General features: G+C 43.7%; 56 protein-coding genes and 1 other annotated feature (2 of these 57 running past the window's edge). Of the genes, 5 read left to right on the top strand and 51 right to left on the bottom strand.

Annotation, left to right across the window (positions count from 1 at the left end; all coding sequences use genetic code 11):
• The 4 genes from priA to gmk all read right to left on the bottom strand — a co-directional run.
• A protein-coding gene (priA, locus tag ACIQ0H_RS01820; protein WP_403412309.1) for a primosomal protein N' crosses the window boundary here: on the bottom strand, positions 1–1,381 show its 5' portion. Its footprint begins 1,031 nt before the window's first position; only the first 1,381 of its 2,412 coding nucleotides appear in the window; its start codon is at positions 1,379–1,381; its stop codon lies beyond the left edge, outside the window.
• Positions 1,371–2,588, bottom strand: a complete 1,218-nt coding sequence (coaBC, locus tag ACIQ0H_RS01815; RefSeq protein WP_403412306.1) for a bifunctional phosphopantothenoylcysteine decarboxylase/phosphopantothenate--cysteine ligase CoaBC — start codon at positions 2,586–2,588, stop codon at positions 1,371–1,373. Before coaBC ends, priA begins: the two co-directional genes overlap by 11 nt.
• A gap of 159 nt (positions 2,589–2,747) precedes the next feature.
• Positions 2,748–2,972 carry a DNA-directed RNA polymerase subunit omega gene (rpoZ, locus tag ACIQ0H_RS01810; protein WP_403410058.1) on the bottom strand — a complete coding sequence of 75 codons (225 nt, stop codon included), beginning with the start codon at positions 2,970–2,972 and terminating at the stop codon, positions 2,748–2,750.
• Positions 2,973–2,975: 3 nt separating this feature from the next.
• Positions 2,976–3,593, bottom strand: a complete 618-nt coding sequence (gene gmk, locus ACIQ0H_RS01805; RefSeq protein WP_403410055.1) for a guanylate kinase — start codon at positions 3,591–3,593, stop codon at positions 2,976–2,978.
• A 267-nt stretch (positions 3,594–3,860) separates the two neighbouring features.
• Between gmk and ACIQ0H_RS01800 the strand changes: the two genes are divergently transcribed.
• Entirely contained in the window at positions 3,861–5,552 is a 1,692-nt protein-coding gene (locus ACIQ0H_RS01800) for an Rqc2 family fibronectin-binding protein (RefSeq protein WP_403410052.1), read from the top strand.
• 44 nt (positions 5,553–5,596) lie between these two features.
• On the opposite strand, the gene ACIQ0H_RS01795 is transcribed toward ACIQ0H_RS01800, so the two are convergent.
• Positions 5,597–5,848: a hypothetical protein gene (locus ACIQ0H_RS01795; protein WP_403410049.1), complete on the bottom strand. Its 252-nt coding sequence runs from the start codon at positions 5,846–5,848 to the stop codon at positions 5,597–5,599.
• Between the two features lie 221 nt (positions 5,849–6,069).
• On the opposite strand from ACIQ0H_RS01795, the gene ACIQ0H_RS01790 reads away from it, so the two are divergent.
• Complete coding sequence (locus tag ACIQ0H_RS01790) at positions 6,070–6,732, top strand: MOSC domain-containing protein (protein ID WP_403410046.1); 663 nt, start codon at positions 6,070–6,072, stop codon at positions 6,730–6,732.
• 274 nt (positions 6,733–7,006) lie between these two features.
• Positions 7,007–8,191, top strand: coding sequence for a c-type cytochrome biogenesis protein CcsB (gene ccsB / locus ACIQ0H_RS01785; protein WP_403410043.1), 1,185 nt, complete (start codon positions 7,007–7,009; stop codon positions 8,189–8,191).
• Between the two features lie 47 nt (positions 8,192–8,238).
• Here the strand turns inward: ccsB and pyrE are convergent, their stop codons facing one another.
• From pyrE to ACIQ0H_RS01560, 45 genes are all read right to left on the bottom strand, one after another.
• A complete protein-coding gene (gene pyrE, locus ACIQ0H_RS01780) occupies positions 8,239–8,871 on the bottom strand; it encodes an orotate phosphoribosyltransferase (protein ID WP_403410040.1) in 633 nt (210 codons plus the stop codon).
• Entirely contained in the window at positions 8,871–9,581 is a 711-nt protein-coding gene (gene pyrF, locus ACIQ0H_RS01775; RefSeq protein ID WP_403410037.1) for an orotidine-5'-phosphate decarboxylase, read from the bottom strand. The genes pyrE and pyrF overlap by 1 nt, the downstream gene beginning before the upstream one ends.
• Entirely contained in the window at positions 9,578–10,492 is a 915-nt protein-coding gene (locus ACIQ0H_RS01770) for a dihydroorotate dehydrogenase (protein ID WP_403410034.1), read from the bottom strand. The genes pyrF and ACIQ0H_RS01770 overlap by 4 nt, the downstream gene beginning before the upstream one ends.
• Positions 10,489–11,265, bottom strand: coding sequence for a dihydroorotate dehydrogenase electron transfer subunit (locus ACIQ0H_RS01765; RefSeq protein ID WP_403410031.1), 777 nt, complete (start codon positions 11,263–11,265; stop codon positions 10,489–10,491). The genes ACIQ0H_RS01770 and ACIQ0H_RS01765 overlap by 4 nt, the downstream gene beginning before the upstream one ends.
• Complete coding sequence (gene carB / locus ACIQ0H_RS01760) at positions 11,262–14,450, bottom strand: carbamoyl-phosphate synthase large subunit (protein WP_403410028.1); 3,189 nt, start codon at positions 14,448–14,450, stop codon at positions 11,262–11,264. Before carB ends, ACIQ0H_RS01765 begins: the two co-directional genes overlap by 4 nt.
• Complete coding sequence (locus ACIQ0H_RS01755) at positions 14,443–15,543, bottom strand: carbamoyl phosphate synthase small subunit (RefSeq protein ID WP_403412303.1); 1,101 nt, start codon at positions 15,541–15,543, stop codon at positions 14,443–14,445. The genes carB and ACIQ0H_RS01755 overlap by 8 nt, the downstream gene beginning before the upstream one ends.
• Entirely contained in the window at positions 15,543–16,820 is a 1,278-nt protein-coding gene (locus tag ACIQ0H_RS01750) for a dihydroorotase (RefSeq protein WP_403410025.1), read from the bottom strand. Before ACIQ0H_RS01750 ends, ACIQ0H_RS01755 begins: the two co-directional genes overlap by 1 nt.
• Before the next feature lies 1 nt (position 16,821).
• The gene (locus ACIQ0H_RS01745) at positions 16,822–17,700 is read right to left on the bottom strand and encodes an aspartate carbamoyltransferase catalytic subunit (RefSeq protein ID WP_403410023.1); all 879 of its coding nucleotides are present in this window, start codon (positions 17,698–17,700) and stop codon (positions 16,822–16,824) included.
• A gap of 218 nt (positions 17,701–17,918) precedes the next feature.
• On the bottom strand, positions 17,919–19,205 hold the full coding sequence (locus ACIQ0H_RS01740) for a solute carrier family 23 protein (protein WP_403410020.1): 1,287 nt from the start codon (positions 19,203–19,205) through the stop codon (positions 17,919–17,921).
• Between the two features lie 30 nt (positions 19,206–19,235).
• The gene (gene pyrR / locus ACIQ0H_RS01735; RefSeq protein WP_403410017.1) at positions 19,236–19,778 is read right to left on the bottom strand and encodes a bifunctional pyr operon transcriptional regulator/uracil phosphoribosyltransferase PyrR; all 543 of its coding nucleotides are present in this window, start codon (positions 19,776–19,778) and stop codon (positions 19,236–19,238) included.
• Between the two features lie 215 nt (positions 19,779–19,993).
• The gene (locus ACIQ0H_RS01730) at positions 19,994–20,920 is read right to left on the bottom strand and encodes an RluA family pseudouridine synthase (RefSeq protein ID WP_403410014.1); all 927 of its coding nucleotides are present in this window, start codon (positions 20,918–20,920) and stop codon (positions 19,994–19,996) included.
• Entirely contained in the window at positions 20,920–21,396 is a 477-nt protein-coding gene (gene lspA / locus ACIQ0H_RS01725) for a signal peptidase II (RefSeq protein ID WP_403410011.1), read from the bottom strand. The genes ACIQ0H_RS01730 and lspA overlap by 1 nt, the downstream gene beginning before the upstream one ends.
• A gap of 270 nt (positions 21,397–21,666) precedes the next feature.
• Complete coding sequence (gene ileS / locus ACIQ0H_RS01720; RefSeq protein ID WP_403410008.1) at positions 21,667–24,429, bottom strand: isoleucine--tRNA ligase; 2,763 nt, start codon at positions 24,427–24,429, stop codon at positions 21,667–21,669.
• Between the two features lie 151 nt (positions 24,430–24,580).
• Positions 24,581–24,797 (bottom strand) — a binding site (T-box leader).
• 111 nt (positions 24,798–24,908) lie between these two features.
• Positions 24,909–25,415, bottom strand: a complete 507-nt coding sequence (locus tag ACIQ0H_RS01715; RefSeq protein WP_403410005.1) for a DivIVA domain-containing protein — start codon at positions 25,413–25,415, stop codon at positions 24,909–24,911.
• Between the two features lie 91 nt (positions 25,416–25,506).
• Positions 25,507–26,283: a YlmH family RNA-binding protein gene (locus ACIQ0H_RS01710; RefSeq protein WP_403410002.1), complete on the bottom strand. Its 777-nt coding sequence runs from the start codon at positions 26,281–26,283 to the stop codon at positions 25,507–25,509.
• Positions 26,284–26,420: 137 nt separating this feature from the next.
• The gene (locus ACIQ0H_RS01705; protein WP_403409999.1) at positions 26,421–26,702 is read right to left on the bottom strand and encodes a YggT family protein; all 282 of its coding nucleotides are present in this window, start codon (positions 26,700–26,702) and stop codon (positions 26,421–26,423) included.
• A gap of 26 nt (positions 26,703–26,728) precedes the next feature.
• The gene (locus ACIQ0H_RS01700; RefSeq protein ID WP_403409996.1) at positions 26,729–27,226 is read right to left on the bottom strand and encodes a cell division protein SepF; all 498 of its coding nucleotides are present in this window, start codon (positions 27,224–27,226) and stop codon (positions 26,729–26,731) included.
• The gene (locus tag ACIQ0H_RS01695; protein ID WP_403409994.1) at positions 27,223–27,915 is read right to left on the bottom strand and encodes a YggS family pyridoxal phosphate-dependent enzyme; all 693 of its coding nucleotides are present in this window, start codon (positions 27,913–27,915) and stop codon (positions 27,223–27,225) included. The genes ACIQ0H_RS01700 and ACIQ0H_RS01695 overlap by 4 nt, the downstream gene beginning before the upstream one ends.
• Before the next feature lie 69 nt (positions 27,916–27,984).
• On the bottom strand, positions 27,985–28,230 hold the full coding sequence (locus ACIQ0H_RS01690; protein WP_403409991.1) for a PRC-barrel domain-containing protein: 246 nt from the start codon (positions 28,228–28,230) through the stop codon (positions 27,985–27,987).
• Between the two features lie 158 nt (positions 28,231–28,388).
• Positions 28,389–29,174 carry an RNA polymerase sporulation sigma factor SigG gene (sigG, locus tag ACIQ0H_RS01685; RefSeq protein ID WP_403409988.1) on the bottom strand — a complete coding sequence of 262 codons (786 nt, stop codon included), beginning with the start codon at positions 29,172–29,174 and terminating at the stop codon, positions 28,389–28,391.
• A gap of 94 nt (positions 29,175–29,268) precedes the next feature.
• Positions 29,269–29,979 (bottom strand): RNA polymerase sporulation sigma factor SigE, encoded by a 711-nt coding sequence (sigE, locus tag ACIQ0H_RS01680; RefSeq protein ID WP_403409985.1) that lies wholly within the window; start codon positions 29,977–29,979, stop codon positions 29,269–29,271.
• Between the two features lie 62 nt (positions 29,980–30,041).
• On the bottom strand, positions 30,042–30,899 hold the full coding sequence (locus ACIQ0H_RS01675) for a sigma-E processing peptidase SpoIIGA (protein ID WP_403409982.1): 858 nt from the start codon (positions 30,897–30,899) through the stop codon (positions 30,042–30,044).
• Between the two features lie 220 nt (positions 30,900–31,119).
• Positions 31,120–32,274, bottom strand: coding sequence for a cell division protein FtsZ (gene ftsZ / locus ACIQ0H_RS01670; protein WP_403409979.1), 1,155 nt, complete (start codon positions 32,272–32,274; stop codon positions 31,120–31,122).
• 48 nt (positions 32,275–32,322) lie between these two features.
• Positions 32,323–33,606: a cell division protein FtsA gene (ftsA, locus tag ACIQ0H_RS01665; RefSeq protein ID WP_403409976.1), complete on the bottom strand. Its 1,284-nt coding sequence runs from the start codon at positions 33,604–33,606 to the stop codon at positions 32,323–32,325.
• 113 nt (positions 33,607–33,719) lie between these two features.
• The gene (locus tag ACIQ0H_RS01660) at positions 33,720–34,091 is read right to left on the bottom strand and encodes a small basic family protein (protein WP_403409973.1); all 372 of its coding nucleotides are present in this window, start codon (positions 34,089–34,091) and stop codon (positions 33,720–33,722) included.
• A gap of 2 nt (positions 34,092–34,093) precedes the next feature.
• Entirely contained in the window at positions 34,094–34,813 is a 720-nt protein-coding gene (locus ACIQ0H_RS01655; protein WP_403409971.1) for a DUF881 domain-containing protein, read from the bottom strand.
• 23 nt (positions 34,814–34,836) lie between these two features.
• Positions 34,837–35,562 (bottom strand): DUF881 domain-containing protein, encoded by a 726-nt coding sequence (locus ACIQ0H_RS01650; protein WP_403409969.1) that lies wholly within the window; start codon positions 35,560–35,562, stop codon positions 34,837–34,839.
• Positions 35,543–36,334, bottom strand: coding sequence for a cell division protein FtsQ/DivIB (locus tag ACIQ0H_RS01645; RefSeq protein ID WP_403409966.1), 792 nt, complete (start codon positions 36,332–36,334; stop codon positions 35,543–35,545). Before ACIQ0H_RS01645 ends, ACIQ0H_RS01650 begins: the two co-directional genes overlap by 20 nt.
• A gap of 16 nt (positions 36,335–36,350) precedes the next feature.
• On the bottom strand, positions 36,351–37,442 hold the full coding sequence (gene ftsW / locus ACIQ0H_RS01640; RefSeq protein WP_403409963.1) for a putative lipid II flippase FtsW: 1,092 nt from the start codon (positions 37,440–37,442) through the stop codon (positions 36,351–36,353).
• A gap of 55 nt (positions 37,443–37,497) precedes the next feature.
• Positions 37,498–38,847 carry a UDP-N-acetylmuramoyl-L-alanine--D-glutamate ligase gene (gene murD / locus ACIQ0H_RS01635; RefSeq protein ID WP_403409960.1) on the bottom strand — a complete coding sequence of 450 codons (1,350 nt, stop codon included), beginning with the start codon at positions 38,845–38,847 and terminating at the stop codon, positions 37,498–37,500.
• A complete protein-coding gene (mraY, locus tag ACIQ0H_RS01630) occupies positions 38,848–39,819 on the bottom strand; it encodes a phospho-N-acetylmuramoyl-pentapeptide-transferase (RefSeq protein WP_403409957.1) in 972 nt (323 codons plus the stop codon).
• Positions 39,820–39,886: 67 nt separating this feature from the next.
• Positions 39,887–41,800 (bottom strand): penicillin-binding transpeptidase domain-containing protein, encoded by a 1,914-nt coding sequence (locus ACIQ0H_RS01625; protein WP_483882531.1) that lies wholly within the window; start codon positions 41,798–41,800, stop codon positions 39,887–39,889.
• A gap of 55 nt (positions 41,801–41,855) precedes the next feature.
• Positions 41,856–43,994 (bottom strand): penicillin-binding protein, encoded by a 2,139-nt coding sequence (locus ACIQ0H_RS01620; RefSeq protein ID WP_403409951.1) that lies wholly within the window; start codon positions 43,992–43,994, stop codon positions 41,856–41,858.
• Between the two features lie 80 nt (positions 43,995–44,074).
• Positions 44,075–44,446: a cell division protein FtsL gene (ftsL, locus tag ACIQ0H_RS01615; protein WP_403409948.1), complete on the bottom strand. Its 372-nt coding sequence runs from the start codon at positions 44,444–44,446 to the stop codon at positions 44,075–44,077.
• Between the two features lie 16 nt (positions 44,447–44,462).
• Positions 44,463–45,395, bottom strand: a complete 933-nt coding sequence (rsmH, locus tag ACIQ0H_RS01610) for a 16S rRNA (cytosine(1402)-N(4))-methyltransferase RsmH (RefSeq protein WP_403409945.1) — start codon at positions 45,393–45,395, stop codon at positions 44,463–44,465.
• 52 nt (positions 45,396–45,447) lie between these two features.
• A complete protein-coding gene (gene mraZ / locus ACIQ0H_RS01605) occupies positions 45,448–45,879 on the bottom strand; it encodes a division/cell wall cluster transcriptional repressor MraZ (protein ID WP_403409942.1) in 432 nt (143 codons plus the stop codon).
• A 237-nt stretch (positions 45,880–46,116) separates the two neighbouring features.
• A complete protein-coding gene (bshC, locus tag ACIQ0H_RS01600) occupies positions 46,117–47,733 on the bottom strand; it encodes a bacillithiol biosynthesis cysteine-adding enzyme BshC (protein WP_403409939.1) in 1,617 nt (538 codons plus the stop codon).
• A gap of 143 nt (positions 47,734–47,876) precedes the next feature.
• On the bottom strand, positions 47,877–48,266 hold the full coding sequence (locus ACIQ0H_RS01595; RefSeq protein ID WP_403409936.1) for a DUF3397 family protein: 390 nt from the start codon (positions 48,264–48,266) through the stop codon (positions 47,877–47,879).
• Positions 48,266–49,168 carry a ketopantoate reductase family protein gene (locus ACIQ0H_RS01590; RefSeq protein WP_403409934.1) on the bottom strand — a complete coding sequence of 301 codons (903 nt, stop codon included), beginning with the start codon at positions 49,166–49,168 and terminating at the stop codon, positions 48,266–48,268. The genes ACIQ0H_RS01595 and ACIQ0H_RS01590 overlap by 1 nt, the downstream gene beginning before the upstream one ends.
• Positions 49,169–49,278: 110 nt before the next feature.
• Entirely contained in the window at positions 49,279–50,817 is a 1,539-nt protein-coding gene (locus ACIQ0H_RS01585) for an acyl-CoA carboxylase subunit beta (RefSeq protein WP_403409931.1), read from the bottom strand.
• A 19-nt stretch (positions 50,818–50,836) separates the two neighbouring features.
• The gene (locus ACIQ0H_RS01580) at positions 50,837–51,052 is read right to left on the bottom strand and encodes a biotin/lipoyl-containing protein (RefSeq protein WP_403409928.1); all 216 of its coding nucleotides are present in this window, start codon (positions 51,050–51,052) and stop codon (positions 50,837–50,839) included.
• On the bottom strand, positions 51,052–52,407 hold the full coding sequence (locus ACIQ0H_RS01575; protein ID WP_403409925.1) for an acetyl-CoA carboxylase biotin carboxylase subunit: 1,356 nt from the start codon (positions 52,405–52,407) through the stop codon (positions 51,052–51,054). Before ACIQ0H_RS01575 ends, ACIQ0H_RS01580 begins: the two co-directional genes overlap by 1 nt.
• 246 nt (positions 52,408–52,653) lie before the next feature.
• The gene (locus ACIQ0H_RS01570) at positions 52,654–53,412 is read right to left on the bottom strand and encodes an enoyl-CoA hydratase/isomerase family protein (protein WP_403409922.1); all 759 of its coding nucleotides are present in this window, start codon (positions 53,410–53,412) and stop codon (positions 52,654–52,656) included.
• A 432-nt stretch (positions 53,413–53,844) separates the two neighbouring features.
• Positions 53,845–54,018 (bottom strand): 50S ribosomal protein L32, encoded by a 174-nt coding sequence (rpmF, locus tag ACIQ0H_RS01565; RefSeq protein ID WP_403409919.1) that lies wholly within the window; start codon positions 54,016–54,018, stop codon positions 53,845–53,847.
• A 24-nt stretch (positions 54,019–54,042) separates the two neighbouring features.
• Positions 54,043–54,576, bottom strand: coding sequence for a YceD family protein (locus ACIQ0H_RS01560; RefSeq protein WP_403409916.1), 534 nt, complete (start codon positions 54,574–54,576; stop codon positions 54,043–54,045).
• A 117-nt stretch (positions 54,577–54,693) separates the two neighbouring features.
• Here ACIQ0H_RS01560 and ACIQ0H_RS01555 point away from each other — a divergent pair, with 117 nt between their 5' ends.
• Positions 54,694–55,923: a nucleotidyltransferase gene (locus ACIQ0H_RS01555; protein ID WP_403409913.1), complete on the top strand. Its 1,230-nt coding sequence runs from the start codon at positions 54,694–54,696 to the stop codon at positions 55,921–55,923.
• Here the strand turns inward: ACIQ0H_RS01555 and ACIQ0H_RS01550 are convergent.
• Positions 55,916–56,977, bottom strand: coding sequence for a SepM family pheromone-processing serine protease (locus ACIQ0H_RS01550; RefSeq protein ID WP_403409910.1), 1,062 nt, complete (start codon positions 56,975–56,977; stop codon positions 55,916–55,918). The two genes, ACIQ0H_RS01555 and ACIQ0H_RS01550, sit on opposite strands and share 8 nt — an antisense overlap.
• 129 nt (positions 56,978–57,106) lie before the next feature.
• Between ACIQ0H_RS01550 and ACIQ0H_RS01545 the strand changes: the two genes are divergently transcribed.
• Positions 57,107–57,671 carry the 5' portion of a hypothetical protein gene (locus tag ACIQ0H_RS01545; protein WP_403409907.1) on the top strand. It continues 356 nt past the right edge of the window, so 565 of the gene's 921 nt are visible here — the first part of the coding sequence; its start codon is at positions 57,107–57,109; its stop codon lies beyond the right edge, outside the window.

Here is a 57,671-nt window from a genome sequence, read left to right as displayed (position 1 = left end):
CGACCGTTACTGCGGGAAGTTCCTGGTCTTTCGCCCTTCTTGTCAAGGTCAGCAATGTATAGACCCCTTTAGAAGCCCTTGCATAGGATTCCAATGACGGCGTAGCACTGCCTAAAATAACGGGACAACCATAGTATTCCGAGCGCTTAATGGCAACGTCCCTCGCATGGTACCGTGGCGTATCTTCTTGTTTATAAGTCGATTCATGCTCTTCATCTAGAATAATGATGCCGACATTTTCAAATGGGGCAAATATCGCTGATCTTGCACCAACGACCACCTTGACTTCACCCCGTTGAATTTTTCGCCATTCATCGTATTTCTCTCCAGCCGATAACCCACTGTGCATCACCGCGACGAGTGGACCGAAGCGTTCTTTAAAACGTGACGTCATTTGCGGTGTCAACGAAATTTCTGGCACAAGGACGATGGCTTCCTGCCCTTGATCCAACACATGTTTAATAGCCCGCAAATACACTTCTGTTTTCCCACTCCCCGTTATGCCGTGAAGGAGAAACGTTTCCGCTTTCCGGTTATCCGTAGCATGTCTCACTGCATCGAGGGCGACTTGTTGTTCTCCAGTTAATGCTACTGGAATGGCTGTATCTTTTAACTTTGGAGCTTCCGGTTCACGGTACACCTCGGTGTATTCTTCCGTCGCAGCTCCTCTTTCAATCACCGATTTTAGCACAGCAGTCTGGATGCCCGATTGCTCCATCAGTTGTTTGGCAAGTATCGATTGACCTGCACGATCTTTCATCCAATGCAATAATTCAATTTGCTTTTTCGCATTGGACTGTATGGAATCGAGTAACGCTTGAAGCGTCTCTTCGGTTGCGATTTGAATCATCCGAACTTTTTTCACAGCTGTTTTCTGATTGACGGCCGTGTCGACTGTTAGAATGCCTTGTTTAGCGAAACGTTTCACTGTGTTCAACAGACCTAACGTATCGGCTTCTTTCAACGAAACCCGTTGTCGTCCTGCCAGAAATCGAAGAAAATCCTCATCATCTATGTTCTCCGGTTCATCCACAACGATGAACTTTTCATATTTCGCACGCATCGCAGCCGGCAACATGACTTGGAGCGCATCAATTTCATAAGCCAGTGTCTGAACTGCGAGCCAGCGTGATAAGGTCAGCAATTCAGCAGAAATCACTGGCTCAAGATCAATCAATTCATCAATTGACTTCAATTTGGCTACATCAAGTCCGCTCTCTTCTTTTAATGCCGTTACATAGCCCAATACTTTTCTCGGCCCAAAAGGTACTTTCACACGGATACCCCGCTCGATGACCGCTGCCATTGTTTCAGGAACAAGATAATCGAACGGCCGATCAATCGGATACGCGGATACATCAACAATAACCTCAGCGATCATTGAGTTGTTCACTTTCTTCTTGAATAATGGCCTCAAATAGCACTTTCGCCAATGCTGTTTTCGCCATCGCTTGGAAAGGCTGATGCGTGCCGCGTTTGGATAGCAGTGTCACAACATTTGTATCACTGCCAAATCCTCCAGCTGGATCCGTGACATCATTGACAATGACATAATCTAAGTTTTTACTTTCTAATTTGCCCATTCCGTAGCCAACGGCATTGTTCGTTTCCGCGGCAAAGCCAACAAGAATTTGGTGGGTCTTCATACCACCCATTGTTCTTAAAATATCCGTCGTTCGTTCAAGTTCAATCACTGAATCACCTGCTTGCTTTTTCATCTTCTCCGGATGAATGTCTTTCGGACGATAATCCGCAACAGCAGCTGACTTGACAACGATATCTGCGTCATCGAAGTGTGTACGCACTGCTTCCAGCATCTCTGCCGCACTTTCTACATCAATCACCGTCATACCAACGGGCTTATCGAGTCCAACAGGACCGGAAATAAGTATGGTTTCTGCTCCTAATGCAGCAGCAGCTTCCGCCATCGCATAGCCCATTTTACCACTCGAAAAATTCGACACATAGCGTACAGGGTCAATCCGTTCACGGGTCGGACCTGCAGTGATCACGACTTTTTTTCCTGAAAGCGGAAGATTTTTCGATGATGTGAATCGTTGTGCTATCAATTCCACAATTTTTTCTGGTTCTTCCAAACGTCCTTTTCCTATATAACCGCATGCCAAAAAGCCCTCAGACGGTTCAATGAATTGATAACCATCCTCGTGCAATGTAGTCATATTTCGGATAACAGCTTTATTTTCATACATATGGACGTTCATAGCAGGTGCAATCCACACTTCTGCTGTCGTGGCTAAAAGTGTCGTCGTGACCATATCATCAGCAATACCATTCGCAAGTTTACCAATCACATTCGCTGTAGCAGGGGCCACAACGACTAAATCCGCCCAGTCGGCCAGATCGATATGTGCGATCACACGAGAGTCTTTTTCGTCGAATGTATCAACAAATACATCATTGCGGGACATCGCTTGGAAAGTCAGGGGTGTGACAAATTGCTGTGCCGACTCCGTCATAATGACCTTCACCTCTGCCCCCGCCTGCGATAACTTACTAACAAGTGCTACAGCTTTATAGACCGCGATTCCACCGGTTACACAAAGGAGGATTTTTTTGTTCAACAACACTGTCCTCATCCTTTCTAAAATGACAAACTCCCAAAGAAAAATCGTTTCTAAGGGAGTATGACATATACCTATTTTAATTCGAAAAGTGCTGGCCAACTAAGTTCGCCACGTCCTGTGGCAACAACGGCACTAGTGCGTCCCGTACGTCGGAAATCCCTATTACACTTCATCCTCGTAAATAATTGAATCGTCCTGCTTTTCTTTCGACAAGACACCTGCCGCTACTTCTTCAAGTGCTTTACCAACATTCTTGTGTGATTTGTAGGTAACCAGTAGCTTTGTTTTTTCCTCTTGCATTTGGCGTGCCCGTTTTGAAGCAAGTGTAACAAGTGTGTATTTTGAATCGATCTTTTCTTTTAATGAATCCAGTGATGGTGTTAACATAGTTTATTCCCCTTTCAACATAAGTAAGTAGCGTTTTTCTACACGTTCTCTACGACAATGTTCCGCTAAGACAATCGCATTGACCCGATCACAGGCATTTGAAACTTCGTCATTTTCCACAACATAATCGTACAAATTCATCATTTCAAGCTCTTCACGCGCTTTCGCGATTCGAGTAGCGATGACATCTGCTTCCTCAGTACCTCTACCAACAAGGCGATCTTCCAATTCCGACAAACTTGGAGGTGCAAGGAAAATGAAAAGTCCGTCCGGAACTTTGGCACGGACCTGCGCTGCCCCAACCACTTCGATTTCCAGGAATACATCTCTCCCTGCATCCAGTGTTGCATTGACATAATCGAGTGGCGTACCGTAATAATTGCCCACATATTCCGCGTATTCCAGCAACTTTCCTTCTTCAATCAGTTGCTCAAACTCAGCTCTTGACTTGAAGAAATAATCGGAGCCGTCTACTTCACCTTCTCGCGGACTTCTTGTCGTCATTGATATGGAATATTCATAATTCGTATCAGGTTGAGAAAAAAGCTCTTTGCGAACTGTCCCTTTCCCAACGCCAGAAGGGCCGGAAAGAACAATCAAAAGCCCACGTTTTTTGTACATGCAATCCCTCTTCTTATCTAGTTTACTTTACCTTAGGGCCAGACCACGATTTGGGTCGGCACCATTATTGTTCACACAATTGCACATTGCCGTATTTACCTCCAACAAACACTCTCCACTTATCAGTAAGGGAGACTTCTGTAGCTGACACTTCACTTTCAGTACAAAAACATTTGCCGAACGAAGTTAAAACAATCTGTTCGTATTATACCATACCTCATGCATAGAGTGGTAAAATAGAAAAAACGAATTGAAAGAGGAATCAGTATGGCATTTGACGGTTTATTCACCACGGCGATGGTGCAGGAATTGCAAGTTCTGAAGAATGGACGCATTTCTAAAATTCATCAGCCGAACGCACAAGAAGTCGTGTTCTTGATCCGCTCAGGCGGAAAAAATCATAAACTTCTTATTTCCATTCATTCATCCTATTCACGTGTCCAACTAACAGAAGAAGCGATTGTCAACCCTTCCGAACCTCCGATGTTTTGCATGGTATTGCGCAAACATCTAGAAGGCGGGATGATAACAGCTGTCGATCAATTTGAATCGGATCGAATTATTACGTTTGACATTCAAGCAAAAAATGAAATCGGCGACGACATTAGCAGAAAATTAGTTGTAGAAATTATGGGTCGCCATAGTAACTTACTAATCGTCGATCCGACTCGTGACATCATCATTGACAGTATGAAACATTTACCACCTTCGGTAAACAGTTACCGAACAGTGTTACCAGGGCAGCCTTTCATACCTGCTCCGCCTCAAGACAAAGCGGATCCATTTACTGTAACAGAGCTACAATTCGCTGCACTTTTACCACAGTTGACAAGTGCCCGCGAAGTCGTTGGAGCGTTTTCAGGGTTTTCACCAGTTAACGCGGAAGAATTACTGTATCGATTGAAAGACGTCTCTGCGAATGAAACTTTTGCAGTGTTTACAACATTCCTTTCTTCATTTAAAGGGATAGCAAGTAATCCTAACATTGCCGAAATCGGGACAAAAACAGTGTTCTCTGTGACTGCCTTATCGCATGCAGATAAAGCCATTGCATCCTATGACACACTTGGCAATCTGCTAGACAAAGTCTATTTTGCCCGGGCAGAAAGGGAGCGCGTCAAATCTCAAGCTGCGGATCTTGAACGTTGGCTTGATAACGAAATTGCCAAACTGAATTTGAAAGTTAAAAAGCTGTCGAAAGAACGGGAGGCTGCCGGAAAACTAGATACGTTCCAACTTTACGGCGAGTTGCTAACTGCCAATAGCTACGCCATCCAAAAAGGGATGACGGAAGCGGTCGTCGACAATTATTATGAAGAAGGAACGACGGTAACCATCCCACTCGATCCGAGAAAAACACCCATCGATAATGCACAACGTTATTATTCACGCTATACAAAAGCGAAAACGGCGCTCATCATGATTGCAGAACAGCTGGAAAAAGCCGCTGAGGATATCGCATACTTTGAAATGATTAAACAGCAAGTTATGCAAGCATCCCCTGAAGACATCGAAGAAATACGTGAAGAGCTCGCGGAACTTGGATTTTTGAAGGCGCGCAAGCTGAAAAAGAAAAGCAAGCCGAAAAAACCAGCACCGGAAACGTATGTATCCTCTGCCGGCGCGAAAATTTCAGTCGGTAAAAATAATAAACAAAATGACTATTTAACGTTCAAAATTGCTTCACGAGATCAAACTTGGCTTCATACGAAAGATATTCCAGGATCACACGTTGTCATTCACGAGGCCAATCCTGATGAAGAAACGATTCGCGAAGCAGCAACGCTATCCGCTTACTTCAGTAAAGCGCGTGGTTCATCATCTGTCCCTGTCGATTATACGGAAGTCCGACATGTTAAAAAGCCGAATGGTTCAAAGCCTGGATTTGTAATTTATTTTGAGCAGAAAACCATTTTTGTGACGCCTGATGAAGATCTTGTGATGAAGCTTAGGAAGTAAAAAATCAGCTGTTGATTCCACAAAGTTGGAGTCAGCAGCTATTTTTATTTTTCTGTACGATCGTCTTCTTTTTTTCCTCCTTTACTTTTGTCAATTCTAAAATACTCGGATAGTTGCACAACCCGAACATCTCGGGTATTCAACTCGTGATAGATACCTCTACTATCCCGAAACGAAATATATTGATCGCGCTCGTTTCGAATCAATTCTTCCGCGTTTTCTTCGGACACCATATGAATAAATCTTCTGATGTAGTGATCTTCACTAAAAAAGTACGTTACTTTGAATTCTTTCATGGCATCGCCCCCCCGTTTGCTGTAAGCTTCCCATTTATCATGCCCATTTCAGTACGTACCGATTCTTTAGCTTGGAATAGATGGGTTTTCATTTCATACAATTCACGACTATTTCTCTTTTAATATTTTGATAACAGTCTTTCACTGTGTTTTAATTATAATATTCAGATGAGCAATGCCACTAGCTATCACCACTAATAGAAAGCGGGTACATTCAGAAAATGACTACTACTATTGAAGTGAAAAACTTTTCAATCGGATTGCCGAAAAAAATGAACTATGGTACTGATAAGGAAATGGAAACTGCCATTTGTAAAGAAACAATCGAGGAAGCCTTTTTATCAAGAGATGGATTTCAGGGAGATGGTGTTGCGGACTTACGCCATCATGGAGGTCTTGATCGCGCTGTTTGTGTTTACCCGTATGAGCATTATACGCTTTGGGAGCAGGAGCTCAAAAGTACTTTACCCCGTTCAACTTTCGGCGAAAATATAACCGTAACTAATATGTTAGAGCAAGACGTTCATATTGGGAACATTTACCGCCTTGGAGATGCTGTTATCCAAGTAACGCAAGGGAGAATCCCATGCAGCACAATCACCAAAAGAACCGATCTGCCTGCCCTTCTCAAAAGAATGGTAGATACGGGATTCACGGGTTATTTATGTCGTGTGTTGGAAGAAGGAACGGTACGAAAAGACTCGACCATTACCTTATTGGAATCACATCCACAGCAAGTTTCCATCCTTTTTGCCAACCAAGTTTACTTCCACAGACCAAAGGATATTGAAGGTATCCAACAAGTGCTAGCTGTTCATGAACTGGCTGAGGATTGGCGAGAGCGATTAACGAAACGATTAGAGAAATTGACAAATCTGGTTTGAAATCTGTAGTTACGTCGCGACACATCTATGGAATATGATCGACAAGCAAAGGGCTGTCTCCTATGGGGCAGCCCTTTCAAAACCTGCACTTAACTTGTTTCAGCACAAGTTTAAACCCCTACTGCTTTGAATGGTTATTTTGCACTCCTCCCCAAATATAGAAGTAAGTTAAAATTGGAAAAGTGGGTTAAGTCATGTAATTGTCACAGTATTGATTCCATTATTCTAATTTATGATGGTATATTGGGGATAATTAACATTAAGGAGGATTTTCATGTCTTCACAGTCTTTACTAAGTTTAAGTAGTACAGCACTCTATATTTCTTTTCTTACGTACTTAATTGCCATCATCCCATTCGGTTTATCAGTGAAGTCAAAAAAGAAGATTTTTTCAGCAGTAGGTATCACACTTACAACTATTGGCTTTGTGCTACAACTCGTTTATTTTGCAACGAGATGGTATGTTGCCGGACATGCTCCTGTCAGCAATATGTATGAATTCATGACATTTTTCGGTATTATGCTTATCGGTAGTTTTCTGATTATGTATTTTTTATATCGGCAAAGTGTCATTGGACTTTTTGCTTTGCCAATTGCTTTGCTCATCCTTGGCTTTGCAAACGCCTTTTCAAAAGATGTTGCACCGCTGATTCCAGCACTACAAAGTGAATGGTTAACTATTCACGTCATCACGGTTGCTTTTTCCAGCGCAGTCTTGTCTATCTCCTTTGTCACAGGCATTATATTTTTGTTGAAAACAGTAAATCCGAGTCACAAAGGTAAACAGACATTCTTTTTAGAACTTGTCATGTATTTCATGTTTGTTGTATTGGGTTTCATTACAATGACTAGCACATTTAGCGTGATGGGCTATACGAAAAGCCTGCAATTTGAAAACCGTACCTCTGAGATGGAAGTGTATACCTACAAGTTGCCCGCGATTACAGTTCCTACAAACGCAATTGTTGTGGAATCAACTGAAGGAACGAACCCACAAAGTGGTCTCATTGAAATTCCCAACACCATTCATTCACAGAAATTAAATACAATTATTTGGTCATTTTTAGCAGGAACGATACTCTATATGCTCATTCGACTTGTAACTAGACGCAAAATAATTGCATTACTTAAACCGCTTACTAGCAAAGTACATGCGGATACTATGGATGAAATTACGTATCGTTCGGTCGTCATTGGCTTTCCATTATTCGCGCTTGGCGGTCTGTTATTCGCAATGATTTGGGCGCATTATGCATGGAGCCGTTTCTGGGGATGGGATCCGAAAGAAGTTTGGGCCCTCATTACCTTTTTATTTTACGCCGGCATGCTTCATCTGCGTATCGGCAAGGGATGGGAAGGCGAGAAAACGGCTTGGATGGCCATTATCGGCTTCGGCATCATTATTTTCAACCAGGTGTTTGTGAACTTGATTATTTCAGGGCTACATTCCTACGCATAATAAAAGCGATTTCCCAGGCATGAATACCTGTGAAATCGCTTTTCTCTTTATTTCAACAAACCGGCCTTCAATTTACCATGCCAATCCAGCAAACTGCTGATGGATTCTTCACTAATTGCACCGCTTTCCTGCGCTGCTTCAGCAAGTGCGCCGAAATCAGTCAGGCTCGTGTATGTCAGCCCTGCAGACGCGAACGTTTCGTCAGCGCTTTGAAGTTCATATGTAAAGATGGAAACGACTCCTGTTACTTCGATGTCTTCAGAACGAAGTGCTTCCGCCGCATTCAAGCTGCTACCGCCTGTAGAGATTAAATCTTCAATGATAATCGCTTTATCATCGGCATTAATTTTCCCTTCGATTTGACGGCTACGTCCATGTCCTTTTGCTTTCGAACGGATGTAGACCATTGGTAATCCTAGAATGTCTGCTACCCATGCAGCGTGTGGAATTCCCGCTGTCGCTGTACCTGCAATCACTGTTGTTTCCGGATATTTTTCACGAATGACATCTGCCAGCCCTTGTGCAATCTGTTTCCGTCCAACCGGATCTGACATCGTCAGACGATTATCACAATAAATCGGGGATTCAATACCCGATGCCCATGTGAATGGCTCATTTGGACTTAGTTCAACTGCCCCTACGTTTAATAGGATTTTGGCGATTTCTTTTTTCTCTGTCATCATACTGTCCCCTTCCACAATGCATTGATTTGTTCATAAGCCGTCTTCGGATCCGTTGCTCCTGTAATCGCACGTCCAACAACGATATGAGTTGAACCTGCAAGGCGTGCTTCTACTGGCGTAGCAATGCGTTTTTGGTCATGTGCGCCGCCATCCGCAAAGCGAATGCCCGGTGTTACTTTGAAAAATTCTTTTCCACATGCCTCTGCAATCGCTGCGGATTCATGAACCGAACATACCACTCCGTCCAGTCCAGCCTCTTTCGTCAGCTTGGCGTACTGAATGACAGACTCCTGCAAAGAAGCGCCAATCAATTGCTCTTCACGTACTTGGCGCTCATCTGTCGACGTCAATTGCGTAACAGCAATCAGTGAAGGACGTGCAATTCCGGATGGCGTTCCTTTATCCAAACCTTCTAGCGCCGCCTCCATCATCGTTTTATTACCTGCCGCATGCACATTGACAAGATCAACGCCGAATCCTGCAAGTACTTCCATCGCCGACTTCACGGTGTTTGGAATATCATGCAATTTCAAGTCTAGGAAAATGTCATAGCCTAGTTCTTTCAAACGAGCCACAATGGCTGGTCCTTCTTTGTAATAGAGCTGCATGCCGACTTTCACGTTGACGTCTCCGTCAAAAGCGCGAAGAAAGTCGAATGTTTTTTCAGCCGAATCAAAATCTAGTGCAATGATTGGTGAAGTTTTCATAGTCGGTGACTCCTTCCAATTAACTCTGAAATATGATGAATCCCTAGCTCGTCCAACTTCGCCGGTAACTCTTCAATGATTTTTGGACAGATGAATGGATCTACGAAGTTTGCCGTTCCTACTGCAACCGCACTTGCTCCAGCTGATAGAAAGTCAATCACATCGGCTGTTTCCGAAATGCCACCCATTCCAATAATCGGGATATTAACCGCTTTACTCACTTCATAAACCATTCGAATCGCCACTGGTTTCACTGCTGGCCCAGACAAACCACCTGTACCGTTTGCAATGACTGGACGCCCCGTTTTCTGATCCAAGCGCATACCAACTAGTGTGTTGATCATCGTGATACCGTCTGCCCCACCGGCTTCCACCGCTTTGGCAATTGCCACGATATCGGTAACATTCGGTGATAACTTCACATAAACCGGTACTTGGGAAACTTCTTTCACGGCCCTCGTTAGTTCTTTCGCCACTTCAGGGTCTGTTCCGAAAGTGATACCACCACATTTGACGTTCGGGCAAGAGATATTCAATTCTAACGCTTTGACGTTCGGTGCTTTTGACACTTCTTTCGCCACTTCGACATAGTCGGCTGTTTCCGTTCCTGCAACGTTCGCAATAATCGGCACATCAAACTGTTCGAGCCATGGCAGTTCGCCTTCTAATACGCCCGTTAGCCCTGGATTTTGTAGCCCAATCGCATTGAGCATACCTGAAGCTGTTTCCGCCACACGCGGCGTCGGGTTACCCATACGTGTTTCCAACGTCGTTGCTTTAATCATAATCGCACCTAGTAGCGATAAATCATATAGCCCACCGTATTCTTTGCCGAATCCAAAACAACCTGATGCCGGCATAATCGGGTTTTTCAACTGTAAACCGGGTAAGTCAATCGCTAATCTATTCATATTGCTACCACCCCTGCTGGGAAGACCGGACCGTCAGAACATACTTTTACGTACGCCTTGTCGTTCCCTTCCGTCGTTTGACAGACACATGCGAAACAAGCACCAATGCCACAGCCCATCCGTTCTTCGAATGACAAGAAGCCTTTTTTACCTTCGTACATTGTTTGTACAGCATTCAACATTGGCATTGGACCACAGCTATAATACGTTCCAAAGTCATTACCAAGAGTCTCCATGACAGTTGTGACAAATCCTGCAGTTCCTGCTGTTCCATCAACCGTCACGATATGCGTATCTCCAAGTTCAGCAAACTTTTCTTCGTAAAACACAACGTTCTCCGATTGGAATCCTAGCACATGGATACATTTCACGCCTTTTGCCGTCAGCTGCTTCGACAGCTCATAAAGTGGAGGTACACCAATTCCGCCACCAATTAAGATTGCCGTCTCACCCGATGCCGTTTCTTCAACTGGAAAACCATTACCAAGTGGACCTAGTACATCAACCTCATCATCTGCACGTTTTTGCGACAGCAGCGTAGTACCTCGCCCTTCTGCACGATAAATGATGGTCATTTGACCTGCTTGTTGATCAATGGAAGCGATGGATATCGGACGTCTTAATAGTGGTTCAAACGAATCTGCCACTCGAATGTGGACAAACTGGCCAGGGGAAGTAATTTCCCCGACCAATTTTCCAGCCAATGTCATTTCAAATATGTTGTGGGCAATTTGCCGCTGTGATAGGACCTGCATGCGATCTTGGATAATCAAAGCTGTTTCCCCATTTCCTCCGTTTGGAACGTCATTGATTCGATAACGCGTAGCATTGCATCTGCTGTATCGAGTGAAGTGAAGCAAGGAACACCATTTTCAACGGATTCACGTCGAATTCTAAAGCCATCACGCTCAGGCTGTTTCCCTTTTGTTAGCGTATTGATGACCACTTGCGCTTCTCCTTTTTGAATCACATCAAGGAGTGTCGGGCCTTCAGAGCCGATTTTATCGACAACTTTCACGCGGATTCCCGCATTTTTCAATACTTTCGCAGTACCTTCCGTCGCCAAGACACGATAGCCGATTTCTGTAAAGCGTCTTGCAATCCCAACCATTTCTTCTTTATCTTTATCAGATACAGTCATTAGTACCGAACCGTATTCTTTAATTTCCATACCGGCTGCCACAAGGCCTTTGTACAACGCTTTTTCAAGTGTCGTATCTTTCCCCATGACTTCCCCAGTCGATTTCATTTCAGGTCCGAGTGTAATGTCTACTCGGCGTAATTTCGCGAATGAGAACACCGGTACTTTGACGTAAACGCCTGCAGGTGCTTCCGCAAGTCCGTTTTGGTAACCTTGTTCGATAATCGACTGTCCAAGAATGGCTTTTGTCGCAATGTTAGCCATCGGGATATCCGTGATTTTACTTAGGAATGGCACTGTTCGGCTTGAACGTGGGTTCACTTCGATCACGTACACTTGCCCTTCAGAAATAACGAACTGGATATTCAGCAACCCTACGATTTTAAGGCCTTTTGCTAAGCGTGTCGTGTAATCCGTAATGGTCTCTATTTGTGAAGCTGACAAGTTTTGTGGTGGATAGACTGCAATCGAATCCCCAGAGTGAACACCCGCGCGCTCAATATGCTCCATGATACCCGGGATCAATACATTTTCCCCGTCACAGATACCGTCGACTTCAATTTCAATACCCGTTAAATAACGGTCAACTAAAATCGGATGATCCGGACTTGTCTCTACTGCATGTTCCATATAATGAAGTAACTCTTCTTCGCGATACACAATTTCCATCGCGCGTCCTCCAAGTACATAAGACGGTCTTACAAGTACGGGATAACCGATTTCGTTCGCAATGACAACAGCTTCTTCTACTGACATAGCTGTTTTCCCAAGTGGTTGTGGAATGCCGATTTCGCGTAGGGCACTCTCGAACTTATTACGGTTTTCTGCACGGTCAATGTCTTCCAAAGTTGTTCCTAAAATTTTCACGCCGCGCGCTTCAAGTCCATCCGCCAAGTTGATGGCTGTTTGTCCACCGAACTGAACGATAACGCCCTCTGGCTGCTCAAGATCAATGATGTGCATGACATCTTCAATTGTGAGTGGCTCAAAGTATAATTTGTCGGAAATGGAGAAGTCCGTTGATACTGTTTCTGGGTTGTTGTTGATGATGATTGCTTCGTAACCCGCTTGTTGAATTGCCCAGACAGAGTGTACAGTCGCATAGTCGAACTCGACACCTTGTCCGATGCGGATTGGGCCAGAACCTAGAACAATCACGCTTTTCTTGTCTGTTTTAATCGATTCATTCTCATCTTCATACGTTCCGTAAAAATACGGTGTATCCGATTCAAATTCACCGGCACATGTATCAACTTTTTTATAGACAGGGACTAGGCCATGCTCTTTACGCCAATCGTATACTTTACGTTCATCTGTGTTCCACAGTGCTGCGACGGTCACGTCAGAGAAGCCCATACGTTTCGCAGTGCGCAATGTAGCATAGTCAAACGGATTCGCTTTTAGCACAGTTTCAAATTGAACGATCTTTTCAAGCTTACGAAGGAAGAAAACGTCAATCTGACTCCATTCATTAATCGTTGCAATTGTTACCCCTCTGCGGAGTGCTTCACCGATGAAGAACAATCGCTCATCGCCTGCACGACGAATCCGCTTTTCAATCCATTCATCCGTCATGTCGGCACCATTTTTCAAGGATAAATCGAATTGTCCCATTTCGAGTGAGCGTACCGCTTTCAAGATGGACTCTTCAAATGTTCGGCCCATCGCCATCACTTCACCGGTCGCCTTCATTTGCGTACCAAGGTTCCGTTTCGCAGCTTCGAATTTATCGAACGGCCAGCGTGGAATTTTTGTCACGATGTAATCCAGTGTTGGTTCGAAGCAAGCGTATGTGTTCCCAGTGACCGGGTTCATCATTTCGTCAAGCGTCAAACCTACCGCAATCTTCGCAGCCAATTTCGCAATCGGATAGCCCGTCGCTTTCGATGCAAGTGCAGAAGAACGACTAACCCGTGGGTTAACTTCAATGATGTAGTAGTTGAAGCTATGTGGATCGAGTGCAAGCTGGACGTTACAGCCACCTTCAATTCCAAGTGCACGGATAATTTTCAATGACACATTGCGTAGCATTTGGTTTTCCCGATCTGTCATCGTTTGACATGGTGCGGCTACAATCGAATCACCTGTATGAATGCCGACAGGATCGAAGTTTTCCATGTTACACACAACAATCGCATTGTCTGCAGAGTCACGCATTACTTCATATTCGATTTCCTTGTAGCCGGCAATGGATTTTTCCAGTAGACATTGTGTAACCGGGCTATATTTCAAGCCGCCTGTGACGATTTCCTCAAGTTCTTTATCGTCATTACAAATTCCGCCACCTGTACCACCAAGCGTGAATGCAGGGCGAACGATTACTGGATAACCGATTCGTTCAACGAATGCATGAGCTTCTTCTAGATTATGAATGATATCACTTTCCGGAACAGGTTCACCAAGTTCATTCATCAATGTCCGGAATAGATCACGGTCTTCTGCTTTATGGATTGCATCGAGCTTTGTTCCAAGAATTTCAATGTTGAGCTCGTCTAAAATACCTGATTCATGCAATTCGATGGCCATATTCAGACCTGTTTGTCCACCAAGTGTTGGCAGTAATGCATCAGGACGCTCTTTCCGAATGATGCGACTGACGAATTCAAGTGTAATCGGTTCAATATACACTTTATCCGCAACTTCTGTATCTGTCATAATCGTCGCAGGGTTCGAGTTAATGAGAATAACACGGTAGCCCTCTTCTTTTAATGATAGACATGCTTGTGTTCCTGCATAGTCAAACTCTGCGGCCTGCCCGATGACAATTGGACCTGACCCGATTACTAATATAGTTTCAATATCTTGACGTTTAGGCATTGAAATTCTCCTTTCGGCTGCTCGTTTTCATAACATTTGTGAAGCGATCAAACAGGTGATTCGAATCTTCTGGTCCTGGTGCAGCTTCTGGATGAAACTGGACGGAAAACGCTTCGAATGCTGTATTTTTAAGCCCTTCGACTGAACTGTCGTTAAGCGCTTTATGTGTGACTACAAGATTGGTTCCTTCAAGCGATGCTTCCACAACTGCGTAGCTATGACCTTGAGAAGTCAATTCCGTACGACCAGTCGTCAAGTCCTTAACAGGATGGTTACCACCGTAGTGACCATTTTTCAACTTCTCTGTGCGCGCTCCGCAAGCAAGAGCAAGTAGCTGATGACCAAGCCCAATTCCGAATATCGGTGCTGTGCCTAGCAATTCTTTAATAGTTTCGACCGCTCGCTCAACATCTTCAGGATTCCCTGGTCCGTTGGATAGCACAATCCCGTCTGGGAATAGCGCAAGAATGTCTTTCGTAGGTGTGTTATAAGGTACAACGATAACGTCACAGTTGCGTTTATTCAATTCGCGTAAAATACCGTGTTTCATACCGTAGTCAATTAGCACAACACGCTCTTCGCTACCAGGGCTCGGATACGGTTTTTTCGTCGATACGCGTGCAACAAGATCTGTTGGCAATGTATATGCAACAAGTTCTTCAACCGTTTTATCAACGTTCACTTCTTCTCCAGCCGCTGTTAATATGCCTTTTAGCGGGCCTTTGTCGCGCAGTAAACGAGTTAACTTTCGTGTGTCGATGCCTTGAATACCCGGAATGCCTTTCAATGTTAACAATTCACAAAGTGTCATGCCGCTGCGGAAGTTAGAAGGTTCGTCCTCTAGTTCCCGAACGACAACGCCGCTTGCTACAGGCTCAATAGACTCATAGTCATCTCGGTTAATACCGTAGTTCCCAATCAATGGGTAGGTCATTACGATGATTTGTCCACAACCCGATGGATTTGATATTGTTTCTTGGTAACCTGTCATTCCTGTTGTAAAAATCGTTTCACCAATTGAAGCTGCGTCAGAACCAAATGCAATCCCTTCAAAAATCGTACCATCTTCTAATATGAGCATACGTTTCTTCATCATTGTCCATCCTCCCAAACGACTTGTCCGCCGTAAATTGTTGTTACAGGCCAGCCTGCACATTTCCAACCATCAAACGGTGTGTTCTTACCATTTGATACAAATGTTGTACGATCAATTGCTTGTTCTTTCGTTAAATCAATTAACACAAGATCCGCCGGTGCACCGACTTCGAGTCTGCCATATGGCAAGCCGAATACGTCAGCAGGTTTTTTCGTCATCCAATCGATGAGCTGCTTCAATGTCCAAGTCCCTTTCTTTACGAAGTTCGTGAAAAGAAGTGGAAATGCCGTTTCAAAGCCCGTGATACCAAATGGTGCGGTCTTCATGCCTACTGCTTTTTCTTCCGCTGTATGAGGCGCGTGGTCTGTTGCGATAAAATCAAGTGTTCCGTCAAGCAAGCCCGCGCGTAGTGCCTCAAGATCCTCTTGCCCACGAAGCGGTGGGTTCATTTTCCAATCCGCATCGTCACCCGGGATATCATTTTCAGATAGTAGGAGGTGGTGTGGACTAACTTCTCCAGTCACATGAATACCTGCTTTTTTCGCATCTCGAATCACTCGGACTGATTCTTTCGTACTCACATGACACACATGATAATGCGCGCCCGCTGCTTCCGCTAGCAAAATATCACGTGCGATATGTACTGATTCTGCTATAGAAGGAATACCTGGCAAACCAAGTTCTTTATTGCGCTTTCCTTCATGCATCGCACCGCCGTAAATCAATGTATTGTCTTCACAATGGGCAACAATTGGCATTCCGATTTTCGCTGCGTCTTGCATGGTTTCGTACATCATACCCGCCTGTTGAACACCAACACCGTCATCCGTGAAAGCAAATGCGCCATGCTCTTTCAGTTCGGCAAGATTCGTCCGCTCTTTGCCCGCTTCGCGGATTGTAATGGAAGCGTAAGGAAGAACACGGATTCGAGAGCTTTTTTCGATCAAGTTATTGACAAGTGTTAAGTTTTCTTTCGTATCAGGTACTGGACGTGTATTCGGCATCGCACAAATTGTCGTGTAACCACCTTTTGCCGCTGCATGTGTACCACTTTCAATCGTTTCCTTGTGCTCGCCACCCGGCTCACGCAAATGCACGTGTACATCGATGAAGCCCGGTGATAGGAATAGGCCTTTACCGTCGATTGTCTCTGCATTGCCTTTTTCAAAATTATTACCGATTGCTGAAATTGTATCACCTGTGATTTTTACATCCCCTGTAATCAATTCCCCTGTTTCATTTAACATTTGAACCCCTTGAATAATTTTCTCCATGTCAATGCCTCCCTTTCAAAATTTCTTCCAATACGGCTGCCCGTATATATACACCATTTTCCATTTGCTTAAAGATTCTTGATTGTGCAGTTTCTATTAAACTGTCTGCAATTTCAACACCCCGATTAAATGGGCCTGGATGCATTATGATCGCATTTTTCTTCATTTGTAGTGCTCGTTGCTCTGTTAATCCATATTGTTCATGATAGCTTTCTTTTGTAAAGAGCTCTTCGCCTTCATGCCTTTCGTGTTGGACACGCAGGAGCATGACAACGTCACTCGTTCCAATCACTTCATCCCATGAATCGACGCTGTGAAACTCACCTGCCCATTCTGTCGGACAAAGGTATGTTACATTTGCTCCTAATTTAGTGAGGGCATCCGCGTTGGAACGCGCCACTCGGCTATGAGCAATATCTCCTGCAATTAGAACATTCAATCCTTCGAACGAACCAAATTCTTCCTTTATAGTAAACAGGTCTAATAATGATTGTGTCGGGTGCTGACCTGAACCGTCCCCGCCATTTATAATGGACACGCTTGTCCGACCGACAAGCTCCTCATAGTAGCCATCCTCAGGATGGCGAACGACTAGTGCATCGACACCGATTGCTTCCAACGTTTTTACCGTATCATACAGCGTTTCTCCTTTTAGCGCGCTAGAGAAACTGGATTCAAACGGTAACACTTCGAGTCCTAGTTTACGTTCTGCCATTTCGAAGCTCATTTTCGTTCGGGTGCTTGGTTCGAAAAACAAGTTACTCACCGTATATTTCCCGGGAAATTCACGTATACCTAATTTTTTTAACGTTTCTGCTCGTTCAAGAAGTGCCATAATTTCTTCTTCTGTCAGTTGCTTCATCGATACTAGGTGATCCATTATGCTTCCTCCTTTAATGTGCGTTGCGTTAGGTAACCTTTGAACCTATTCCGGCTGCCCTTTGTAATACCCCTTCGCTTATGATTTCTATCAAAAACGAGCCTTTCCGATTGGCGGAAAGGCTCGCTACACATGACAATCCACATTCTTTACGTACATGTAAAGAACGGGTGTCAAACGAACCTTTCTTTGCCTCTCTGGACAATCTTAAAAGGTAATTATTTTTTTTTGTCAACTAAACTGTCGTCTGTTCTTCCAGGTAACACCAGATTCAGTAGTACACCAACGATTGCTGCCAATGCCATTCCTTCAATTTTGAATGTTTCGCTGATTTCAATGGAAGCACCACCGATGCCGATGACCAAGATGACAGAGGCAATGACCAGGTTACGCTGATGGCCAAAATCAATTTTATGATCGACCAGCATACGTAATCCGGAAGAAGCGATAATTCCGAATAACAGAATCGACACACCTCCGAGCACCGCCGTTGGAATCGTCGCAATGAGCGCCATCACTTTTCCTAAGAAGGAGAAGGCGATGGCAAACACTGCTGCCCCTAAAATGACATACACACTATATACTCGCGTAAGTGCAAGAACACCGATATTTTCACCGTAGGTCGTTTTCGGTGGACCACCGACAAATCCACTGATGAGTGTACCGAGTCCATCACCAAGAAGTGATCGATTTAACCCGGGATTTTTTATGTAATCTCTATCAACAATGCGACCAAGAACGAGTTGGTGTCCGATATGCTCTGAAATTGTGACAATCGCGATTGGCACCATGATGAAAAGTAGTGCCGGTGTGATCACAAAGTCATAATCGATCCCTGGGATAAGCATTTCAGGGAACTTAAACCACTTCGCTTCCACCACTTCTGTAAAATCTAGTATGCCGATGAATGCTGAGTAGGTATAGCCAACAATGATACCGATTAAGATTGGCATTAAACTAATCATACCTTTGAAAAACATCAGACAGATAATGGCTGTTGCCAGTGTGACAAGCGCTGCTGAAAAGTGCAACATACTATAGACGGGCTCTCCACCAACCTCGATGATACTCGCCATTTTAATTGCAGTTGGCGACAATGCCAGACCAATGACAATGATGACAGGTGCCACAACAATCGGAGGCAGCACTTTCATAATCCACTTGTAACCCGTTTTCCAGATGATGAGTGAAACGATACCGTACACAAGTGCTACAAACATGCTGCCCATCATTGCACTTCCGATACCGCCCTCTTTAGTTGCCACCTGAATCGGAATGATAAAGGCGAAAGACGAACCTAAGTATGCCGGTACTTGGAAGCGCGTGACAATAATAAAAACGATAGTTGCAATTCCACTTGTCAGCAGGGCAATTGCCGGACTTAGACCCACAAGTTGGGGAACTAAAATCGTTGCACCAAACATGGCAAACATATGTTGCAAACTAAGGATGAGCCATTTACCTGCTTTTGGTTTTTCATGGACATCCAACACTTTTCCAGTCATTGTCAATTTCCTCCGTGTCTGATACTTAATTTACTTCGAGTGGATAGTGACGCCGTCTTTGCCATCCGTTTCTTGCACACTTACAACTACACGTTCCTCATTCGATGTTGGAATGTTCTTCCCAACGTAATCGGGGCGAATCGGTAATTCTCTGTGACCTCGATCGACGAGTACCGCTAGTTGAATCGATGCTGGTCTTCCCAAATCCATAACGGCATCCATTGCAGCCCGTACGGTTCTGCCTGTATACAACACATCGTCGACAAGAATCACTTTTTTGTCTGATACGTCATGCTTAATGTCTACTTGTTGAACAAGCGGCTCTTCGTTTTCATGTTTCAGCATTAGATCATCGCGGTATAACGTAATATCAAGTTCCCCTGTTTTAATAGGTTTCCCTTCGATTTGCTCGATTTTATGAGCAAGTCTTTCGGCAAGAAAAGCACCTCTTGTTTTAATACCGACAAGAATACAGTCGTCAATTCCTTTGTTATGTTCGATAATTTCATGGGCAATTCGTGTTACCGCCCTGCCAATCGCCTGTTCATCTAAAATACTTGCTTTCTCCACCATTGATCCATCCTCCATTTCTACACTTCAGTCTAAGGAAGTGAAGTTTTTTAAAATAAAAAACCCTCCTGCCTTAGACGGCGGGAGGGTACACATGCAGAATAAACTGTACAAATAAACTGCGCGCAGCAGCCTGTTGTACTTCCGTGCAACCTTCCCAGCCTCTCTGGACTGATTTTAAAGGTATCGCTATTCAATTTCTTTTTTTAGTATAGCCTTTACTGATCTATCTTGTCAACGCTTTTTCGTAGTTTTTCGATTAATGCCTGAAAATCAGCCGGCTGGGGACTTGAAAACTCCATATACTCCCCAGTTGCAGGATGATTAAAGCCTAGCGTCCCTGCGTGTAACACTTGTCCGCCGAATTCAATCGTCTTTTTCGGCCCATATTTAGGATCTCCTACAAGTGGATAACCGATATATTTCATATGAACACGAATTTGGTGTGTTCTTCCCGTTTCTAACCTACACTCAACGAGCGTATAATCGCCGAATCGTTCAAGCACTTTAAAATGTGTCACAGCATGTTTCCCTTTATCGACAATTGCCATACTTTGACGGTCCCGTTGATCGCGACCAATCGGCGCATCAATCGTCCCATTATCGTGTGGTATATGACCATGAACAAGTGCTTGGTAAACGCGTGTGACAGATTTGGCAACAAGCTGGTTCACTAAGGACACATGCGCCTGATCATTTTTGGCAACCATTAATAAGCCAGATGTGTCTTTATCGGTACGGTGAACAATACCAGGGCGTAGCACACCATTAATGCCCGACAAGTCCTTGCAATGATGCATAAGACCATTCACAACTGTTCCTGTCGCATGTCCTGGTGCTGGGTGGACGACAATGCCGCGCGGTTTATTGACAACAAGGACATCTTTATCTTCATAGATGATATCAAGGTCCAGGTCCTCAGCGACGACGTCTAGTTCTTCCGGTATAGGTTCGTCAACCGCTATTGTATCGCCTTGCTTCACTTTATAATTGGGTTTGACTTGGACGCCGCCTACTAGGACTAAGCCATCCTTCAACCATTGCTGGACTTGCGTTCGTGACCAGTCAGGGTTAACCATCGTCAATGCTTTGTCAATACGATTATTTGCGTGTTCTTCTGTTATTACAATTTCAAACTTATCCATTAGGACACCTTTTTCTTATTCTTTTTTTCATCCATAATGACATGAATGATGATCATGACTACACCAACGGTCAATGCAGCATCCGCTACATTGAAAATCGGGAAATCATAGTTGATAACTGGAATGAGGACGTCGACAAAATCGACGACTTCTTTGCGCCACAGACGATCGATGAAATTACCAATCGCACCTCCAAGAAGAAACATTAAACTAAATCCGAAAAGGACAGAGCCTTTTGCTTCTTTATGAAAGAAATAGATGATGCCCGCCACGACCAGCACTGTGACGATATAAAATAACCACATTTGCCCTTCAAGCATTCCCCACGCCGCTCCCTTGTTACGATGAGAAAGCAAGCCTAAATAGGGATCCACGATACTGATTCTTTCATATAGGTCCATGTTTTTAACGACGAGCCATTTCGTCAACTGATCTAAAAGGATGATGAATGCTGCCAATCCATAATAAATTAACAATATACTACCTCCGTCCAACAGGTTACGTATTATTTTACCACATTAAAGGGGAGTGGTGTCAGTAACTAGTAAGCTGACGTTGAGATTCTTTTCAAATCCGCTTGGCGCTTAAGGAAGGATTGAACTGCATCCTTCCCCGAGGCTTATCGCGAGAGGCTCCCCCAGTAAGGCGCCTTCGCTGGAGATTAGATAAAAATAACTATTGCAATAAAAAACAGCTGTGACAAGTCTTTCAGGAAGACTGTCACAGCCACTTCTAAGTTGAAAAAATTAAGCGTAGTGCTTTTTCACAACTTCCGCACAACGTGTGCATAGTGTTGCATGTGTATCATCCTGGCCAACTGTTTCGGAAATTGTCCAGCAACGCTCACATTTTTCACCGTCTGCTGATTCAACAAGGACGCTTACTGTATCTAGCTTCAATGTTCCTTCAGGCATGTTGGCAACATCGCCTTCCGCAAATTTCGAGACAATGAAGAATTGAGCGAAGTCAATATCCTCTGCTGCGAAGATGCCTTGTAAGTTTTCAGGAACCGCAACTGTCACTTTTGCTTCAAGTGATTTACCGATAACTTTGCTATTGCGCGCTTCCTCAAGTGCTTTCAAGACATCATCGCGGACAAGCATGAGCGTTGCAAAACGTTCACGTAGCGCTTGTGCTTGCTCTCCAAGATCCTGAGCTTCCGGCATATCCGTTAGCTGGATACTCACTTCATCCTTATGCTCGATATAAGCCCACATCTCATCAGTTGTATGTGGCACGATTGGCGTCAGCAATTTCAACAATGCCATCAATGTATCATACATAACCGTTTGCATCGCACGACGATGTAGATGGTCGGCACCTTCGATATAGACAACATCTTTTGCAATATCCAAGTAGAATGAGCTCAATTCACCTGTACAGAAGTTATTCACTGCATGGTAAACCGTTGCGAATTCATAGTTGTCATATGCTTCACGCACTTCTTTGATCAAATCCTGTAATTTTACAAAGACAAATTGGTCTACTGGACGCATATCTGCGAATGCAACCGCATCTGTCGCTGGATTGAAGTCCGATGTATTACCGTGTAAGAAACGCAGTGTGTTACGGATTTTACGATACACTTCAGAAACTTGCTTGAAGTTCGAATCCGAAACCCGCACATCCGCCGTGTAATCAACAGAAGAAACCCATAGACGTAGGATGTCAGCTCCAAGCTGATTCATCACTTTCGCAGGAACGATAACGTTACCGATTGATTTACTCATTTTACGTCCTTCGCCATCCAGTGTGAAACCGTGGCTTAGTAAACCTTTGTAAGGTGCATGGCCATTAATCGCAACACTTGTCGTTAGGGATGAGTTGAACCAACCACGATATTGGTCAGATCCTTCTAAATACAAATCAGCTGGGTATACAAGGTCGTCTCTTTCGACAAGTACACCTTGATGCGTTGTACCAGAATCAAACCATACGTCCATAATATCTGTTTCCTTTGTGAATTCTCCATTCGGACTTCCTTCGTGCGTAAAGCCTGCTGGAAGAAGATCCTTAGCTTCGCGTTCAAACCATATATTAGAGCCATGCTCACGGAACAATGCAGATACATTATCAATCGTCTCATCAGTAATGATTGGCTCGCCATTTTCTGCGTAGAACACAGGAATTGGAACACCCCAAACACGTTGACGTGAAATACACCAATCGCCGCGATCACGAACCATATTATATAGGCGTGTTTCACCCCATGATGGCGTGAATTTCGTATTGTTGATGGCATCAAGCAATTCTGTACGGAATGATTCGATTGAAGCGAACCATTGTGCAGTCGCACGGTAAATAACCGGCTTTTTCGTGCGCCAATCATGCGGATACGAGTGCGTGATGAATGATAACTTTTTCAACGCACCTACTTTTTCGAGTGCTTCAGTAATGGCTTTATTTGCATCTTCGTAAAATAGTCCTTCAAAACCAGGTGCTTCGTCCGTCATCACACCACGATCATCGACAGGAGAGAGCACATCCAGACCGTATGATTTTGAGATATAGAAGTCATCTTCCCCGTGTCCAGGCGCCGTATGGACACATCCAGTACCTGCTTCTGCTGTAACATGTTCACCTAGCATAACGAGTGAATCACGGTCATATAATGGGTGCTTCCCCACAACTCGATCCAACTCAGAACCTTTTAGTTCACGTTCAACCGCATAGTCTTCCCAACCAATTTCCGTTGCTACGAAAGCAAGAAGATCTTTGGCAATTAAAAACTTCTCTTCTCCCACCTTCACAATTGCATATGTGAATTCTGGGTGAACTGAAATCCCAAGGTTTGCAGGAATCGTCCAAGGAGTCGTCGTCCAAATTAGGAATTGGACATCTGCATCAATGACGCCTAAACCGTCTTTAACAGGGAACCCAACGTAGATTGATGCTGACTTTTTGTCTTGGTATTCAATTTCTGCTTCTGCCAGTGCAGATTCACTTGATGGTGACCAGTAAACCGGCTTCAAACCTTTGTAGATGTAGCCTTTTTTCGCCATATCGCCAAATACTTTAATTTGACGAGCTTCAAAAGATGGCTTCAACGTAATATAAGGATTATCCCAATCGCCGCGTACACCAATACGCTTAAATTGTGAACGCTGACTGTCGATTTGACTATACGCATAGTCTTCACACATTTTACGGAATTCAGCAAGTGTGTGCTCTTTGCGTTTGACGCCTTTATTGACAAGCGCTTGCTCGATTGGCAAACCATGTGTATCCCAACCTGGGACATACGGTGCATGGAAGCCCGTCATTGATTTGTGACGGATAATCATATCTTTAAGTACTTTGTTAAGTGCGTGACCCATATGAAGATCGCCATTTGCATAAGGAGGTCCATCATGAAGGATGAAGTGAGGGCGACCTGCTGTCCGTTCCTGCACTAATTTGTAAATGTCCATCTGTTCCCATTTCTCTTGCATTTTCGGCTCGTTTGTCGGTAAACCTCCACGCATTGGGAAGTCTGTTTTCGGCATTAGTAATGTATCTTTGTATTCCATCTTGTATTCCTCCTTTTAATTTTGAAAGCGCTGGGGGAGGCCTCCCGCTATAAGCCAGACAGTTTGGCCGTCAGTCTTATAGTTTCGGCTATCCCGTTAAGGCTCCTTCGCTGTTTTCATTCGTAAAAACAAAAAAATCCCCCGCCCCTTAAAAAGGGACGAAGAATTAATCTCGCGTTACCACCCTACTTGCAGCAAACGAATTTGCTACCACTCAGACACCATAACGGGGTGTTTCCGGGACTGCGTACAATATCCGCAATCCGGCTCAGGAGTGATCTTCGTCTCCAATCTGTTGACCAGGCTTTCACCACCCCCGGCTCGCTAAACACAAATTTGGAAAGTACTTTCTCTTTCAATGCCTGTTTTTATCAATTACGCCTCAGCGGAACTTAAATTAGCGAGGAGTTTAAGTACCCGCTAATTCAAGTTACATATATGCACACTATTATAGGTGAGCATTCTGAAAAAAGTCAAGTTTACTCTTTATCTGCCGCTGCTTCCAGCAGTTCTGTATTCATTTCATACTCAAGTAAATGGTCCCAGTCATCTGACTGGATAAGATCAAGCTGTGCTTCAATCAGCATTTTGAAACGTGTACGGAATACTTTCGACTGTTTTTTCAAATCTTCAATTTCCATTGAAATCTTTCGCGAACGGGAAAGAGCTTCATTGACGATTCGGTCTGCATTCTTTTCCGCTTCTTTAATAATCAGTTGTGATTCCTTCATCGAGTTGCGACGGACATCCTCCGCAGCTTCCTGTGCAGTAAGAATCGACTTTTGCAATGTCTGTTCAATCGAATTAAAATGAGAAACCTGTTCATTCGATTGTTTCAAGTTACTTTTCAACGCTTTGTTTTCTTCAAGAATATTTTCAAAGTCCTTCATGATTTGCTCCAAAAACTCATTGACTTCATCTTCATCATAGCCGCGGAACTTGCTAGTGAATTCCTTATTATGTATATCAATTGGTGACAGAGCCATTTAAAGTATCCCCCTACAACATCATTTATATTCTATTATACATATTAGGGGCTTGGAAAACATCATTTTTCGAAAACTATTATCTGAAAAATCATTCTAACTTTCCGATGATTAGACGAATTTTGTCTTTTCTCGTTCTTCCTTCAATCGCTGTCATTTTAAATCGACCTGACCCTCGAATGGATAACATGTCCAATTCTTGCAATTCAAATGCGGGTTGATCTCGAACAACCCAGTTCACTTTCACTTTGTCGCCATGGATCAGTGATGCTGCTTTTTGACGCGAAATGTTGGCAAGTGCTGCAATAACGGTATCTAATCGCAATGAACTTACGATATGCATTTCCTCTGTCCAACTATCCGTGGCAGCAATCCAGTCTTCTGGCCGATTACTTTCTTCAACCGTTACTTTTGCTTTACCAATGGATAAAAAATTGGCGGTCATGTAGTCTTTCAACTCATGAGCTACTGTAAATTGCACCTCATCATCACCGACACGAATATCACCAAATTTTGAACGATCGATACCGAGTGACATCATCGAGCCAAGGATATCTTTATGCTCAAGTTTCAAGAATTTTGAAGCGTATTTTACATTGAACATGGAAATTTGATAATCATCCTTTTCCGGTACATAATAATCCGGATAGATAAGAATCCGCTTGCGCTCCGCCTCAACAAAAGCCCCATATGAGCCAACCAAAAGCATGGAGTTTCGAGCCAACGATTCTACAATAAACTGTTGCCTTGGGTCTAAAAACCCCGTCAATTTAGGAGCATAGCTATCCTCAACTTCACGTATCCAGCCAATCGCCATTTCGATGAACGGCTGCTCGTCTTTCCGAAAATGCTGAAATATAGTTTCCATTATTTTTGCTCCCCTTATAGAAAAATCCCCACCGAGGTGAGGACATTATCCTTAATCAATTATGTCCATACATCGGACATCCGCTGGAGGTTGTGCTAACAAGAGGGAAGGATTGACCTTCATCCTTCCACTTCAGCTTAAAGAAATATGATTTTCAGTACTGAAAAAACACCCGCTGAAATTAAGTTCAACGCAAATAACGCAACAATTGGGGATATATCAATCATGCCAAGTGGCGGTATGAACTTCCTAAAGAATCCTAAATACGGCTCTGTTATTTTTGCAAGGATTTGACCAAACTTTGTTTCTCGCATGGACGGTACCCACGACATTAAAATATAAATGACTAGGAGAATGGAATAAATTTGAAAAGCTTTTTCTACACCCTTAAAAATTAAATAAATTAGATTATCTGACATGCTAGTTCGTACACCTCATTCAAATTCTATCGTTCAAAGTAATCGGAAATTGCGCCAGCAACTTCCACATTTTCAGGCGTGCAAAGGAAAATATCCGTTCCTATTCGCTGGATGTCCCCACCAAGCGCAAAGACCGTACCACTTAGGAAGTCCACGATGCGGATCCCTTGGTCACGCTCAATTCGCTGCAAATTGACGACAACTGCACGTTTATTTTTCAGGTGTTCAGAAATATCTTGCGCTTCGGCATAGACACGCGGTTCAATTAAGATAACTTTAGAGGATTTCTGAATGCTTTGCAGGCTAACGACTGTTCCAGCTTGTTGTGGCTCCCCCATTGGTTGTTGCGGCTGCCTTCGCGCTTGTGGCTTGCGCGGTGGTGCCGGTGTCGGTGTCATTGCCGGTGGCTCTTTTACAGCGCGTTGTTCTTGTCGACGTGGCTGCTGCTGCTGCTGCTTTTCTTGTACATCGTCCTCTTCATCGTCCAAGTAAAACCATTTTTCAAACTTGTTTTTGATGCTCATGCGTCCTCCCCGCTTTCTGCTCCGACAAGTGCAGTCCCGATTCTGACATGAGTTGCACCTTCTTCGATTGCGATTATGAAGTCATTTGACATGCCCATAGACAATTGTGTACACGGAGCATGTGGCAATTCTTGTATGGCTATCTCGTCGCGAAGTTCCCGCAATGAGCGGAAGACCGAACGAATCAAGTCCTTATCTTCTGTGAAAGGGGCCATCGTCATCAAACCGACAATTCGTACTTTATCGTAAGCCCCCGCTTGTTCAATAAAAAGGTTGAGTTCAGCAGGTGTAACACCCGATTTACTTGCTTCACCAGAAACATTCACTTGAACAAAGCAATCAATTGGTTGATCTGCCCGCTTCTGGATTTCTTTTGCGACACTTATTCGATCAATGGAATGCAAATAGTCAATTTGATTGATGATATCTTTTACTTTTCTGCTTTGAATATTGCCGATAAAGTGCCAAACAGCGCCACTCTGAATCGTTTCCTGCTTTTCTAGAAGTACTTCTGGACGGTTTTCACCAAGATGCTCAAAACCCGCTTCCAGCAGCTCAGAAGCCCTTGCAACCGAAACTTCTTTGGTGACAGCTATCACAGTAATGTCCGATCGATCCCGACCTATACGGTCACAAGTTTCTTGTATATCATATTCAATTTTTTCAATTCGCTGTTGTAGATTATACATAATTATCACTACTTTTCACGTTTCTTAACATTCATTGTAACAAGTGGACGGATACATATCAATAATAAGTCATTTTTCGTCGCCTTTTTTACCTACAAGTACAATATCTTTTCCGATTGTTGTAATGTCTTCCAAACGAACTCTTTTAGAATCTTTCTCTTTGGCATCAAAGAAAAGAGTGCGTTCCCCACCGCCGACATGTAATGATTCAACTTTACCATTCTTAATATCAATAGTCGCATCTTGCACAAATCCGAGGAATGACCCTTTCGTTGCATCAATAACTTCTTTCTTTTGAATTTCCGAAAACCTCATACGACACCCTCCCTTAGAATGATTATATGTGCCTGCTAGATGCGGGTATGCAGGTATGTAGACGTCTCGATTTTAGACGGCTTTCATTAAAACAAAAACGAGATACCTTTATGGCATCTCGTTTTTTATTCAAATTAGCTGTTACACCAAAACATTGTTTACACTTTCTGATCCATTCCATCACGAATGATTTTCACCGCATTTTTCTCTAACCTTGAAATTTGTGCCTGTGAGATACCTAATTCTTTAGCAATCTCCGTCTGCGTTTGTCCTAAATAAAATCGTTTAGAAAGAATCGTCTGTTGCCGTTCGTCCATTTCAGAAACAGTCTCCTTCACAGAAACATACGTCAACCAACGTTCTTCTGAGACCGTTTTATCTTGCAGTTGATCCATCATATAGACGGGATCCCCACCGTCACTGTTAATCGGTTCGTGAAGGGACATTGGATCTTGAATTGCATCCAACGCAAACAAAATGTCATCCGCAGGTATTCCGGTCGCTTCCGACAAATCTGAAATGCGTGGTTCTTTCTGATTGTCATTGATAAACTGTTCTTTTGCCCTGATTGCCTTATACGCAATATCCCGCAGTGATCTTGATACGCGTATTGAATGATGATCACGTAGATGTCGTTTAATTTCCCCGACAATCATTGGGACTGCATACGTTGAAAACCGTACATTATGTTTCAAATCAAAGTTGTCAATCGATTTCAGTAAGCCGATGCAACCGACTTGAAATAAATCATCCGCTTGTTCGCCCCTGTACGCAAATCTTTGCACTAAACTTAAGACAAGTCGTAAATTGCCAATCACAAGCTCTTCCCTTGCGGAATGATCTCCACTTTGTAGCCTGATAAACGTTGCTTTCATCACTTCATTCGTGAGTAATGGCAATTCGGACGTATCGATTCCGCATATTTCTACTCTTGTACGCACCATTCGCTCTTCCTCCGCATTCTGTAGATGACTGTAAAAAGTAGTGTGTCCGCAGTCGTCCAGAATATGCGAAAAACCGGTTCTCCAATTTCAACCATCACACAATCGAATGATTTAATCTTTCTCGTAAATCCATAATAATTTTCTTTTCAAGTCGTGAAATATAGGACTGGGAAATGCCTAGTAATTCCGCAACTTCTTTTTGCGTCATTTCCACTTGTCCTGTCAAACCAAAGCGACACTCCATGATATAACGCTCACGTTCGTCAAGCGTACCGATTGCCTCAATCATATGTTGACGTTCAATTTTCTTTTCAACATCATCAATAATTATATGTTCATCTGTACCTAGAATATCGGATAGTAGTAATTCATTGCCATCGGCATCAGAATTTAGCGGTTCGTCAAAAGAAATTTCCGATCGAGTTCTGTTTGTTTTTCTCAAATGCATAAGAATTTCATTTTCAATACAACGAGATGCATACGTAGCCAATTTAATATTTTTATCGATTTTGAATGTCTCAATTGCTTTGATTAACCCGATTGCACCGATACTGATTAAGTCTTCGATATGTGTATTGGTATTATCAAAACGGCGAGCGATGTAAACAACTAAGCGGAGATTTTTTTCAATGAGCGTGTCACGTGCATTCATGTCACCTTCCATAAAAGCATGAATCGTTTTTGCTTCTTCTTCACGCGTTAATGGTTTCGGCAGTGATTCGTGGCCTCCGATATAGTATGTGCCATTTTTCTGTTTAAAAAAACTGGCAAGTACCGACACCCATTTCTTCAACTCACGTAGCATGTACAGCTCCCCTTTCTTAACTTGCATTTCTTCTGCTTAAGCATGTTTGCCTGCGGCGGAAGTCACAAATTTTGAACTGCGCCGGGGCGTAAATCATGTAGTGATTCCATTGCAGATACATGTAAAATGGCTTCTGCACCGTCTGGATAACGACGGTCATTTTTGGTCAGTACAATATAACCGGGTTGTAGCGTATTGCCTGCTCCAATTGTCCATTGATCGAATTTTAAACCTACCGCCCACGACCGTCCTTGAATCGTCATTAAACGTATTAACCGGATTGATCTCTGATAGTTATCAGGAAACCCCGCTAGCGAAGGAGTGCCCTGCGGATCCCAGGCAAGCATTGATTCCTTCAAATCCTCTGGCAAATGCTTTTCCACCGCCTTTAGTGCTATAAAATGGACTGGTGCGCCTGATAACGGCTCAGTACAGCTATTGCCCGAGTCAATGAATACATCTATCGGGATATCCCCTCCAAAAATATGGAGGGTGGATGACGATTTCAGTTCTGAAACATGACGTGCTGTCCTCACATCCAACCATTTCTTGTTCATGAAATAGAGGGCAACATACGCCACCACCGCATAGCTTAGGACGTTTAGCGACGAACTGACCGTCTGAATACGAAAGTGGAACGCAGTTAATAATCCGCCAGCAAATACTGCTCCAACCAATACCATTGCCGCAGATTTCTTCCATGGTTCAAAAGCTTTGCCAAATGCGCAGAGCGTCATGCCCATAAAAGACAACACAACAGCGATGGCGGACGATGGAAAAATGGTGACAGGCAATGCACCTACAAAGGAGGCGAACAATAAGCGTCCGCGGGCGGCTTGAACGTTTCCCACTTTGTTAGCAAATGATAAGATAGCATAATTAAACAGCATATTTACTCCAACAATGAGTTCCCCGTACATAGACCGTCCTCCTTGCAACCTACGATAGCATCTATCTGTCGCAATGTTTGTCGGAACGAAGGCCATAAAAAAAAAAGAAATCGACAGTATTCGATGCATAATAGAACAATAGCGCTGGAGCATAGACGCAAAGTCTATATATCGGGATTTTATAAGCAATAAAAAAAGCTTTCCAAAAGTATACATACACTTTTGGAAAGCTTTTAATTGTTCTTTATCGTTATCGACGACGATTACGCAAAAACGTCGGGATATCAAGCGCATCATCTTGTTGGGTACTCTGTTGCTGACGCGCCGGTTCTGGTTGTTGGAACTGTGGTGCTTCTTCTCTGCGTTCACGTATAGGTGATGCAGGCTGTTCAGGTTGCGAACGGCTTGTCCCAAGGCCTGTGCCTCTTGAAGGTCGTGCTGACATTAGCTGTACCTCGCTAAAGCCTGTTGCAATAACTGTGACAATAATCTCATCTTTCAAATCGTCATTGATGATAGAACCGAAGATCATATTCACATCTTCATCAGATGCAGAAGCTACAATATCGGCTGCTTCCTGAACTTCAAACAAACTTAAATTTGAACCGCCTGTTATATTCATGATTACACCTTTTGCACCGTCAATTGATGTTTCTAACAACGGGCTCGATATAGCTTTCTTCGCTGCTTCAGCTGCTCGGCTTTCTCCCGTAGACATCCCAATCCCCATAAGCGCAGAACCTTTGTTCGACATAATAGTCTTTACATCAGCAAAATCCAAGTTAATGAGACCCGGAGTCGCTATTAAATCAGAAATGCCTTGAACCCCTTGACGAAGGACATTATCCGCTTCACGGAACGCTTCTAGCATCGGCGTGTTTTTATCTACAATTTCTAGTAATTTATCATTCGGAATAACGATTAACGTGTCCACAGACTCTTTCATCGCAGTGATTCCACCAATTGCCTGTGTAGAACGTTTACGTCCTTCAAATGTAAACGGTTTTGTCACAACACCTACAGTCAATGCTCCAAGATCCTTTGCAATTTGTGAGATAACAGGAGCGGCGCCAGTTCCAGTTCCACCGCCCATGCCAGCAGTCACAAATACCATATCTGCTCCACGTAAAACTTCTTCTAGCTGCTCTTTACTTTCTTCAGCAGCTTTTTTACCAACTTCCGGATTTGCACCCGCTCCAAGTCCGCGCGTCAGTTTACCGCCAATTTGCAATTTCACTTCAGCACTTGATAGGTTGAGAGCTTGTGCATCTGTATTGACTGCAATAAACTCTACACCCCGTACACCATGTTCAATCATCCGATTTACAGCATTATTACCACCGCCGCCAACACCGATTACTTTGATAACCGCAAGGTCGTCGACATTCGTATCAAATTCCAGCATCGTCTCTCCTCCTCATCCAATTAACCTACAAAACTGTTATTTATCCTATCACTCAAAGAAATTATCAAACACTTTCTTCGCTTTATCGAAAAGACCAGGCTTCTTTTCCTTACTTTGTTCAACTGGCTTTTTCTTATTACTTTGGGCTGGTACATGATTGTCAAGTGCTGCTACTGTTTCGGATTCCGATACATGTCCAAAATAGGCATCTTGCATATGTGCGTAGCGTATCAGACCTACCGCCGTCGTGTACATTGGCTCCCGAACACCGATATATTCTGGTGTGTGGATACGGACTCTAGTTTTCAATACATGTCTAGCAAGCTGCAAAATACCATCGAGCTTCGTAATGCCTCCAGTTAGGACGACACCACCTGGTAAATCGCGTATACCCATCCGGTAGAACTCCTCCAAGATAAGATCGAAAAGTTCTTCTAGCCGAACACCGATGATTTCCGATATGTATCGTTGGCTGTACTGATCCTTTGAATCCGCACCAATGACAGGTACTTCAAATAATTCATCATCGGAAGCATCATCCGAATAAGCATGGCCATATTGATGTTTGATTTTTCTAGCCTGTTCGGTTGGCGTTTTTAATATGATCGATAAATCTTTTGTAATATGATCCCCGCCAACAGGAATGACTGCCGTCGCCATAAGACGATTTTCACCGAATATGGCAATCGTCGTAGAACCACCACCAATATCGATGAATGCTGTCCCATGATTTTTTTCATCATTCGTCAAAGCAAATGTTCCCGCCGCCAGCGGTTGCAGATAAATTTCACGAATGGTTAGACCTGCCCGTTCAACACATCGTAAAATATTGTGAACTAACGTTTTAGATGTAGTAATTAGCGTTCCATCCATCTCTAGACGAACACCAATCATGCCGCGCGGATCCGTAATCTCATCATAATCATCCACAATAAATTGTTTTGGAATAATATTGACGATTTCCCGTTCGGGTGGCACGGACATTACTTGTGCTGATTTCATGACGCGTTCCAAGTCATCGTCTGTAATTTCACGGTTTTCCGAGTTGACCGCCACGACACCTTTCACGTCTTGCAATGAAATACCATTTGCAGGGATACCAAGAATAACTTCGCGAATTTGCATCCCAATCATCCGCTCTGCTTGGTCAACCGCCTTACGAATGGATTGAACTGTTGCGTCAATATCGATGATCGTTCCTTTTCGAATCCCAGCTGATTGGACATTGCCGACTCCAATCACGTGCAAGGATCCACTATCCACTTCACCGATTAATACTTTAACTGTCGAAGAACCTATATCAAGTGATACATATAATTCTGATTGGCTCAAGCTAGCACCTCCCATTGCAACTCTTGCATAATACTTTAATAACACTTATCTCTTATTCTATTGTATCACAGGTGCATTGTCTAAATATTTTCGACATCCATTGCTCAAATCCTCTATTCTGACGGATTTGTATTGGAATGTTTACCCCGCTCCGCCCATTTCGAAAGTAAAATCCTTCGAATAACGGCGATATTTTGGAATAACCTGACGCCAAATGCGAATACCGCCGCTAGATACAAGTCGACTCCCAGATGCACCCCTAGGAACGCCAGGACAGCCGCTAGGACGATGTTGAAGAAGAATCCCGTCACGAACACCTTATCATCGTACACTTGCTGTAAATGAGCCCTGATACCTCCAAACAATGTATCGAGGGCGGCGAGTACAGCAATCGATAAGTAATTGCCATATATTTGTGGAATTTGTATATCCGATAATAAACCAAGTGAAATCCCGAGTATAAGCCCGAGTAATGGCAACCACATAGTTATTCCCCTTTCGGCAATTCCTTTAAATATTGATTGTATAATTTTTCTGGAAAGCCGCGGATCTCAATTGACGCTTCCGGTTTTCTAATATCAAGAAGAAGATTATCAAGATAAAAATCATCATGAATTGGCGAGGCCGCTAAATAATTGTACATCTTTTCACTTTCCGTTAACGAAGCGGAAATAATTTTCATCGTGAAAGGCGGTGTCGATACATTCAATCCATTAACCGTCGTTATGCCATTAATATCTCTTATCGAACTCAACGTTGTAAATCGTTTACCATCAATTTCAAGGGTGAAACCATTGTAACGATTCACTTCATTCACGAAACGTGTCAGGAGATCCGGAGAAATACCAGTAATGGGCGTACCAAATGCAACACTTTCTGCTGAGGGCCGTACCTCAATCACAATTCCCGGTCCTTCAACATCTGTCATACCCGCTTGCCGATAAAGGTTGTCCACCGTTTCAGCAAGTGCTTTTCCTGTATTCTCATCACTTAGCGATTTATAGGTATTGATGGTTTTATCTAGTTCACGAATTTCGGATAGTAGTTCGGAGTGAAACTGCTTTTCCGTTGAAAGTTCATGGCGAATCGTCCAAATATCTCGCGTATCACGTTCCTCGGGGGTTTTCATGGAATTATATTGGATCGCTATCATAAACCCGACGATTAGCAAGATAAATGTGAACTTCCAATGTATAACTTTTTTCATCCACTCTGCCCCCTATCCATTTTTCAGCCCTCGGTCCTCAATGCAGATAAATGGATTTCCTTCAGTTGTTCAGTTGTCACAACGATGTTATCCCGGACCAAGCTATCAATTACCCCACCCTTTAAACTCAGAGCAGAAGACAATACATGCATATCCCCAATCGCCTCAATCACAAATGGCGCTGGGAAAGTCTTACCGTCAATCGTAATCACAGGGCCTGTACATTTTATATACGAATTAGACGTTATTCTTTGTCCATTGATCGCTAATCCTTGCGCTCCGGAGATTCTTAGTTCATTAACAACCCGAAAAATATGGCTTTCATGAACAATGTAATCATTTGGATTTTGTTCCACCGGATCATAATCAGCATCTTTCAAGGTAATTTTGACGCCTTGTCCGACAGCTGGGATTACACCAAGCAGCAAGCGAAGGTCTTGTGCTTCTTCAACGAGATCAGCATGATCTTCCTCTCTTGTGGAAAAAGAACGTTCATACGTACGTATCTCCTCCTGCTTGGCGGCGATTTCATCAGTTAACTCCTTATTTCGCTCTTGTTGCCTTATTAAATTTTCTCGATACTTTTCTTCGTTTAAAGACGTCTGGAATTGCGCGCCATCCATTTCCTCATGCGTACCACCGAGTGTGCGATAGGAGAACGCGAGGATGAAACCGAGCACGAGAAAGACGACAGAAAAAAGAATATGCCTTCCTCTCTTCTTGTATTCCTCATTCGACTTCTTCGTCAACCGATTCAGCCTCCTCTTCCACAAGTCCGTATTCTTTACTAAATGGAATAAAGAATGTCCCGACCTCCATATCAATCACACCTTTTTCATACCCTTTCAATTGAGCGGTGATCTCTGGATAGAAGTCCATTTTTTCTGCAAAAGTGGAAATGACCGCTCGTACCTCAAACCCATCATCCATATAAACCGTGATGCGATCTGTATCTTCTGCCGTCCCATCAAAAATGATTTCAGATACTATTTGATAGACATTGTCTTCCATTTTCAATAACTGCGCAGTGATTCGTTTTCGACTAGCTTCGTCACTAAAATTATTTAATATAGGGACTTCCGCATCCAATGGTAACATCTCGACCGGAAATATCTTACCATTTTCCAGCAGTAAGTTATATTGGCCAGCCTTTTCTATATAAGCGACCGTCTCCCATTCTGTGATGACAATTTCGATATTCCGCAACCACTTCCGCGAAACCTCTACATGTTGTACCCCATTAATGGCACTCATTGTTTCTTCGATTTTCGCTGTCCGAAAACTCCATAGGGGGCTGTCCGCTGTAAGGCCACTCTGTTCTTTGTAAAATGACGTCTCATGGAGATTCGCACCGCTCACAGTAACTTCCCCTATTTTACTAAATGGTGATTGGAAATAGAGGATAGCGAGGAGCGCAACAACAAACACAGTCAACATGAACAGGAATTTCTTATTCGTCCTTCTACGACGCTTCTCGCGCATAGAAGGAATCCGCTCCTCAATATCAATGACTTTGTCCATTTTGGCTCCCCCTCTCTCAACTTGAATGATGACGCGTTGTAAAGTGCATAATGGTTCCGGCTGCCATCCACGTCGTCATCAACGATGAACCTCCATAACTGATAAAAGGCAATGTAACACCCGTTACGGGCAAAAGCCCCGATACTACACCGACATTTAGAAATGTTTGAAAGATAATCATTGATCCCATACCTGCCACCATAAGAAACGCATAACGTCCTTTTGTTCGAATCGCAATGCCGAATGTGGTCAACAACAACACGGCGAATAACAATATGACCACCGTTGCTCCAACAAATCCTGTTTCTTCCGCAATAATTGAAAAGATGAAATCATTTTGGGGCTCTGGCAAATATAAATACTTCTGACGACTATTGCCGTAACCATGCCCCAACAAACCGCCTGGCGCGATAGCAAACAGCGACTGAATCCCTTGGAAGCCTTTACCGAGCGGGTCACTCCAAGGATCGATATAGGATTTAATACGGTCCAATCGGTAAGGTGCTGACGCGATCAGTGCGACAAAAGCCGCAAGCCCCCCCGCTCCGAGAAATGCAAAAAATTTCAGTGGATAACCGGCAATGAACAAAATGACAAAAGCAGAGACAATCATAATAACCGCCGAGCCCAAATCAGGTTGTAGCATGATTAAACCAAATGGCAGAAGAATGAGTCCGAAATGACTAAACCGGAAGATCCCTTTTCCACTTGTGGTATTCATGCTACATGCCAGTTTCCCAATAAGTGCAACTTTAATGAATTCAGCGGGCTGTATACTAAAAGGCCCTAAGGCAATCCAACTCTGTGACCCATTCCGTACCGCACCAATGCCCGGTATAAGAACTGCCACAAGCAACAGAATTGCCGCGTAATAGAACAACGTCCACATTTTGGGGTTCGATGTCAGCGGACTTGTCATAATGACAACCGCAATCCCAATCGATACTGCCATATAAATGCCTTGTTTCACGATGAACGGCAAAGAATCCGTATAATGGACAGCACCCCAATACGAACCCGCCGAATGGACAAAGGCCAATCCTATGAATGACAGCGCCACGGCCGAAACGATAAATAACGTTTTCAACTTACCTTCCAGTGAACGCATCCTTCCGCAAATTTGCTTAATTGTATATATTGGTAAAAATTTGCCAACACTTACTTTATAGCTGCATGACTGCCTCTATGAATTGATCCCCTCGCGCCTCAAAACTAGGGTACTGATCCCAACTTGCGCAAGCCGGCGACAATAAGATAATATCCCCTGACTCCGTAAGTGGATACGCCTTCTGCACGGCATCCGTGACATTATCGGCCCGTATTATTTTTTGAATTCCGCAGGATTCAGCAAAGGTGGCAAATTTCTCAGCGGTCTCACCAAGTACAACTACAGCTTTGCTGTTAGCCATATAGGGTCTTAATTCCTCAAAGGATTGCCCACGATCCAGTCCACCCGCAAGAAGAATTGTCGGCACATTGAACGCTGCCAATGCACTTTTTGTAGCGAGCGTGTTCGTTGCTTTTGAATCATTGTAAAACTTACGGCCTTTCAATTCTTTAACGAATTGCATTCGATGTCGAACACCCGTAAAGGAACTGAGTACATTTTCGATTGCTGTTTTGTCACAGCCCGAAAGGATTGCAGCTGCAGTTGCGGCAAGAATATTTTCTAAATTATGCAGACCCGGTAACTTGATGACGGATCGATTTACATAAGGTTCCCCATTCCAGTATATTTGCTCATCATCTGCCGATATACCGTGTGTTTTCATGCCAGTAAGTGAAAAAGGAACTTTTTTAGCATCAGAACGAAGTGCATAATTTCGAAGTTCAGGCTGATCATCATTGTAAATAAAGTAATCCTCTGGAGTTTGATTGCTCGATATTGCAGACTTTGCAAGAGCATACGCCTCAGACGATCCGTGATAATCCAGATGAGCATCATACAAATTCGTCCAAATGGCGATACTAGGTCGGAACGTCTCTGTTCCCATTAGTTGAAACGACGAAGCTTCTAATACGATAATATTATCTCTCGTCGCTTCTTCGGCAACTGCACATGATACTGTACCAATGTTTCCAGCAATTAGCGGATGCTTACCACCAATATTTAGCATATGGTACAGCAATGTTGTCGTCGTCGTTTTACCATTAGATCCTGTAATCGCTATGATTGGCGCTTCACTGATCCTGGATGTGAGTTCTATTTCTGTCCATACAGGAATTTTTTTCTTAAGTGCTTCTGCAACAACCAGATTGCTGTATGGGATTCCTGGGTTCTTCACGACAAGATCAAAGCCTTCATCGAGAATTCCCGAAGGATGACCACCGCAGATGACTTGAATTCCTTCTAAGCGTAGAGCGGCAGCTTCTTCATTACCTTCATCCGGTGAAGCATCATTTACTGTCACATGCGCCCCAGCGCTATGTAACAGTTTGGATGCAGCGAAACCACTTTTCGCAAGACCAAGTACAAGCACTTTCATTCCGTTGAACTGATCGACATTTTTCACTTACATCACCTCCAACAAGACAGGGATAATAGCTGCCAAAAGCGCAATTCCCCAAAAAACAATCACAATTTTCCACTCTGACCAACGCGATAATTCGAAATGATGGTGAATTGGGGTCATTTTGAAAACCCGCTTACCAGTCGTTTTAAAACTAATCACCTGAATAATGACAGAAAGCGTTTCGATTACATAGACGATCCCAATAAGAAGTAAAAGGAATTCCTGTTTGATCAATACTGATAACATGGCGAGTGTACCGCCAAGTGCCAATGATCCGGTATCCCCCATAAATACTTTTGCTGGTTTGACATTAAAAATAAGAAAACCAAGCATTGCGCCCGAAACGACAAAAGCAAATAATGCGATATCATGCTGACCATAAAGCAATGCAAGAACACCAAATGCACCGAAAGCAATTGACGACGAACCTCCAACAAGCCCATCCAATCCGTCTGTCAAATTTACAGCATTGGAGAAACCAACAAGCCAGAAAATAAGAAAGCCAACGTAAAACACACCCAATTCCATTTCAAAACTCGTGAATGGAATTTGTACTGCCGTGTCAAAAGGTCCTAATTTCAGAAGGAAGAATGCGATGACGGCAACGATAATCTGACCGATTAGCTTTTGGATTGAGGTCAATCCTAGATTCCGTTTTAATACGACGATTATGAAATCATCTAGAAAACCAATGATGCCAAAACCAACGAGAACGAGCAAAAGCACGATCGTTTGAGTTGTCATAACATCGTATATGTATGAAAGGGCAAGCGTGGAAATAATGATGGAACCGATAAAAATAAGCCCCCCCATCGTAGGTGTACCCGCTTTTTTCTGATGGGTTTTCGGTCCTTCCTCGCGAATGCTTTGCCCAAACTTCAATCTTCTGAGGGCAGGGATGATAACAAATCCCAGTAGTGCTGAAATAATGAATGCAACGGCAATGGCCGTTAGAATTGTGACGAGTGTCATACTTTTTTCTCCTTCTATCTCCCAAAACAGCTTTTATAAACTGCCCCAGACTCTTCATTTGGAAATTTTACTCTGTATATACGTGAATAACATCATCGACCGTAATGAGTGTGTCAGCAGCAGGTATTTGGAATTTTACTTTTTCCCCAGAACCATGCCATTCCAGACGGTACGTATATAATGTACCCGTGATTTGCTTTTTGGTCATACCTGTCAAATCAGGTGCCCGATGAGTCATCTCATCGCCCCATTTGTATAACTTTTCAAGTTGATCTTCCCGCTTTGTAATGCCTGCTAGTGGGGCTATTTCTTCCATGATTCGACCGACAATAGGGGCTGCAATAACGCCACCAAATTGTGTTGCATTTTTCGGACTGTCAACAGCGACATAGACAAGTAATTCGGGATCATCTGCCGGGGCAAAACCTATAAATGACACAATATAATCCCCGTCTTTATATTTCCCATCAACAACCTTCTGTGCAGTCCCCGTCTTTCCTCCAACCCGTAACCCATCAACAAAAGCTTTACCGCCAGAGCCATTGGCAACAACCGATTCCAGCGCTTCCCTTACTTGCTTGGAAGTTTCGTCACTAACGACTCGCCTTTGCATCTCTGGTTCGAATAATTGAAGCGTCTTGCCTTTATCATCTGTTATTTCTTTGACAATATACGGACGATATAAGTAACCACCGTTTATTGCCGCTGCGACCGCTTGCACTTGTTGAATCGGCGTTACCGAAATCCCTTGGCCAAATGAAGTTGTTGCCTGTTCTACAGGACCAAAGTTCTTTTCAGTAAAAAGAATTCCTTTTGATTCTCCGGCAATTCCCGACCCTGTCGATTGTCCAAAACCGAAGTCACGGATATATTTATTCAGTTTTTCGGGGCCTAAACGCTGACCAATTTCCACAAATCCTGGGTTACATGAATTCTCGACAACTTGGAGGAATGTTTGATCCTTATGTCCTGCCCTTTTCCAACAACGAAGCCTCGCATTGGCAACCTTCACATAACCCGGATCATAAAATTGATCATGTTGGAGATCAACGACCTTTTCTTCAAGTCCCGCCGCAAGCGTAATAATTTTAAATGTTGAACCTGGCTCAAACGTCATCCAAACAGGTAAATTTCGATTGTAAATACTTGGATCCACATTTTGATAATGAGCAGGATCAAAAGTCGGCGCTGAGGCAAGCGACAGTATTTCTCCCGTTTTCGGATTCATGATTATCCCAAGCGCTTGGGTAGCATCGTACTTTTCCATCGCCTGTAACAATTCGCGCTCCAAGACTCTCTGCATCCCTAAGTCAATTGTCAACCCAACGTTCGCGCCCTTGCCACCTGTCTTAAAACCATCGTCGACATGTGGTAGCGGGATTCCTTTGGCATCTGTATACAAACGGATTTTATCGCCCGTTCCGCTCAATATTTGATTGTATGCGTATTCGATACCCGCCAATCCATCATTGTCATATCCGGTAAAGCCAATCAGCCGTGATAACAACTCACCATTTGGATAATTCCTAACAAAATCTACCCCTGTATACAACCCATCGATTTGTAAAAGTGCAATCTCATCGGCTTGCTCTTTAGTAATATTTTTTCCTTCAGGCGCCAATTTCACCATATAATCCGCTTTGTCCATCTTCTCTTCTAATTTTGCCGCATCCATACCAAGAATGGGCGCCAATTGCGCTGCCGCACTGGCTACCTCAGGATTTTGTGCGGGCATGAAATATAAAGTTGGTGCTAACCTACTTCCAACAATAAGATTCCCTTTTCGATCCACAATATCCCCGCGCATCCCGCCAAACGGAATTTCACGATCCCAGTTTTCTTCTGCACGTCCTTTCAGTAATTCATGCCTAATAATTTGTACATGGAATAGTTTACCGACGACCATTATAAGCAAAATGATAAAGATAACAAAGACTGCTCTTAATCTTTTTTTAGATTGTAAACCGATAAAAGTCCGCAGTGCCTACACCTCTTGTTTTTCTATAAGCGTATGATGCATTGCGGACTGCTATTCGTTAACCACCAACAATACTCTCTTCTTCTGGGATTTCTTTTTCAGGTTTATAGATATCGACAGGCGATTTTAGTTGCACAACAACAGGTTCATTTGGTTCAATAACCGTCCCTTTAGACAAACTCTGCTCCGTTACATAGCCATCCCCGTTGATGCGTATATCAAGCCCAGATAACATTTTAAAGCTTAGAACCATTTTTTTCGACCATCCTGTGAAATCAGGCAATGTTGTCGCACCTGCTGTCTGTAACAAGACAACTGATCCTTCCGTAAGCTTTGTGCCAGCAGAAGGATATTGGCGTTCAATCCGTCCTCCCTCGCCGACTATAACGGGATCGAATCCATCTTTCTTCAGTTGCGCAATAACTTCAGTAGAATCCTTATCGACCGTCTCACGTACAACAGTCGCCTCTACCACATCTTCCCCGTTCGGAAGGATATTCATATACCGTAAACTATTCTCCATAATGGAAGTGAACAGTTCTGCAACCGGAATTGAACCATGCTTCCCTTCCTTTAGCTCAGGCTGTTGCACAAAAACATACGTAATGAGTTGTGGATCTTCTACAGGTGCCATACCAAGAAATGAATAGAGGTAGTTACTACCACCTTTTAAATAACGCCCATTTGGTCCTGGTATCTCCGCGGTTCCCGTTTTCCCAGCAACTGTATACCCATTCAAAGCAAACTTCTTACCCGAGCCATGTTCCCCCGTAATTGTCGAGGCAAGTACTTCCCTTACTTCTTTAGCAGTTGCCGCCGATATAGGACTATCATGTTCTTCCGGCTGTTGATTCTTTACGACTTCATCTGTGTTAGGATTCGTAATTTTGTCAATCACATAAGGCTTCATCATGACCCCATTGTTCGCAATCGCTGTCGCAGCCTGGATCATCTGCATCGCCGTCACAGTTGAACCTTGTCCATAGGAAGTTGTCAACCTTTCCGAAGGATACGTATCCAAAATCACCCCTGGTGCCTCATTCGGCAAATCAATCCCAGTCTTTTCTCCAAAGCCAAATTTACGAATATATTCTATGAACGTCTTATCTCCTAGCCGTTCCAGTAGATACGCCATAGCAACGTTGGACGATCTTTGGAATCCTTCCAAATAGGTGATTGTTCCCCACCCTTTACGGTTGTTAACATCCCCGATGATTCGATCGAAAATCTTATATTGACCCGATTGGAACCAAGCGTTTGGATCCCACTTTTTTTCTTCGATGGCAGCAGCTAGTGTAAACATTTTCATCGTCGATCCTGGCTCAATCGTTGTTTCAAGCGCTTCGTTCAACCAGTTTTCCGTTAGACCTTCTCGTGTAGCCGGGTGGAACGACGGACGCTGACTCATCGCAAGTATTTCTCCCGTTTTTGGGTTCGCGACAACTACCAACATCTTTTTAGGTGAATATTCACTTTCCACACGAGTCATGGCATCTTCTACGAAACTTTGAATCGTTTTATCAATCGTTAGCTGAATGTCATGACCATCTTGAGCAGGTGTAACCACTTCATCTGCTTTTGGTAATTTGAAACCCCATCCATCTGAACGGAAATTCATTTTACCATCCGTTCCCGTCAACTCTTTATCGTACGTTTTCTCAAGTCCCATCTTCCCAACCGTAGTTAAGTTTCCATCTTCATCTTCTTCTCTCATTGCAAATCCAACCAAATAAGAAGCAAAAACACCATTCGGATAAAATCTTTTTTGATCTTCTAGGAATTGAATACCTGATAACTCTTTCTCTTTAAGTTCTTCTCGGATGGCAAGGACCGTTTCATGGCTAATATCACGCCCCGCCTTTCCAAGTTCTAATTGATATTTCCCCCGACTCGCATAATCCGTAATGCGAGCGAGTATATCCGCTTTTTCAAGCGGTATATGCTTGGACAATACTTCTGCCGTTGCGTCATAATTCGCCTTCTTGACATGACGAGGCGTTTTGGACCCTTTAGACGCCTTTTTGTCCAATATAACAATCATTTTATAACTTAAAGTATCGGCAGCAATCAACGCACCATTGCGATCAACAATCGTTCCCCGTTCTGCCTTCAACACCGATTCTCTTGCATATTTCGCTTCCGCAAGCGCTGCCATCGCTCGCCCTTCTGCTTGCCCCGTCACTTGAATAAAAAGCATTCTTCCAAACAAAAGGAAAAAGAGCCCTCCGTATAGCATAAACATCAGAAAGGCTCCCCATTGAAATCGAAATTTCTTTTTCATCGTCCTGGCACAACCTTTACGTTGTTCTCGTTCGGATTCAAGCCGAGCTCCTTCGCTTTCTCCCATATCCGTTCATATGTGGATCTTTCTTTCACTTGGATGGACAATTCCATATTCTGTTTGGCTGTTTCCGCAATATCTTTCCCTATCAATTGCACTTCCTTATTCGTACCGTTAATTTGGGATTGCGTATGTAAGATCATAGTTGAGAAAAGCACGAGAGACGTTGCAAACAGCACCATTAAGAATTTTTCCCCAACAGAAAAGACTTTTCGTGTAGGTCGTATTTGCGGTTGCTTTTTAGGTACTTCTGGTACTTCAAGCTCTCGTACATATGACGTTTGAAATTTCCTCTGTTCTAGTGCCATTAATCAACTTCCCCCTTCATCTTTTTTCGGCAATTCTAAGTTTTGCCGATCTAGACCGCTTATTTTCTTCTATCTCTTTGTCATCTGGCACAATCGGCTTCCTTGTCACCAGTTTTAATATAGGTTCCATTCCCTCTGGTATGACCGGCAAGTTCGGCGGTAATTCCGGGTAGGATGATGCCTCTTTGAAGATGGTTTTACATAGTCGATCCTCTAACGAATGAAACGTAATAACGCTAAGTCGTCCACCTGGATTTAGCAATGTAATTGCATCTTCCAAAGACTCCTCAGCTGCGCCAAGTTCATCATTTACAGCTATTCGAATTGCCTGGAATACTCTTTTCGCAGGATGACCGCCTGTCCGTCTTTTAGCCGCTGGAATTCCAGCTTTAATAAGTTCGGCAAGTTCAGCAGTTGTACGAATTGGAGCTTGTTCTCTTGCAGCCTCAATTTTACGTACAATGCTTTTCGAGAATTTCTCTTCGCCATATCTAAAAAAGATACGTACTAAATCTTCATAAGACCAGTCATTCACAACATCGTACGCTGTTAACGGAGCATCCATATCCATCCGCATATCAAGCGGAGCATCATGATTATAGCTAAATCCACGCTCAGGTGTATCGAGCTGCGGCGATGACACTCCTAAATCATAAAGGATTCCATCGACAAACGGGACGCCAATTTTAGCCAATTCAGATTTCAAGTTTCTGAAATTCGAATGGACAAACGTCACCTGCGGAAGATAATCCTTCAGTCGCTCTTTGGCAACTTCTATCGCCGTTGTATCCTGATCAAAACAAATAAGCCTGCCTTGCGGCGATAATTGTTTAACAATTTCCTTGCTATGCCCAGCTCCACCAAGCGTACAGTCGACGTAGATACCATCACTTTTTATATCTAGACCTTCGACGGCTTCGTGAAGTAATACAGTTGTGTGGTTGAACATTGAAACCGCCCACTTCCTTAAACTTTTTTTAAATCAAATTTGATGAATTAAGTTAGAAATCAAAATCAATAATGTTTTCCGCGATTTCGTTAAATGATTGTTCGGATTCATCGTAATAAGCATCCCATAACGATTTAGCCCAAATTTCAATTCTTCCCGAAACTCCGAGAACTACACACTCTTTTTCAACTTTCGCATATTGAAGCAATGATGATGGAATATTGACGCGTCCCTGTTTGTCCAGTTCAACTTCCGTTGCACCAGAAAAGAAAAAACGTGTAAATGCACGTGCGTCTTTCTTTGTAACGGGCAATGCTTTTAATTTTTCTTCAAGTCGTTTCCATTCATCCATAGGGTAACCGAAGAGACAGTTGTCCAATCCGCGAGTCAACACAAATCCATCACCAAGATGCTCCCGGAATTTCGAGGGAACGATCAGACGACCTTTTGTATCGATAGTATGCTGATATTCGCCCATGAACATACTCTTCACCCCACTATATGAAATAAATGTACCACATCCCCCCACTTTCCTCCACCGATAACTTAACTTTCATCGTAATTTTAGTTAAAAATGTGTCAATAGTACTTGTTCCAGTGAGACTATTCTGAAAACTCATGGATAACAAGCGTTTTACAAATTGAATGATGTAGACCAGCCTTCACTAAAAAACTCTTACCCACACAATTGTGTAGGTAAGAGTTTTACATGCGTCTACTTTTATAAGTAAACGACTTTATGCGTTCCATCCATTTCAAAAGGTAATTGTAACAGGTCCTTAATAAGCGTCGGACCGTAACTATTCAAATAAGCATAGGGTGCATAAAGCCTTTCTTGCAACGAACCTTCCGGGAATAGCTCGCCTTCCATCGTACTAAATGCGCGGAGTACAGCATCGTGTTTTAACAAAAGTGCATCATCCGCTTTTCCCTTTAAATAATCTAACTGCTTCGTATGCAACGAAAGATTTTTTTGCAGCAATTCTTGCATAACTGTCCCGCGCTGTTCTGACAACTCTGCAATTTTTTCATACTGCACACGCAGTATTTGTTCAGTTTCATCCAAAACCGCATTAAAGTCTTCGTCTTGTAATCCTTCGACGAATTGCTCCCGTGCAGTAAAGACCTGTCCAGACATGACATCACCAACAGTGAAGGAGTTCTTGTCCAACAGCTGTTTCACTTGCGGTGTGACTAGTGTGATCGATATGCGCGGGACGATAATTGGCATTTTTAGACCGAAAAGATGAAATGCCTCTTTCAACAATGCCCAATAAGCAATTTCCCCTGGACCACCTACGAAAGCAAGCACCGGAAAGACTAGGTCCTGCATGATGGGTCTTGTTGCAACATTATTACTCAACAACCACGGCTGTTCCCCAGCAATTTGTAGCATTTCGGCCGTTGTAAACCGAAGACCCAAACTATCGTTGACAAAATAACCATCTTTTCTAGATAGTAAAACACGTCCTGTTTCATGGACGTAAAATAAGTTTGCGGCATCCATTTCGGCACTAATCGGCTCGCCAAATCCTTGCGCGGCAAACCGTTTTTCCTTGTCCACTACTTTAGCCGCAAGTTGTTCGGACTCTTCAATCATCCGTATAAAATAACTCGCTTCAAGTTGACGTAACGGTTTATATGCTGAGTCGATGAACAACAGACCTTCCTCTCGGAATAGTCCATTCATTAGTCGGACAAAGAAACCTGTGAATGTCTCTTCCTGCTGTACCGCTTCCAGCACTTCATCCTTAAGGTCTTTCGTATAAGACGTTTCACCGTATTTGCTGAAAACATCTTTGATAAACGACGTCATCTGCACACTATCATATGTCGCATCGGATGCCATTAGTTTCAAGACAAATGTTTCACGATATTGCTGTTTCATGGCACGGCCATTTAGTTCTGTATAGGTATGATTAATTTCATTAAGATCATGGTCTTCACCTGCAACCCAGAACACAGGGACAACAGGTACATCAAGCGCCTTGCGTTGCTCCCTTGCGAGTAAGATGACAGTAATCGCTTTATGAACCGAGTATAGAGGTCCCGTCAGTACGCCTGCTTGTTGACCACCAATGACAACAACCGCATTTTCTGCAAGTTCTTTAAGATGCTTGTCCGTATTTGGCGATATACCAAAAGGTTCCATGAAAGAACGAACGGTTTCCGCTAGCTGACTTCTTTCAAACGGACGACCCTTAAGCTCTTCCACCCTTTTAGGATAAGAACTGCTTTCATTGCCATAATCAAAAAACGTATGTAAAAATTCCTTATCGTTGTTATATGATTGCATCACCTTATTGTTCCCCTGCAATGCCAATACGTCCAATTTCATTATTCATGCCCCTTTGTCACTTTAAGTATGAACAGAGTATAGCATTTCAGGCCCTAGGATTGAAAAATAAACGCTTAGACAGAAAACTTGAAATACCAATTCAACAAAGCACTCCAATTAACAAGGACTACACTTCGCACACTTCAAGCCGAGTATTCCACAACTTTTAAGATAATACCGCCAATTAGAAGCAGGATATAACTAACAGTCAAAACAATAAAATACAACCTCCACGTTTTTCGTAGCAGACGCATGATTTGAAATTCTTTGACCTTAACCCGTTCAATGACAATACGAACAATCGCAATCAGTATAGCCATTCCCGCTATATAGATACCTGCTCCTTCTCCTATTATCGTACGGGAGACTATATAAACCGTCAGGAACAGAAAAGGTGTTGTCACATCTGCAGCCAGTCCAACAATCGATGCGGGCGCCTTACCCATTTTTCTCATAACGACAAGGAATAGTAGCGTGATAATGTAAGGAAATAAGATGAGTCCCCCGAAAAATATTGTAATTACCCCACCCATCATTCTTCCCTTGCCCCATCTATGGCATACAGCATCGTTTCGAGCATCGTTAAAAGTTGTACTGACTGATTACGCTCGTTCGCTTTGCGAATAATTGCGGTAACAATTGTCTCAATTTCCATTGGGCGCCCTGCCAAACGATCCGTCAACATCGATGATTGATTGTTTGCCGTTTTTCTACAAACTTCCGCTACAGCTTCGTAGGGAAGGACTGTCAGCATCTCCGGAAAAGCAGTCATTAATTCGCTAAACAAGGTATCGAAAAGTTCACGGCTATGAGTATTCGTCAACAGCTCACCATTTTTCATTTGTAAAATGGCTGTCAACGGATTGATCATACAATTGATGAAGACTTTGCGCATCAAAATTTGTTCTGCATCATCATGATAGCCCACAGGGAATACAGCCGAATGGGCCTGTCCAACCTTTTCAAATAAATGACTATCTCCCCATGCAGGGGCAATTGTCAACCTGCCCACTCCATTATGGCTAACACTCCGATCATCCACCCTACGAGCGCCATGCTCCACCGTTGCAAAAGCGACATGCGGCATGGCTGCGTTTTGCACTAACTCAAGATGAGCGAGTCCATTTTGGACAAATAGCATGGGATTATCTACCTTCGCTTGCTGCATCTCCGACAGAAGATCACGCATGCCAGTGAATTTAACCGCAACAATCCACAATGATGGCGTCGGTAAACACGCAATATCCGTTGTTGCCTCCACATGGTAAGTACTTGTTGTAGCGTCCTGATTAATGCGTTGTATCCCTCGATGTTGAATTAGCGCGGCCTGTTCCTCTCTTCTAACGAAAAATGTCACAGCCATCCCCGCCTCAGCTAAAAACGACCCAAGTAATAGTCCAATTGAACCCGCCCCCGCAATGACAACATTCATCATCTATTCCCTCCTATATAAAAAAAGCTCAAGCGCCTGTCTTCATGCGCCCAATACTTTGTCATTTGAAAAGGTCCACCTAAACGTCGGCGGACCTTTATCTCGTTATTCGATTATACAGGATATACGGGATGTTTTCTCGGTGGTTGCGGAATATCTTTGGTACTATAAAATCGGAATCGATCCGCCAACACACTCCTTAAGCTTGAAGGGGCAACGATTTCATCGATAATCAGTTCCGATGCCAATTTATAAATATCAATTTCTTCTTTGTATTCCTTATGTTTTTCCTGAACAAATGCAATCCGTTCTTTTGGATCTTCAATCGCTTCAATCTTATTCGAATAGACCGCATTGACAGCTGCTTCTGGCCCCATCACCGCAATTTGCGCAGTAGGCAGTGCAATACAAACATCCGGTTCAAATGCTGGCCCCGCCATTGCATAAAGACCCGCGCCGTACGCTTTTCGTACAATAACGGAAATTTTCGGTACTGATGCGGAACTCATCGCCATGATCAACTTCGCTCCGTGACGGATGATACCCGCACGCTCGACTTTTGTTCCTATCATGAAGCCCGGTACATCAGCCAAGAACAACAAAGGAATCGAAAACGCATCACATAACGTAATGAATTTCGTCGCCTTGTCTGCCGAATCAACGAACAACACGCCGCCCTTCACTTTTGGTTGATTCGCAATGATTCCAACCGATTGCCCTTCAATCCGCGCAAAACCAGTAATTAGTTCAGGTGCAAACAACTTCTTAATGTCGAAGAAACTACCTTCGTCAATCAACGCATCTATCGCTTCATACATATCGAATGGTGCATTTTGGTTTTCCGGGATGATAGCTTCTAGTGATTTGCCAACTTTTGCCTCCACGACACCCCGTAGAGCAGGTTTCTCCGTAAAGTTCGCCGGGAAGTACAGAAGGTAACGGCGGGCTTCCTCAATAGCTTCTTGCTCACTGGACACTAGCACATCCCCACAACCACTGACCGAACAGTGCATACGCGCACCACCCATTTCTTCAAGTGTCACCTTTTCCCCAATCACTTTTTCAGCCATACGAGGCGAACCTAAATACATAGACGCATTGCCTTCCACCATAATGACAATATCGCAAAATGCTGGAATGTACGCGCCACCCGCAGCAGAAGGCCCAAATAGAATACAAATCTGGGGTATAAACCCGGATAATCTTACTTGGTTGTGAAATATCTTCCCTGCGCCACGGCGATTCGGGAACATATCCAATTGATCCGTAATACGAGCACCCGCTGAATCGACAAGATAGAGCATAGGTACACGATTCTTCTCAGCTATTTCTTGAATACGAATGATTTTCTCAACCGTACGCGATCCCCACGATCCTGCTTTAACTGTCGAATCGTTTGCCATCACGCAAACCGTTTGACCATCCACTTTCCCCATTGCTGTAACGACACCATCAGCAGGTAAGTCCCCCGCTTCACAGTTAGCAAACCGTCCATCTTCTGTATAGTGCCCATCATCAAAAAGCAATGCCAGTCGCTCACGGACAAAAAGTTTGTGCTGTTCCTTCATTTTGTCGTGATACTTCGGGTGCCCACCTGCAAAAATCGCTTTCAGATTCTCTTCAAGTTTCTCATTGTACGCAGTCATACCCATTCCCCCTCCCTATTCCCCGTTAAGCTTCGATTGTCAGTAGAACGTCTTCCTCGTTAACGAAATCGCCCACTTGCGCATTAACGACTGTCACTTTACCAGCCGTTTCCGCTTCAATCGGAATTTCCATTTTCATGGATTCCAATACCATGACAACTTGCCCGGCTACTACTTCTTCCCCAATTCCTACATTCACCGTAAAGACTGTACCCGCCATCGTCGCTTTTACATGTGTCATTATTTTTCCCCCTTTTGTTTTTCCAACCAAGTTGCTAGTACTGCTGTTGTATAATCACCTGTTTTGAATTCGTCTGCTGTTAAGAATTCATTGAACAGTGGAATGTTCGTTTTTAAACCGGCAATCTCCACCTGCGCAAGAAACGCCCGCGATTTCTGAATCGCTTCATCACGGGTCATGGCATGCACAATAACTTTTGAAATAAGCGGATCATAAAAAGGCGTGACTTTGCCTCCCTCGACATAGCCCGTATCAATACGAACATCCGCCGTCTCCCCCCAGTCAAGCTTGGCAATGGTTCCAGGTGATGGCATGAATTTAACTGGATCTTCCGCGTAGATTCGAAATTCAATTGCATGACCCATCGATTGAATTTCCGCCTGAACTTTCACCGGTAGCTCATTGCCTTTGGCGACTTCAATTTGCCATTCGACAAGGTCGTAGCCCGTCACTTGTTCTGTCACTGGATGCTCGACTTGAAGCCTTGTATTCATTTCGAGAAAGTAGATATGATTATTGTCATCAACAATAAATTCGACGGTTCCTGCATTTTTATAGCCAACCGCCTTCGCTGCATTGACCGCCGCTTGCAACAGACGTTGTCTCGCTTCTTCTGGCAAATGTGGCGAAGGTGATTCCTCAATAACTTTTTGATTGCGTCGTTGTACAGAACAATTGCGTTCGTACAGGTGAACGACATTTCCATGATTGTCACCAAAAATCTGCACTTCGATATGACGTGCATTGGCAATGAACTTCTCAAGGAAAACCACATCGTCACCAAAATAGGCTTTAGCACGGGATTTAACAGACTCAAAGTGGTGAGTGAGCGCTTGTTCATTTTCACAGCGCACCATGCCTATGCCGCCGCCCCCCGCACTGGCTTTCAACATAATAGGATAGCCTATTTCGGTCGCAGCGCGTGTTGCTTCTTCTAAAGATACGATTCCCCCATCAGTTCCCGGAACGACCGGCACCCCAGCCGTTTGCATCGTCACACGCGAACCAATTTTATCACCCATTTTATCAATCGTATCTGCATCAGGTCCGATGAACACCATACCCGCCTGCTGGACTTGACGTGCAAATTCCGCGTTTTCCGATAATAGGCCATAGCCAGGATGAATAGCGTTCGCCCCCACACGAATCGCAATTTCAATGATATCGCTCGCTTTTAAATAGGATTGCTGCACTTGAGCAGGTCCTATCAAAAACGCTTCGTCCGCTTCTTTTACGAATGGCATATCCACATCTACTTCCGAGTAAACGGCGACAGTTTGAATGCCAAGACGCTGACAAGTCTTAATAATTCTAAGTGCGATCTCCCCACGATTCGCAATTAACACTTTATGCATATTTATCCCCCTTACATGTGAACGTGAACTTCCTTCCCCCTTTAGTGTAAACGATGAATGAAACCGTTTTCAACCCCTTGTCTGAAAAAAACATCTTTTCACTGCATTCCGACGAATCATCGAGAAGGAATAGGGGATGTTTACTTTATATTTACGCGGAGCAAACGTTAATGATCCACACATAATTCATTTCAAAAAAGAAAAACTGTTTCGCAGTAAAAAACGCGAAACAGCCTACACATCTAATTATTTTTTTGATAAAAACCGTTCTACCGCCTCATGGTGTGCTTCACTTTCCCACAAGATAGAACATTGACGTGCTTCCTCCATCATGCGATCCCGTAAGAAATCGGCCGTCCATTTCCGGATAGCGATAGTCTTATAAGCACGATGAACAGATGGATGGATTGCAGACATTTTAGTCAAGAAATGCTTTAGCCCTTCTTCAGCACTTCCCTCATAAAGTTCCGTCGCCCACCCAGCATCTAACAACTGTTCAGCGGTATGTATTTCCGCTTCCGCTAACAGGCGGAGCACACGATCATGCTTACCGTCTTTTTCAAACAGTAATGTCGCGCCGCCCCAGCCCGTTGTTATCGCTAGCGTCCCCTGTATGAATCCCGCTTTCACCTGTGATGCAACAATCCGGTAGTCACATGCTGTGGCAATTTCACATCCCCCACCCACAGCCGCACCATTGACAACAGCAATAACAGGCATAGGTAGCGTGGCTACTCGAAACAACAGACCTGCCATTTTACTTAACATCGGGAACGCTTCATCCGCTGTGCGAAAACCGTGAAATTCAGCTAAGTCTCCTCCAGAGCAAAATGCTCGGTCGCCCGCCCCTGTTATCACAGCAAAAGCGACAGCGGGATTATCCTCGATTTGATCAAGAAATTGTTCAAGTCCTTCCATAACTGCATAATTGACTGCATTGCGCATTTCCGGGCGATTGATGGTAAACGTCGCGATTTGATTTTCGATATGAATATTGTAAGACATGTCCATTCCCTCACATTTCATCACATTTTATGTACAACTTACCCCAGGGCGCGGCGATCTTAGGTTGCGTTCTGTAAAACGGTTGCTTCCGCTTTTCTTTGACCAGCTCCAGCGGCCAGATGCTCGGGTCACTTCGGTCTTGCTAATAAAGGCAAAAAGCACCTTTATTTTCAAGCCCTCCAGTGCCTTTCCCATCTAATCGGGCCGCTTCCGCTTTTCTTTAACCAGCTCCAGGCTGAAGCCCCTCGAGTCGCTTCAGCCTTAAAGAGAAAGGCAAAGTACACCTTTCTCTTTAAGGCCTCCAGCAGGGAAGGATTGAACTACATCCTTCCTCCTTGTCAGGGCTAAACGGCGCCTTCTGCTTTTCTGTACAGAAAAAGGCTACCGAGATCCATGGTCTCACGGTAGCCTTCCTTTATAGGCAAATCTTACTTATTCGCCTACTACTTCTTTTCCTTTGTATTGACCACATGATTTACAAATGTGGTGAGCCAATTTGATTTCGCCACAGTTAGTACAAGTAGTCATTCCCGGTACTTGCAATTTATAATGCGTACGGCGCTTGTTTTTAACTGTTTTGGATGTTCTTCTTTTTGGTACTGCCATCTGGGGCACCTCCTTACGTTCGCCTTATTTGTCCTCGGATTCAAAGAATTTTGCCAAACCGGCAAGTCTAGGATCCACTTTCGTTGCCATTTCCTCACGGAGTTTGGCATTGTACGCCTCGTCAGTTGTATATGACCAGCCTTGTCCTTCAGCCTGTTTCATGTCATCAGCATTAGGGCTGAATATTTGTAACGGCACTTCAAGGAGGACGAGCTCCTCAAAGACAGGGGTCGGATCGATGACTTCTCCCACAACAGGATGGATTTCATCGTCTGTCGCCAGCACTTCTTCATCCCAGCTGAACTGTTCGTCAGCTTCGATTATAAATGGCAGTTCGACGTCTTCCCATGTACGGGAACAAGGCAATGTCATTGTACCTTCGAGCCGGAATCGGCAGGTCAATTTCTTAGAACCGATTGTACAACTTCCGGTCACACGGACAGGCGTAATATTCCGGATTTCCGGATTCCGTTTCTTAACGGATTCAAGGTCGACAGCTTCGTCAAGCGGCATCGCGCCTTGCCTGTATTTCTGTAATTGATGGATTGACCATTTCATGTCTATCACCTCAAGACAACAATGTTGATTATATAATGGGTGAAAAGGGATGTCAAGATATTTTCTTGTCACTTCATCAACCGCATAGGTATAATTACAATACATTGTAGCAGAGGAGTGACAACTTTGAAAGCAACAGGAATTGTTGTTGAATATAATCCGTTCCACAACGGGCATCTACACCATGTATTACAAGCAAAAAAAACAACTGAGGCAGATGTTGTCATTGCCGTTATGAGCGGCAATTTTCTACAACGAGGTGAGCCCGCATTTGTCGATAAATGGTCGCGCACAAAAATGGCACTGTCTAATAGCGTTGACATCGTTTTTGAGCTTCCTTACGCATTTGCTACAGCTACAGCCCCAATCTTCGCCAAAGGCGCTATTCAGCTATTAGACGCCGCTCAGTGCAGCGCTTTTTGCTTTGGCAGTGAAGACGGAGAAATCGGACCGCTTGAAAGAAGTCTCCACCTCATCCAACAGGCAGGCAATACCTATGAACAAACGATAAAAGAATCCGTCAGACTGGGGATAAGTTACCCAAAAGCTTTAAATGAGGCCTATGTTGCCGCTACAAACTCCTCAAAAATCAAAGGAACACTTGCAGATTTGTCAAAACCAAATAATATATTAGGATTCCATTATATGGAGGCGGCCGCTGCCATTCATTCAACAATGACAGCCACAACCATCCCCCGTGTTGAGGCCGGGTACCATGATGATGTCATTAAGGGCAACCCAATCGCAAGTGCCACTGGAATTAGAAAGTCATTTTTCGAATCGGCCGTCCTTACAGACATTACGGACTTTATCCCGGATGCCACTCAGGACGCCCTTTTCGACTGGCAGTCTGCACATAATTCATTCGGCAATTGGGCATCTTTCTACCCGCTGCTACGCTTCACAATCTTACGCGAAGGACCCGAACGCCTTCGAACGATTGCTGACGTCACAGAAGGCATCGAGAACCTGTTATACCGCGCTGCAACCACTCACGGAACCTTTGAAGGATTCATGAATGCAGTCAAATCCAAAAGGTACACATGGACACGCATTCAGCGTATGCTGACACATATTTTTACCGGCTTCACATACGCTATGCGTAGCGACATGACCACCCCCTCCTACCTGCGATTACTTGGCATGTCACAGGCAGGGAGACTTTATTTGAATGAACACAAAAAAAGGCTAAAGCTGCCTGTTGTTAGCAAAGCAGCCGCCTTTTCAAGTTCATCACTTCAAATGGATATACATGCCGCGAATATGTACGCGCTTGGCATCGGCAACGGGGATCCCCATTGCCGCATTCATACAGATTACGATACACACCCCATTATCATCACTTAGAAACGGATGGCTTATCTTCTAGGGATGCCAAATAATCCAATGCATCATCAATTGTTGTGACCGGCACGATTTTCATAGTCGTGCCAATTTTTTCTGCCGTTTTTACTGCTTCTTCATAGTTAGTTAGGATTCCTGGATTTGCTGCTTTTACTTCCTCAGGCAGATCGTCGGCAGGAGCAAAAAATATTTCTACGTCTTTACGATCTGCAGCAATAACCTTAAAATCTGCCCCGCCGATACGCCCGACAGTTCCATCTTCCAACATTTCACCAGTTCCGGCGATATTGTAGCCTTTAGTTAGGTCTTCGTCGAGTAATTGATTCATAATTTCAAGTGTGAACATCAGTCCCGCAGAAGGTCCTCCGATATTAGAGGTTAGAAAATCAACTTTAGGATCTGTCGAGAGTTCCCGGTCCTCTTGAAACTGAACACCCAGTCCCGCGCGTCCTTCACTGTCCGGAATCTCCTTCAAAGCAATGGTTACATCCCTTAACTTACCATCCCTTTCCACTGATAGCTCCACTTCATCGCCTAACTTCTTCCCGCCAATGAGCGTAAAGAATTGACCCGGTTCCACAAGAGGAACCCCGTCGGTCGCACGAATTTTATCTCCCGCTTCCAAAATTCCAGCCGATGCGCCTCCATCAAGTACCTGTACTACGAAAACGCCGTCAAACTGAATATCGACGGGCAAGCCCGCCTTGCCAAAGGCAACTGTGATGGCATTGAATTGTGAATCGGACATCATTTTCTTCTGACGAATATTATATTCCTCGTCATCTTCGCCGTCTCTTCTTACTTTATTAGCCGGAAGGATTTTCTTTTTATCCGAAAACTTCGCCAAAGCATAAGAAAATGGTGTTGCCTTGGAAACGGAAATCGTCATGAGACTGAACGTCCCAACATCATCGTCATCCCCACCTACCACCTCAACAAGCGGATCTAAATTATACGCTCCTCCTGGTTGCGATATATAAGTATCCATCGGATAAACAAGCAAAACTGCTAGAATGACAAGCACAACGCCCACCAAACCAAGTCTTTTCTTTTTCAATTTAGTGCACCTCCGTTAATAGCCTGTACTTTCTTAACATATATATGAGTGTAGCATCGAAAAGGACGGTCAAATGATATTCTACTGGTTTTATTTTCACTATGCCAGTAATTGAAAGGAGCAACATACATGGATAACGGGATACATACACGCGTTTCTTACACGATAAATATTGCAGTCATTTGGGGGCTCATCATCCTATTTATCCTACAACCCGGCATCGCACACGCCGGAGCAGTAGCTGGTGCACAACTATTCGTCCAAGCGCTGCTCCCCTATTTACTGCCTTATATCATTTTGACACAATGGCTGTTAAAAATGCCAACCCGTTCACAGAAAAAATCTAAATGGCGTCGCTTTTTCAAAGCATACGTACTTGGATCATTCGGCGGATTTCCTGTCGGAGCCGTCACCGTCACAGAGATGGTGAAAAACGGTGAGTTATCACATCGACAAAGCGGCTTGTTACTGGCCGCATGCCATGCTCCCGGACCCATGTTCATCATTGGTTTCGTCGGCACAGAACTCTTCGGTAACGTCAGCACAGGATGGAAATTACTTGCGGCCATTCATATCGCGAATATCCTATTTTTTTTGATTTCACTGTTACTCCTAACTCGAGAAAGCGACACTAACATCGATCAGTTTCAACCTACAAAAAAAGACGCTGGAATGCCGCTACTTGATGCCATTA

Source organism: Sporosarcina sp. NPDC096371 (assembly GCF_044762865.1).
Classification (GTDB): Bacteria; Bacillota; Bacilli; order Bacillales_A; family Planococcaceae; genus Sporosarcina.
The sequence above is the reverse complement of the archived record's forward strand: the minus strand, read 5'-3'. Positions and strand labels throughout refer to the sequence as shown.

Bases quoted from the DNA above. Each gene is read 5' to 3' on its own strand.
- rpoZ (WP_403410058.1), bottom strand. From the start codon at position 2,972: ATGTTAACACCATCACTGGATTCATTAAAAGAAAAGATCGATTCAAAA.
- gmk (WP_403410055.1), bottom strand. From the start codon at position 3,593: ATGTACAAAAAACGTGGGCTTTTGATTGTTCTTTCCGGCCCTTCTGGC.
- ACIQ0H_RS01800 (WP_403410052.1), top strand. From the start codon at position 3,861: ATGGCATTTGACGGTTTATTCACCACGGCGATGGTGCAGGAATTGCAA.
- ACIQ0H_RS01795 (WP_403410049.1), bottom strand. From the start codon at position 5,848: ATGAAAGAATTCAAAGTAACGTACTTTTTTAGTGAAGATCACTACATC.
- ACIQ0H_RS01790 (WP_403410046.1), top strand. From the start codon at position 6,070: ATGACTACTACTATTGAAGTGAAAAACTTTTCAATCGGATTGCCGAAA.
- ccsB (WP_403410043.1), top strand. From the start codon at position 7,007: ATGTCTTCACAGTCTTTACTAAGTTTAAGTAGTACAGCACTCTATATT.
- pyrE (WP_403410040.1), bottom strand. From the start codon at position 8,871: ATGACAGAGAAAAAAGAAATCGCCAAAATCCTATTAAACGTAGGGGCA.
- pyrF (WP_403410037.1), bottom strand. From the start codon at position 9,581: ATGAAAACTTCACCAATCATTGCACTAGATTTTGATTCGGCTGAAAAA.
- ACIQ0H_RS01770 (WP_403410034.1), bottom strand. From the start codon at position 10,492: ATGAATAGATTAGCGATTGACTTACCCGGTTTACAGTTGAAAAACCCG.
- carB (WP_403410028.1), bottom strand. From the start codon at position 14,450: ATGCCTAAACGTCAAGATATTGAAACTATATTAGTAATCGGGTCAGGT.
- ACIQ0H_RS01755 (WP_403412303.1), bottom strand. From the start codon at position 15,543: ATGAAGAAACGTATGCTCATATTAGAAGATGGTACGATTTTTGAAGGG.
- ACIQ0H_RS01750 (WP_403410025.1), bottom strand. From the start codon at position 16,820: ATGGAGAAAATTATTCAAGGGGTTCAAATGTTAAATGAAACAGGGGAA.
- ACIQ0H_RS01745 (WP_403410023.1), bottom strand. From the start codon at position 17,700: ATGGATCACCTAGTATCGATGAAGCAACTGACAGAAGAAGAAATTATG.
- ACIQ0H_RS01740 (WP_403410020.1), bottom strand. From the start codon at position 19,205: ATGACTGGAAAAGTGTTGGATGTCCATGAAAAACCAAAAGCAGGTAAA.
- pyrR (WP_403410017.1), bottom strand. From the start codon at position 19,778: ATGGTGGAGAAAGCAAGTATTTTAGATGAACAGGCGATTGGCAGGGCG.
- ACIQ0H_RS01730 (WP_403410014.1), bottom strand. From the start codon at position 20,920: ATGGATAAGTTTGAAATTGTAATAACAGAAGAACACGCAAATAATCGT.
- ileS (WP_403410008.1), bottom strand. From the start codon at position 24,429: ATGGAATACAAAGATACATTACTAATGCCGAAAACAGACTTCCCAATG.
- ACIQ0H_RS01715 (WP_403410005.1), bottom strand. From the start codon at position 25,415: ATGGCTCTGTCACCAATTGATATACATAATAAGGAATTCACTAGCAAG.
- ACIQ0H_RS01710 (WP_403410002.1), bottom strand. From the start codon at position 26,283: ATGGAAACTATATTTCAGCATTTTCGGAAAGACGAGCAGCCGTTCATC.
- ACIQ0H_RS01705 (WP_403409999.1), bottom strand. From the start codon at position 26,702: ATGTCAGATAATCTAATTTATTTAATTTTTAAGGGTGTAGAAAAAGCT.
- ACIQ0H_RS01700 (WP_403409996.1), bottom strand. From the start codon at position 27,226: ATGAGCATCAAAAACAAGTTTGAAAAATGGTTTTACTTGGACGATGAA.
- ACIQ0H_RS01695 (WP_403409994.1), bottom strand. From the start codon at position 27,915: ATGTATAATCTACAACAGCGAATTGAAAAAATTGAATATGATATACAA.
- ACIQ0H_RS01690 (WP_403409991.1), bottom strand. From the start codon at position 28,230: ATGAGGTTTTCGGAAATTCAAAAGAAAGAAGTTATTGATGCAACGAAA.
- sigG (WP_403409988.1), bottom strand. From the start codon at position 29,174: ATGGTGCGTACAAGAGTAGAAATATGCGGAATCGATACGTCCGAATTG.
- sigE (WP_403409985.1), bottom strand. From the start codon at position 29,979: ATGCTACGTGAGTTGAAGAAATGGGTGTCGGTACTTGCCAGTTTTTTT.
- ACIQ0H_RS01675 (WP_403409982.1), bottom strand. From the start codon at position 30,899: ATGTACGGGGAACTCATTGTTGGAGTAAATATGCTGTTTAATTATGCT.
- ftsZ (WP_403409979.1), bottom strand. From the start codon at position 32,274: ATGCTGGAATTTGATACGAATGTCGACGACCTTGCGGTTATCAAAGTA.
- ACIQ0H_RS01660 (WP_403409973.1), bottom strand. From the start codon at position 34,091: ATGTGGTTGCCATTACTCGGGCTTATACTCGGGATTTCACTTGGTTTA.
- ACIQ0H_RS01655 (WP_403409971.1), bottom strand. From the start codon at position 34,813: ATGAAAAAAGTTATACATTGGAAGTTCACATTTATCTTGCTAATCGTC.
- ACIQ0H_RS01645 (WP_403409966.1), bottom strand. From the start codon at position 36,334: ATGGACAAAGTCATTGATATTGAGGAGCGGATTCCTTCTATGCGCGAG.
- ftsW (WP_403409963.1), bottom strand. From the start codon at position 37,442: ATGCGTTCACTGGAAGGTAAGTTGAAAACGTTATTTATCGTTTCGGCC.
- mraY (WP_403409957.1), bottom strand. From the start codon at position 39,819: ATGACACTCGTCACAATTCTAACGGCCATTGCCGTTGCATTCATTATT.
- ACIQ0H_RS01620 (WP_403409951.1), bottom strand. From the start codon at position 43,994: ATGCTTTTTATTCAAGTGACGGGGCAAGCAGAAGGGCGAGCGATGGCA.
- ftsL (WP_403409948.1), bottom strand. From the start codon at position 44,446: ATGGCACTAGAACAGAGGAAATTTCAAACGTCATATGTACGAGAGCTT.
- rsmH (WP_403409945.1), bottom strand. From the start codon at position 45,395: ATGTTCAACCACACAACTGTATTACTTCACGAAGCCGTCGAAGGTCTA.
- mraZ (WP_403409942.1), bottom strand. From the start codon at position 45,879: ATGTTCATGGGCGAATATCAGCATACTATCGATACAAAAGGTCGTCTG.
- bshC (WP_403409939.1), bottom strand. From the start codon at position 47,733: ATGAAATTGGACGTATTGGCATTGCAGGGGAACAATAAGGTGATGCAA.
- ACIQ0H_RS01595 (WP_403409936.1), bottom strand. From the start codon at position 48,266: ATGGGTGGGGTAATTACAATATTTTTCGGGGGACTCATCTTATTTCCT.
- ACIQ0H_RS01590 (WP_403409934.1), bottom strand. From the start codon at position 49,168: ATGATGAATGTTGTCATTGCGGGGGCGGGTTCAATTGGACTATTACTT.
- ACIQ0H_RS01585 (WP_403409931.1), bottom strand. From the start codon at position 50,817: ATGGGTATGACTGCGTACAATGAGAAACTTGAAGAGAATCTGAAAGCG.
- ACIQ0H_RS01580 (WP_403409928.1), bottom strand. From the start codon at position 51,052: ATGACACATGTAAAAGCGACGATGGCGGGTACAGTCTTTACGGTGAAT.
- ACIQ0H_RS01575 (WP_403409925.1), bottom strand. From the start codon at position 52,407: ATGCATAAAGTGTTAATTGCGAATCGTGGGGAGATCGCACTTAGAATT.
- ACIQ0H_RS01570 (WP_403409922.1), bottom strand. From the start codon at position 53,412: ATGTCTTACAATATTCATATCGAAAATCAAATCGCGACGTTTACCATC.
- rpmF (WP_403409919.1), bottom strand. From the start codon at position 54,018: ATGGCAGTACCAAAAAGAAGAACATCCAAAACAGTTAAAAACAAGCGC.
- ACIQ0H_RS01560 (WP_403409916.1), bottom strand. From the start codon at position 54,576: ATGAAATGGTCAATCCATCAATTACAGAAATACAGGCAAGGCGCGATG.